The following is a 57671-nucleotide window of genomic DNA, read 5'->3' on the forward strand; positions in this document are numbered from 1 at the left end:
GTGGGCGGGGGCGCGGCCGTAGGTCGTGCGTGTGGGTTGGTCAGGGGGCGACGATGCCCTCGCCGCCGATGCCGCCCGGGACGGTGTGGGAGCCCAGCCGGGTGAGTGAGCCGTCGCGCTTGACGGCGAACTCGTCGACGATGCCGTTGACGCCCGTCTGGACGTAGAGGTAGCGCCCGTCCGGGGTGGTGGCGGCGTCGACGGTGCCCGGGTTCGTGGGCGTGTTGCCCAGGGGGGTCAGCCGGCGGCCGTGGTCGGAGGCACGGAAGCCGCTCAGCGTCGAGCTGCCCGCGTTGGAGGCGTAGAGCAGGTCACGGGAGGCGACGATCCAGCAGGTGGCCGACTGGCCGGTGGCCGCGAAGGCCTCCTGTGTCGCCGTGCCGTCGCGGTGGACGGTGAACGTGGCGACGGCGTTCGTCCCGGCCTCGGCCAGGAACAGGCCGTGCCGGCCGTTGGGAACGAAGGCGAAGGGCACGGCGCCCGGCAGGCTCGTGGTGACGGCGGACCTGGCCGGTGCGCCGGAGCGGCGCAGGTTGAAGACCAGGAGGCTGCTGCCGTTCGCCTTGGTGGTGACGACGAGCTGGGAGCCGTCGCCGGTGAAGCCCACCTGGCCCGGGGTGTTGGTGAACTGGGGCGTGGCGTTCGGGTCGAGTCCCAGGCGGCGGTGCCGTCCGGCCTCCTCGTGCAGGCGGCCGTGCCGGATCGTGTATCCCTGGATCGAGCCGCCGTCCAGCGCGTTGAGCACGTACACGTCGTCGTCGTGCACGGCGACGCTGACCGGGAAACGGCCACCGGAGCCGATGACCTGGCGCAGCGCCAGGCGGTCGCCGTCGACCGAGAACACGGAGACGGTGTTGCTGCCGGCGTTGACGGCGTACAGGAGGGCGTGGCGCCGGTCGTAGGTCAGGGAACCCTGCGAGGCGAGGTGGTCGGCGACCGACCCGTCCAGCACGCCCCCGAGACCGTGCGTGTCGTAGGTCCTGAGCTGGGTCAGCCGGCCGTTCTCCGCACGCCGGTACGCGACGATCTGGTTGCCCGCCGGGTTGTCGGTCTGGACGAAGACGGCGTGGTGACCGTCGTGGCCGTATCCGTCGCCGGTGCGCGGCGCAGCGGACACGGACGGAGCGCACAGGGCTGCTGTGGCGAGGACGGTCGCCGCGGCCATGCCGAGACGAGTGATCTTCTGCACGATGTTCTGCCTCCACGAGGGACCGGAATCGACGTCTCGCCGGAGGCCTGCGTCTCTGGTCGAACCAGATTCGGGCACCGTGGCCGCGAGCGGAGACGACATGTACGAGGGCTGTCGAGGGCCGCGACGGGGACGCACGCCCGGCGGACCACGTCCTCGCGCGTGAGCCCCACCGCTCCTCGTCGACAAGGTATGTGATACTTTGTCATAATGCGTGGAGGTGACACGGCCCGGCGCCGGCACACGGCTCACTGGAGTACGCGGGCCGGACTTCGTCGTCACGGAGCCGGTTTCGGGAGCCGGTTTCGGACGGGGCCGCGGACCCCTGGGAACCGCGCCGGCCTGCGGCGGCATCGCGCAGCCACCGCAGGCCGGCACCGACCCGACTCGGATCTCGGTCCAGCGAGCCCAGCGGGTCAAGCAGGTCCAGCGGGCCCAGGAGGTCCAGCAGGTCTAACAGGTCTTGCGTACGTATCCGCTGCTGCCCGCCGGTTTGACGTCCAGGTCGCGCTGGACGATGCTCAGCGTGCCGCCCCACCCGTTGCAGGCCTTCGACCTGCCGGAGTTGGTGTACTCGATCACGATCACGTTGTTCCCGAAGGCGCTGGTGTAGTCGCCGCACTCGTCGTACTGGCCGCACTCCTCGGCCACGGCGAAGTCCAGGCCGTTGGCGGTGTGGTTGCCCGCCAGCTCGGGAGTGTTCTTCTGGGCGATGGCCAGGCCGTCGCCGTGGGCGCGCGCCGAGAGCAGCTTGATGTACGCCTGCGCGTTGGCGGCCGTCAGACGGTTCCCGGAGCGGGTGTAGCTGTCGTAGTTGTCGGGCTCGATCGCCTGGTAGCCCTTCGCCCTGCAACTGTCGATCACGCTGCCGATCTTGGCCGCGATCCGCTGCCGCTTGGCGTCGGTGCCGACGTCGAGGAAGGCCTCGCCCCAGTCCTCGTCGTACACGACCTTGCCGGACGAGTCGCGCAGCAGCAGGTCGGAGTCCCACTCGTTCTCCGCGCCGGGCTGCGCCTGGAAGGCGTTGACGTAGCAGATGTTGTACAGGCCTGCCGCCGGGGAGGCGGTGTTGTCCCGGGTGACGACCTTCACCCCGGCCGGCGGGGTGTACGCACCGCCGATCTGGTAGTCGAAGCCGACGTGCGGGGGCGGCAGGGGCACGGACGCGGCCTGAGCGCCGGTGGCGGGGACGAGGAGTGCACCGACCAGCGCTGCCGCGCCGACGACGGTGCCCGTGAGTTTGCGGGAAGGGGTGCTGAAACGGCCCATGTGAATGAGCTCCCAGGAGGAAGAGGGCACGTCCCCGCCTCGGACGCGTGACGCCGTCCTGGCGACTTGGGCCGGGCTCGTGGCGCGAGGCCTGCATACCGGCTGGGCGTGCCTCTGAACCCGGAGCACGGCTCCGGTGTTGTCCGGGAGTAAAGCGACTGCCCGTGGAGATGTCAACGGTCGGCCTCACGCCGCCGGGTCACCGCGAATCGTCACGCGCGGGGGCTACGGCGGGACCATGGCCGAAAGTACGCGGAGCCCCGCCGCACCGTCACTCTGAAGTCGATTCATCGACCGATGTCCGAATCGACCCGCCCGCCCCCGAGCTCCCGAAGGCCGGATAGCCGGGCAGGAGCGCGATCTCCCAGGCCCCCGCGACCTCACGCAGCAGTGCCCGCATCGTCTCCGCGAACGCCGGGAACTCGTCCAGCGCGCTCGCCATCTCCCAGCGGTGCCTGAGCACTTGACGCCGTGTCGGGGCCGGACGTCGGGTGGGGTGGAGCGGGCCGTCCTCCCCGGCGCGGGGCAGCATCCGCACAGTCGCGTCCACCGTCCAGACCGCGGTGGCCTGCCGCATGCCGGCCTGCCACACCTCGTCGTCGGCCAGCGCCGGGTACACCCCGACGACCTCCGCGCGATAGGCCTGCTCGATCCCCGCGGCGGTTCCGGCCGGGAGCGTGAACACGCACCAGCAACTGGAGAACGGCATACGGCAGTACGCGGCCGTCAGGAACACCGACTGGTAGCAGGCCGCCTCGAAGTCGATCAGCCTCAGCCCCGCCGGGGTGAGCAGGTTGTTGTCGGGACAGGTGTCGCCCGGGGTGAAGGCCGGATACTCCTCCCCGCCCGCCGTACCGATCCGGGCCAGCTCCCCCGCAAGGCCCGGCGGAACCGCGATCCCGGCGCCGTCGAGCAGCACCGGCAGCTCGGCGGCCCGCCGCGCGATCCAGGGCTCCTCGCCCCAGGAGAGCAGGCCCTTGTCGTACCGGGTCCACAGCCGCGTGAGATCGGCGCGCCGGTGCACCGAGGCCGCGGCGAGCCAGCCGAGGCCGCGGGCCCAGGCCAGCAACCCGGCTTCCGCGACCGCGCGATCGGTCCCGAGCAGCACGTCGGCCAGGGTCGGGGCGTTCCCGAGGTCTGCCATGACCAGCAGGGGTACCTCGGGGTCCACGCCCAGGACCGCGGGACCCGCGATCCCCATCGACAGCCCGGCGGCCTCAGCGGTGAAGGCCCGCAAGGACTCCGGACCGTCGCCGAACGCCTTGACGATCACACTGCCGCCGTCGGGCGTCGCGCAGCGCAGCACGGTGCTGCGCGAGCTGCCACCCAGGTCCACGGGTCCGGACAGCTCGACGTCCAGCAGTTCACCGGCGGCACGCAAGATCGACTCCACCCGGGCAGTCTGCCACCGACACCCGCCGCCCCGGGGGCCGTTCCTTCACCGCCGTTCCTTCACCGCCGGCCCTTCGCGCGGGAACGTCGTGCGCGACTCAACGCGGTCAACGCAGCGTGCAGTAGATGACGCTCGGATAGGTCGCGGCGAACGCCCACACGAAGGTGTTCAGCCTCATGAAGACCAGGGCTCCGAGATGCAGCCCGAACGCGAGCGCCAGGAGCGCGTAGGTCAGGCGCGGCTCGCCGAGGAGCACGAGGGGGAACGCGCACTCCAGCACGATCACCCACCACCCCGCGAGCAGGGCCAGCCGGGAGTGCGAGGCGACTACGGGGCCCAGGCGGCGGTCTCCGTACGTGGTGGTGCCCAGGATCCCGCCGAGCGCGCGGCCGCCGCGCCACACCGGCGACATCAGTTTGGCGAAGCCCGCGGTGAAGTACGCGCAGCACGCCTGCCCCGCGACGAACCACAGGAAGGCGTACTGCGAACCGTCGGTGCCGATCACCCTGGCGCCGAACGCGGCGACGAAGATGATCATCGAGAGCTGGTCCGCGCCGTCCGTGCCGTACGGGGAACGCACGCCGAGGAGGACGGAGGTCGCCGCGACCACGCCGAGGCACAGGCACAGGACGGCTGGTGGCAGATGGCCGACCACGACGGCCAGCGCCGCCACCAACCGCAGCATCACCAGGACCAGGACGTTCGGGTAGCGGAAGACGAGATCGACCGCCCGGTCGAGGCCGCGGGGCAGCCGCCACGGCCGGCTGGTCCGGCCGACCGGCCAGCCGGCGATCGCGTGGTCGGCCAGCAGCGCGGGGCGCGTGAGGTACTCCCACGAGGAGATGGCCACGCCCACACCGCCGATCGACAGGGTGAGGCGCGCCGCCAGATCAGCGTTCACGAGGTCCCCTCCATGAACCCTCCCGGGTCCTCGGCATCCGGATCGGGCAGCGCCTGCCCGGTGCCGGAGGCTCAGTCGATCGCGTGCAGGGACGAGACGAAGGCCACCGCGGGAACGGCCTCCTCGAGGGCGGAACTCTTCTGGACGACGAGCGCGAACTGGGTGGCATCGGGTTCCTCGGGGCGGGGCTGCGCCGACACGTGGGCCAGGAGCGCCAGGTAGGGCGCCGACAGCTCGATCTCCTCCGGCCGGCGCCCCTGGGACGCCAACTGCAGGAGATTCTGCGACGCGTCGAGCAACGCCTTGCTGTGCCGCCGGTCAGGATTCCAGACGGCGCGCAGCGGCCGGGCGCCGGCGGCGGCTCCCGTCAGTTCCCGCCACTGCGTGAGACGGCCGTCCGGCGTCCGGTCGCGGTGCAGCAGGACGAAGTCCTGCATGCCAGGGGTCGGGGCGAAGAAGGTCCATCGCGGGATCAGAGCGAAAACGTCGTACTTGCGGATCCTCGTCGCCCATCGCGACCGCGCCTGGCAGACCATGGTGAGCACGAGCCACAGCGAGCACACGGCCGCGTACGCGGCACCGGTCCATGAACGCATTCCGGGGCCTCAGGGGTGGTTGTGGCCGAGCAGGTCGCGGCGCCGGTTCAGCAGCTTGCGCGCGGAGGCCGCGGGACCGAGACGCTCGATCTCGTCGTCCGGCAGCGAGAGCTCCTCCTGGAGAGGGGCCACCATGCAGTGATAGGTCGCGTACGTGATCTGCGCGAGCTGCTGCGCGAAGCCGGTCCAGGTGTCGCAGCAGTCGGCACGGACGGTGACGTTCATCTCCAGCTGATCGTCCGGGACTTGCTCCACCGCGACCCGCTCGGCGTCGGTGAGCGGAGGCATGTGGCGAACCGCGACGGCGGCCAGGCCACCTCGCGCACCCGGGACCAGGTGCTCGACCAGCGTCAGTTCCTCGGGGGACAGACGGCCCCCGTTGTAGGGGTTCTCGATCGCCACGAGGTCCGCTCCGGGTGCGGGGAAGATGTGGGTCGCGAGCGTCCTGGCGCCGTAGCGGATCGTGGCGAAGCTCTCCGCGTCGCAGAGGAGCCGGTAGGCGCGGTAGTGGCTCACGGTCTCGCGGGCGCGGAAGATCTCCTGGATCTCCTCCGAGAGCCGGACGTCCTCGCCGTTGCCCTCCAGGACGGCCTCGCGGATCCGGTCGATCATGGGCTCGCCCGCCCGGCCCAGGAACACCATGATCGTCCCCGGTGGCGTCAGAATGCGCCGTGCCGGATCGGTCGGGACGTAGTCGATGATCTCGATGGGGCTGGTCCGGAGCTCTCGCTGCTCCAGTTCATCAGCCGCGAGCTGCAGAGCCGTTGACCTGTCCATGCGTACGTCCGTCTCTCCGGGGGCATGTCGGTGACTCAGTGTCAGCTCCCGTGCACGGTGTACCCGCCCGGCGCACCGCGTACGACAGGGGAACAACCCCACCGGACGACTGGCGTCGCGGCCGCGACGCCGTCGTCACCGCAGGCGAGCCGGCTCCGGTGCGGCCGGATTCCGGGTCGAGGACCGTTCACTCGGAGTGACCTCGCCCGAGAAGGGAGCGGTGACCCTCGTGGCCGCGCCGCCCGCGCCGCCCGACCGTCCGCGCCGCCCGGCCGTCCATCCGCCCGGCCGTCGGAGCCGCCGCCGTCCCCCGGGCCCCAACCGGTCCACCGGGATTCGGGACGGCACCAACGCGAGTAAAGTTCCGGAATGCCCGAATCGTGGCTCAAAATGTCGGGAGCGGCGCACATCCCCGTTCGGGGAAGCGAGCGGAAGGCTTGGGACATGGCCCTTCGACCACGGCTGGAACTGCGGCGTTCCTGGCGGCCGGGTCACGCGCCCGCACTGCTCGTGATCCCGGTGGCGCTCATCGTCACGGTCTGTGTGGTCGACGTACTGGCCCCGCCGCACATCCACCTCGGTCCGCTGCTGGTGGCGGCGCCCGCGCTGACGGTGGCGTTCGCCGGTGCCCGCGCCACCGCGCTGATGGGAGCGCTCGCGGTGGCCGCCCAGGTACTGATCGGCACGGTCAGAGGGGTCCTCACCACCGCCAACGTCCAGGCCCAGATCGCGTCCTTGATCATCGTCTCCGCCGTCTGCGTCACCATCTGCCTGGTACGGGACCGGAGCGAGAGACAGCTGCTCCAGGTGCGGTCGGTGGCCGAGGCGGCGCAGAGCGTGCTGCTGCGGCCCCTGCCCACGCACGCCGGCCCGCTGCGGATCGCCGGTCTGTACATCCCGGCCGAGGCGGAGGCCGACCTGGGCGGAGACCTGTACGCGGCCGCCCGGACCATCCACGAGAGCACCCGGCTCCTCATCGGTGACGTGCGCGGCAGCGGTCTGGCCGCGATCAACAACGCCGCCCTGCTTCTGGGCGCGTTCCGCGCGGCCGCCCATCGGCAGGCGACCCTCCCCCGTCTCGCCGTCCACCTGGACGCCGCCTTCCGCTGGGACACCAGTCAGTGGCGGTCACCGGCGGAGCAGGACACCAACGAGGACTTCGCCACCGCCACCCTGCTCGACATCCCCGACCACGAACCGGTCGTCCACCTGATCACCTGCGGCCACCCGCCCCCGCTCCTCCTTCGCGGGAATGAGCTCACCCCTCTGACGGCGGACGCGAGCCACCTCCCCATCGGCTTCGGCGGGTCCTTCGGCGTCGCCGTCTACGAGGTCCAGACCTTCCCGTTCGAGGTCGGCGACCTCCTCCTGCTCTACACGGACGGCGTCATCGAAGCCCGCGACACGGAAGGACTCTTCTACCCCTTCTCGGAACGGGCGCCCCAATGGACGAAGGACGACCCCGAGGAAGTCCTGCGCCGCCTGGAGGACGACCTGATGCTCCACGTCCACGGCCACCTCGACGACGACGCTGCCGTCGTCGCGATCCGCCGCCTGGCCCTCTGATCCCCGGCCGTCGGGGTCGACGAGGCGGCCTGTCCCGGCGCCCGGGCGAATCCGTTCACCCGCCTTCCCTGCCGCCCGCGAGCCGGCGATGCCACCAGAGGTCGGCGCTCCAATGCCGGCGATCGGCGAACGGGTCGGGAAGCGTGCGCTTGAGGTACACGGTGTCCAGGGCGGCCACTCGGCGCGCCAGCTCAGCACGCGGCCGGGCGGGCAGTTGCTCCAGGACCAGGTCGAGCACGTCGCGGGCGTGCCTCACGTCGTCGAAGGAACAGCCACGGCACGAACACTCCGCGTCCTGCGGATAGAGGGGTCTACGTCCGGGCGGTTCGAGGAAACCTCGGTACCGCCGCAGCGCACGGTCCGTGGCACCGGGATGGACGTAGTAGTCGGCCGACAGCCGCTCCACTCGATGCACGGCGAGGCTGGTGCGGGCGGAGAGTCCGTGGATCCGCTCCGGTGGCGGGAACTCCCCTGCGCGCGGGCCGTGTTGTACGGCGCGCAGGGCGCCGGGCCGTCTACGCGGCATCGGCCTTTCGATATGCGGTCATGGCCCATTCCTAGCCTTCCGCAGGGACCCGGTCAACGCGATATCGCAGGCCACGAACGACTCGGCACGGCGATTTGGGCATGGCCGACCGGCGCAGCCAGGGCTCCCGCGGCTCCGCAGGGGCATCGGCCACTCGTACGGCCGGGGACGCGCCGTGCGTCCCCGGCCTCCCGGATCACAGGGCGTCGGCGTCCACGAGGACGTCGGGGGCGATGTGAGCGCCGAGGGTCTCCCGGTAGAGGGCCACTTCGGCCAGCAGGGAGCGGCGGACGCTGTCGGCCCGGCGGAAGCCGTGGCCCTCGCCCTCGAAGAGCAGGAAGCGGTGCCACACCCCGCGTTCGGCCAGGTTGTCCACGATGCTCGTGGCCTGGTCGGGGCGGCAGATGAAGTCGTCCGCGCCCTGGAGCATCACCAGCGGTGCGGTGATGAGGTCGGCGTTCGCCGCGGGTGAGATCTTGTCGAAGAGGGCACGGTCCCGCGGGAGGACGCCGACGAGGGTGTCCACGTAGCGGGACTCGAAGTCGTGGGTCTGGTCGGCCCGCCACCGTGCCGGGTCGCTGATCGGGTAGAGGACCGTGCCCGCGAAGAAGACGTCGGTGTGGGCCAGGCAGGCCAGCGTGGTCCAGCCGCCGGCCGAACCGCCGCGCACGGCCGTACGGGCGGGATCCGCCAGACCCTCGGCGGCCAGGGCGCGGGCGACGGTGACGCAGTCCTCGACGTCCACCGTTCCCCACTGACCGCGCAGCCGGTCGCGGTAGGCCCTGCCGTAGCCGGTGGAGCCGCCGTAGTCGACGTCCGCGACGGTGAAGCCGCGGCTGGTGAAGAAGGAGTACTCCAGGTCGGCGGTGACGCCGGTGGAGTTCGTCGGGCCGCCGTGGACCTGGACGAGCAGGGGCGGCAGTTCGCCCTCGGGTGCGACGGCGGTGGGGTGGGTGGGCCGGTGCAGCACGAAATGCACGGGCCGGCCCTGCGCGTCGTGGACGGTACGGCGCTCGGGCCGGGGCTGCCACGGGGCGAGCGGGTCATCGGACTTGGGCCTGGCGCGTCGGGCCGGACCGGAGCCCGGGGCCAGGGGAACCGAGAGCAGGGCCGAGCCGAGGGCCGGGTCGGCGGCGCGGACCAGGACCCGTTCGCCGTCCGACCACAGGTCGCCCTGGAAACTGCTCCAGCCGTCCGCGAGTTCGGTCAGTCCGCCGTCCTCGGGCGACCAACGGGACAGCCGCTGCGGGCCGTTGCCGTGCGGCAGCACCACGCCGTACGGCGTCACGGTGAACCAGCTCGCGCCGACGCGCCAGACGGGGCCGGCGCAATCCTCCTGGAGGGGAAGGACGTTGGTGATCGTGGTGGGGGTGGGGCGGTCGGCGGCCAGGTCGACGCGGTGCAGGTTCCACCAGCCGTCCGGGTCCGCCATGGCGTAGAGGGTGTCGGGACCCGCCCACGCGGCCTGGGAGACGGAGACCTCGGTGCCGTCGTGGCTGCCGCCGAGCAGCCGGACCGGCTCACCCGCGACGCCGTCGTGCAGCTCCGCGACCATCAACTCCGAGCTGTCCCAGGGCATATGGGGGTGGTCCCAGCCGATCCAGGCGAGCCGCCCGCCGTCCGGGGAGAGCCGGTGCCCGCACAGGAAGTGGTGCGAGCGGGCCACCACGCGCAGCGCGCCGGGGTCGTCGGCGGCGGCGCCGGACAGCGGTACGGCAACGATCTCGCGCACGGTCCGGAGTGCCGGGTCGGCGTCGTGCTCTCCGGTGGCGAAGCGGGTGGTCTCCCGTACGCACCACACCTCGGTCCCGTCCGGGCCGGTCACCGGGTCGGCCCAGCAGGTCTCCCGGTCGGCCGGGTCGGCCGGGGTGAGCGGCACGGGCACCGGGAACGCGTCGTCCTTCGCTTCCCCGGCGGCCCCGAGACGGGGCACCTCGGCGCGGTACAGGCGCTGGTCGCCGTGGTCGGTGAAGACCAGCAGGTGACCGCCCGTGGCCGGGTCCGCGGCGCGTACCCAGTACGGCTTGCCGCCGTAGCCGAGGGAGCGGTTGCGCACCGAGACACCGGGAGCGAGCACCTGGACGGGTTCCTCGTGGCCGGGGGCGTTGCGCAGCAGCCGTACGGTCGCGGTGGCCGGGTCGGAGGCACACCACCAGTTCTCATCGCCGGCCCCGGAGGGCCAGGAGGTCGATCCGGAGGCGTCGGCGACCGCCTCGGCGGTGATCGGGGACGGCCAGGTGCCGTAGGGCAGGCGGGACACGGTGGACATGGGGTGACTCCGAGTACGGGAGGGGCCGTTGGGTGGGGGGCTGGGCCAAGGCGGGCGGGGGCTACGGGTGTTGACGCGGGTTCCGGTGCGAGTGCGGGGTCATCGGCCCCAGCGGGAGGTCCGTGCACGGGGCCTGGGGTGCGATACGGGGGCATGGGAGGCACGGGACCTGGGGTGTGAGCCCGGCCGGGGCGCCGGGACTTGGGGTGTGATCCCGGGCCCGGGCGCCGGGACCTGGGGTGTGGTCCCGGCCGGGGCGGCTACGGAGGGGTGTCCCGTGCCGGGGTCGGCGCGCCCGCTCACCGGCGCCCGCGCAAGCCACGTACGCACGCCACCTGGGCGACAGGTGCGCCCTGACCGCCTGAAAGGCAACCGGCGCGAGACGGACAAGAGCCTCGCCGGGGTCAGCCGGCGGGCAACCGCACCGGCTCCCCGTGGGCGTCGCGGCGGCGCAGGTCCTCCGGGGTCTCCCGGCGGACCATGAGTCGGGCGCGGCCGTCGCGTACGGCGACGACGGCGGGCCGGGGCTGGGCGTTGTAGTTGCTGGCCATGGCGTGGTGATAGGCGCCGGTGGCGGGGACCGCGAGGAGGTCACCTGCGGCGATGTCCTCGGGCAGGGCGATGTCGGGCACGACGACGTCTCCGCTCTCGCAGTGCCGGCCGACGACCACGGCGTGCACGGGCTCGCCCCCGGCGGTCCGGTTCGCGGTCCACGCGGTGTAGCGGGCGAGATAGAGGGAGGGCCGCAGGGCGTCGCTCATGCCGCCGTCCACGGAGACGAACCGGCGGCGCAGACCGTCCTTGACCGCACCCACGCGGTAGACCGTCACTCCTGCGGTGCCGATCATCGAACGCCCGGGTTCGACGGCGAGGCGGACCGGTGTCCCGGGCAGTGCCCGCTCCAGTCCGGCGCGCAGGGCGGCGGTGAACTCGGCCGGCTCCAGGCGCGGTTGGCTGGGCAGATAGGGGATGCCCGCGCCGCCGCCGAGGTCGATCTCGTCGACCGTGATGCCGTGCCGTTCGGCGAGCGCGGCGACGAAGGCGCCGACCCGCTCGGCGGCGAGGGTGAGTCCCTCGGTCGCGGTGATCTGTGAGCCTATGTGGGAGTGCACGCCGGCCAGCCGCAGGGCGGGGCGGCCGGCGACGGCGAGGACGGCGCGTTCGGCGTGGCCGTCCCGGACCGGGAAGCCGAACTTGACGTCGTCGCCTCCGGTGGCCATGTAGTCGTGGGTCTCGGCGGCCACGCCGGGGGCGATGCGGACGTACACGTCCTGGACGCGGCCGGCCGCCGCGGCGGCGGCCGCTAGCCGGTCGATCTCCTCCAGGCAGTCGACGACCACGACGCCGACGCCGTGGGCCACCGCGAGCTCCAGCTCGGCGACGGACTTGTTGTTGCCGTGGAAGACGATCCGCGCGGGGTCGAAGCCGGTGTCGGCGGCCATCCGGAGCTCGCCCCCGCTGCACACGTCCAGGTGGAGTCCCTCGGAGTCGACCCAGCGGACCATCTCCGCGCACAGGAACGCCTTGGAGGCGTAGTGCACCCGGTCCGCGCCGGACGCGCGCCAGCTCCGGGCGCGATGGCGGAAGTCGGCCTCGTCCACCACGTACAGCGCGGTACCGCAGGCCTCGGCGAGGTCGTCCAGCGCGACTCCGCCGACGTGCAGCCGGCCCTCGACCGTCTCGGCGGTCAGCGGCCACACCTCGGGGGCGGTCTCCGGGGAGGCCGCGGGGGCCAGTCCGTCGGGCAGTTGGGTCCCTGCGGGGGCGGGCAGGGATGCGGCGGTGGGCACGGGCTCACTCCTCGGTGAGGACGACGAGCATCAGCAGGTCGTCGCTGGGGTCGGTGAAGTGGTGTTCGTCGGTGGCGGCGAAGTGGCAGCTGTCGGCTCGGCGCAGCAGCCGTACGACGCCTCCCACCGACACCCGGCAGGAGCCCGCGAGCACGAGCGCGAACTCCTCGCCTGAGTGGGTCGTCGGGTGGTCGTGGTCGCCCAGGTCGGCGTGGAGCAGCCGGGCGCCGATGCGGCTCGCGCCGGGGGCGGTGAGGTCCCAGATGCCGTGGTGGCCCTCGGCCTGGGCGAGCAGCGGTGCCGGGGCGAAGCGCGGCGGGAAGGCGGGGGCGGCGGGCGCGGCGGTGACCGGTCCTGTGCCGCCCAGGAGTTCGGCGGGGGTGGCGCCGAGGGCGTCGGCGATCTGGGCGAGGGTGCGGACCGTGGGGTTGGCGGCGCCGGACTCCATCTGCGAGACGTAGGCCGGTGAGACGCCGGCGCGGGTCGCCACCGCGCTCAGGGTGAGCCCGGCGGCACGGCGGACGCGGGCGACGGAGGCGGCGAGCACATCGCCGGTGTCCGCCCGCTCGGCCGGTGCGTCCGGACCGGGGTCCGCGGGGGCGGGCGACGGGGCTCGACCCGCGTCCGCCGGGACAGCCGCCACGGCTCGACCGGCGTCCGCGGGGCTGGGCGGCGCGACACGACCGCTGTCCGCCGAGCTGGACGACGCGGCTCGACCGGTGTCCGCCGGGACGGGCGGCACAGCTCGACCGGCGTCCGCGGGGGCGGGCGATGCGGCTCGACCGGCGTCTGTGGGGCCGGACTTCTCCGCCCCGCTGCCCGGCTCGTCGCCGGGCCGTACGGAACCGTCCGTGGCGCGGCGCGAGTTCTGCCGGGAGACGGGGGGATCGGCCGAAGAGTTTTCCGCGCCGGTGGCTCTTGACGAGGTCATGCGGCGACAGTAAGACTCACGCATCGCTTAGATCAAGCAATCTGACGCCGACGTTTAACTGTCAGCAGAGATGCAGTTCAGCAGCCGGACCCACGGGTGTGGGCTGCCCTGAGCAGGAGGGGTGAGCAGTGACCGGACCGCTGGCGCCGACGCCGACCCTCGAGCTGTTGCGTGCGGCCGCCGCCCTGTGCGGCCCCGCCGCGCAGCGCCTGTTCGAGGTGCTGGCGGAGGACTACCCGGCCTCCCTGGAGCGCCGCCCCGGTCAACTGCTGCGGGCGGCCGACGCGAGCTCCGCGGACCTCGACGGACTGCTCGCGGCGGCCGGGGTCGCCTCCACCGACGATCTGCGTCTGCTGGCGGCCCGGGAGAGCGGCCTGCGCCTGGCCGAGCCGGATCTGCGGTTCACCAGCCGCGATCCGGAGTCCGAGCCGCGGGAGCGGTCGGCACTGCGCCGGATGATCACCGCGGAGGAGGGCAACCTCCGTCGCACTCTGGCCGATCTCCAGGCCAACGGCGCCCTGGAACTGGCGGCCGCGGCCCTGCTGCGGGCGCGGCGGCGGTGGGTGCTCGGCGACCTGAAGTCGGCCGGGTACGCGTCGCTGCTGACCAGCGACCTCACCAGCAGCATGCGGGACGTGTTCCTCGTGCAGCCGGCGACGGGCGCGGCGGTCAACGCGATCAGCGACGCGCACGCGGACGACGTCCTGGTCGTGTTCAGCTTCCGCAACTACAGCGGCCTGACCGTGGACGTGGCCCGTGAGTTCCGCGCGCTGGGTGCCTCGGTCATCGCGTTGACCGACAGCTACACCAGTCCGGTCTGTTCCTTCGCCACGCACGTCCTGGCGGTGGACACCCGCAGCGAGTCGCCGCACCACTCGCCGACGGCGGTGGCGGCGGCCGCCCATGTGCTGGCGGCGCTGGCCGCCGCGGGCGCCAAGGGCGCGGCCCGGCGCAACCGGCGCCGGGCGGAGCTCTTCCGCTCCCTGGGCAGCTACGGTCTCGGCCCGGCGCAGTCCGCCGCGAGCGTGGCGGAGGGCGCGCCGGATCTCCCCGAGCCCGCCGCCGGACCTCGTGGCGCCAGCGCCACGGACGCGTCCGGCTTACCCGCGGCGCCCGGGGACGAGCATCCGCCCGCGCGGTGACCGCCCCTTCCCTCCCCCCGTCCCGCCTGTTCCCCGTTTCCGCGAGTCCGTCTCGCTGAGCCATCGACGGCAGAGGCCCCGTCCTCTCGTCCTGCCGCCGGGAAAGCAAGTGGTACCCCTTCATGAACGACCTCTCCGTCCGCGAGGACGGCGGTGCTCTCTCCCCTGCCGAGGACGCCGCACTGATCTCCGAAGTCACCGAGCTGTGCGCCCGGTTGATCCGTTTCGACACCAGCAACTACGGCGGCGGCGACTCCCGCGGTGAGCGGGAGGCGGCCGAATGGACCGCCGCGCTGCTCGCGGAGTCCGGCTACGAGCCGGTGGTGCTGGAGTCGGCACCGGGCCGGGCCAGCACCGTGGTCCGTATCCCCGGCGAGGACCGCGAGGCCCCGGCGCTGCTGGTGCACGGTCATCTCGACGTGGTTCCGGCCGAGCCCGCCGACTGGAGCTTCGACCCGTTCTGCGGGGAGATACGCGACGGCGCGATCCTCGGCCGCGGGGCGCTCGACATGAAGGACATGGACGCGATGATGCTCGCGGCCGCCCGGTCCTGGGCGCGCCGCGGAGTCAGGCCGGCGCGCGACATCGTGATGGCGTTCGTCGCGGACGAGGAGGACACCGGCGAGCTGGGGGCGGGCTTCCTCGTCGACCGGCACGCGGACCTGTTCGAGGGCGTCACCACCGCGATCGGCGAGTCCGGCGGCTACTCGGTCCACCTGCCGGACGCCTCCCGGCTCTACCCGATCGCCGTCGGCGAGCGCGGCAGCGCCTGGATGGACCTGACGGCGCGCGGGGCCGCGGGCCACGGCTCACGGCCCGGCACGGACAACGCCGTCGCCACCCTGGCGGCGACCCTGTCCGCGCTGGCCTCGCACCGCTGGCCGGTACGGATCGTGCCTCCGGTGGCCGCGCTGCTGGAGGGACTCTCCGCCCGTCTGGGCGTCACGGTCGACCCGGCGGACCCCGCGTCCCTCGCGCAGCTGGGCGAGGCGGCCAAGCTGGTCGAGGCCACCGTCGCCAACACGCTCAACCCGACCATGATGAAGGCGGGTTACAAGCACAACGTCGTTCCGAGCGAGGCGACGGCCGGCGTGGACGGCCGGATCCTGCCGGGCGCGGAGGACGACTTCTTCGCGACCGTGGACGCCCTGCTCGGCGAGAAGGTCTCGCGGTCCTTCCACAGTTTCGCCGCGCCGGTCTCCGCCGACCACGCCTCGGCCGAGTTCGCGGAGATGGCGGCGGCGCTGCGCCGCGCCGATCCCGAGGCGCTGGTGCTGCCGTTCATCATGTCGGGCGGCACGGACGCCAAGGCGTTCGCCCGGCTGGGGATCCAGTGCTACGGCTTCGGCCCCGGCCTCACCCCGCCCGGCTTCGACGTGTGGCGGTATGTGCACGGCGTGGACGAGCAGGTCCTCGTCAGCAGTCTGGAGTTCGGCGTACGGGTGCTGGAGGACTTCCTGCGCACCGGCACGGGGTCCGGGCCCCGGTAACCCCGGGCGATGAGCGCCCGGTACCTCCGCCGAATCACCGCAGGCATGCACACATCTATGCATGCATGCACCAATGCATGAACCAATGCACGCACCAATGCATGGACCAATAGATGCAGCGTGCATTCATCGTCGCGTCGTACGGCCCCGGCCCCCGGGTCCGACGGCGCAGCGGTCTCGCCCCATCTCCCGTCCCCACGCGGCCCCGCGCCGCCGGCACCTCCAGGAGAAGTTCACGATGACCACGCCAGCCCCCGCACGCAGAACCGGCCGCAAGGCCGCCGCGCTCGCCACCTCGCTGCTGCTCGCCACCGGCGCGGGCCTCGCCCTCGCACCGGCCGCCGCGGCCGACGACGCCGGCAGCACCCTGCGGATGCCGATCACCGGCATCGGCATCGACTCCCTGAACCCGTTCCTGGCCTACTTCGCGGGCAGCCTGGACGTGTTCGCCGGCATCTATCCGGCGCTGGACACGGTGGAGCAGGACGGCACCGTGAAGCCCTACCTGGCGGACTCCTGGACGACCTCCAGCGACAAGCTCACCTGGACCTTCAAGATCCACAAGGGTCTGAAGTGGAGCGACGGCAAGCCGATCACGGCCGAGGACGCCGCCTGGACGTTCAACCTGATCATGAGCAACTCCACGGCCGCCACCGCCAACGGCTCCCTGGTGAGCAACTTCGCGTCGGTCACCGCGCCCGACGACACCACCCTGATCGTGAAGACCAAGAAGCCGCAGGCCACCATGCTGTCGGTCAGCATCCCGGTCTCGGGCATCCCGATCGTGCCGAAGCACATCTGGGAATCCCACGTGAAGGACCTGAAGAACTACAAGAACGACAGCTTCCCGATCGTCGGTTACGGCCCCTGGACGCTGACGGACTACAAGCCCGAGCAGTACGCCAAGTTCGACGCGAACAAGGACTTCCTGCTCGGCGCGCCCAAGTACGGCCACATGATCGAGCAGTCGTTCAAGAACACGGACGCCGCGGTGGCGGCCCTGCGCTCGGGTCAGCTGGACTACGTCAGCGGCCTCAACCCGACCCAGTACCAGGCGCTCAAGGGCCGGTCGGGCATCAAGGCCTACGAGCAGGTCGGCAACCGCTGGAGCGGCATCGAGGTCAACGGCGGCGCCCGTACCCGCGACGGCAAGAAGATCGGCACCGGTCACCCGGCGCTCGGCGACAGCAAGGTCCGCGAGGCGCTGGCCCGCGCCATCGACCGGGCGACCATCGTCAAGAAGGTCCGCAACGGCCTGGCGGAGGTCGGTGGCAGCTATCTGCCGCAGTCCCTGCCGCAGTACGCCTGGCAGCCCTCCGACGCCGAGAAGTTCGGCTACGACCCGGCCAAGGCCAACTCCGTGCTGGACGAGGCGGGTTACAAGAAGGGCTCGGACGGGATCCGGGTCGACCCGAAGTCGAAGCGCAAGCTGGAGTTCCGCCTCGGCATCCACTCCGACGACGACGGCGACGCCAAGGTGTCCACGTACCTCGCGGGCTGGTTCAAGGAGATCGGCGTCAAGGTCGACATCCAGTCGATGAGTTCGGCCAAGCTCAACGCCGACCTGGCCAAGGGCGACTGGGACATCCTGATGGACTCCTGGTCGACCGGTCCCGACCCGACGTACCTGCTGGGCATCCAGACCTGCTCGGCGCTGCCCGACAGCAAGGGCGAGGGCGGCAGCACGGACTCGTTCTTCTGCGACAAGGACTACGACAACCTGTTCCTGCGCCAGCAGAGCGCCTTCGACGACAAGGAGCGGGCGGATCTGCTGCGCCAGATGCAGGCCATCCTGTACAAGGCCAACGAGAACATCATGATCTACAACGCCAGTGGTCTGGCCGCGTACCGCACCGACCGCGTGAACGGCATCGTGGACGGCAAGGCGAACTCCGCCGGCGCCTACCCCGCGCAGGACTCCTTCCACCAGTACCTGAACGCGACCCCCGCCACGTCCGCGTCCTCGTCCTCGGGCGGCAACTCCGGCACGCTGATCGGCGCTTCGGCCGCCGCGGTGGTCGTCCTCGCCGCGGGCGGCGTGTTCCTGGCCCGCCGCCGCTCCTCCTCCGACGACCGCGAGTAGACCGTGGCCGACACCATCGACGCCATCGGCGCCGTCACGGCCGAGCCCGCCGCCTCGCGCGGCGGGCGCCGGCCCGGCTCCGGATTCGCCCGCTACCTGGCCACCAAGGTGGTGGCCGCGGCCGTCAGCTTCCTGGCCACCCTCGTCATCGGGTTCGTCCTGTTCAGCCTGATGCCGGCCGACCCGGTGCAGTCCATCACCCGCGGCCGCCCCACCAGCGACGCGCAGATGGCACAGCTGCGCAAGCAACTCGGCCTGGACCAGTCGGTGCCCGAACGCTTCCTCCACTTCGTCACCGACACCCTGAGCGGACACCTGGGGAACTCCTGGGAGTTCCAGCAGCCGGTCAGCTCCCTCATCGGCGACCGGCTGTGGCCGACCCTGCTGCTGATGGGCACGGCCACCGCCATCTCGGTGGTGCTCGGCCTCTGGCTGGGCATCAGATCGGGCTGGAAGCACGGAAGTTGGCTGGACCGCATCGCCACCGGCGCCTCCCTGACGCTGTGGTCGGTGCCGACCTTCTGGCTGGGCATGATCCTGCTGATCACCTTCAGCGTCGGCATCGGCCCGATCCCCGGCTTCCTGCCCGCGGGCGGAATGAGCGACCCGGCCATCACCGGCGGCCTGGACCACGTCCTCGACGTGGCCAAGCACCTGGTCCTGCCCTGTCTGACCATGGTCCTGGTGGTGTTCGCCCAGTACGTCGCCGTCATGCGCTCGTCGATCATCGACGAGCTCGGCAGCCCGTATCTGCTCACCGCGCGGGCCAAGGGCCTGCGCGACGACGACGTACGCCGCAGGCACGCGGTGCCCAACGCCCTGCTGCCCTCGGTCACCATGATCTTCATGCACGTGGGCACGCTGCTCGGCGGCGCCATCACCGTGGAGACCGTCTACTCCTGGCCGGGCCTCGGCCAGCTCAGCTACCAGGCCCTGAAGGTGCCCGATCTGCCGCTGCTCCAGGGCACGTTCATCGTCTTCAGCGCCTCGGTGATCCTCATGAACCTCCTCGCCGACGTGATCTACCGCTTCCTCGACCCCCGGGTGCGTGCCCAGTGACCCACCACGAACCCCTCACCGAGGCCGTCTTGCCGCCCCGGGCGGAGGCCGATCCCGCGCCGCCGGTCACCCCGGCCGCGCCGAAGCCCCGCCGCGCCGGATTCGCCGGCTTCGTGCGCTCCTTCGTCCGCATCCGCTCCGGCGTGGCCGGCCTCACCATCCTGGTCGTGTTCGGCCTCCTGGCCATCTGCGCACCGCTGTTCATCTCGGACAACGACCTCGACGTCATCAAGGTCGACGGCCCCTCCCTGCACTCCCCCACCGGCGGCTACCCGCTCGGCACCGACCAGGAGGGACGCTCCATCCTCCTGCTGGTCATCTGGGGAGCGCGCTCCTCGCTGTCCATCGGCCTGATGGCCACCGTCCTGACGGTGGTGCTGGGCAGCGCGGTCGGCCTGGTCGCCGGACACTACGGCGGCTGGATCGGCAAGGCGCTGATGCACCTCACCGACTGGTTCATCGCCCTGCCGAGCCTGCCGCTGGCCATCTCGCTGTCGGCGGTGATCGGGCAGGGCACCGCGTCCATCACCATCGCCATCGCCGTGACCAGCTGGTCCTCCACGGCCCGGCTGGTACGGGCGCAGACCCTCGCGGTGGAGGCCAAGCCCTTCATCGAACGGGCCAGGGCGCTGGGCGCGGGCGGCCCGCAGGTGATGCTGCGGCACGTCCTGCCGAACGTCACCCCGCTGATCCTGGTCTCCTCCACCCTGACGGTGGCCTCGGCGATCCTGTCCGAGGCGACCCTGACCTTCCTCGGTCTGGGCGACCCGACGGGCATCTCCTGGGGCGCGATGCTCAACTCGGCGCTCAGCGGCGGCGCCGTCACCTCCGGCGCCTGGTGGTACCTGTACCCGCCGGGCATCGCCATCCTGATCGTCGTCCTCGGCTTCACCCTGACCGGCCGCGCCGTGGAGACCCTTCTCAACCCGAGGTCGGTGAAGACACGTTGAACGCGATGCTGGAGGTCAAGGACCTCAACGTCACGTATCGCAGCGGCGGGCGCACGGTGCCCGCCGTGCGCGGGGTGGACCTCACCCTGGACGCCGGGCAGACGCTCGGCCTGGCCGGCGAGTCCGGCTCGGGCAAGTCCACTCTGGCGATGAGCCTGCTGCGGCTGCTGCCGGCCGCCGCCGAGGTCACCGGCCAGGTGCTCTACCAGGGCGAGGACCTGCTCACCGCCAAGTGGAGCCGGATGCGCGCGGTGCGCTGGGCGGAGGCCTCCGTGGTCTTCCAGGGTGCGATGACCGCGCTCAACCCGGTCCACACCATCGGCGACCAGCTCGTCGAGCCGATCCTGCTGCACGGCCGCAGGGCCGGTGAGGACGGCGGCAGGATCACCGAGAAGCAGGCCCGCACCCGCGCGGGCGAACTGCTGGAGTCGGTGGGCGTCCCGGCGCGCCGGATGCGCAGCTACCCGCACGAGTTCTCCGGCGGCCAGCGCCAGCGCGTCATGATCGCCATGGCGCTCGCCTGCCGCCCGAACCTGATCATCGCGGACGAGCCGACGACGGCCCTGGACGTGATGGTGCAGGCCCAGATCCTGGACCTGCTGTCGGACCTCGTACGCGACGAGGGCATCGGCGTCATCATGATCAGCCACGATCTGTCCGTCCTCGGCCAGATGTGCGACCGGCTGGCCGTGATGTACGCCGGTGAACTGGTCGAGTCCGGCCCCTCCCGGCAGCTCCTGGACGACCCGCGGCACCCCTACACCCGGGCGCTGTCCCGGGCGTTCCCCACCATCGGCGACCCGGCCTCCCGCAGGGCGCCCGCCGGCCTGCCCGGCGACCCGCCCGACCCGGCCGCCCTCGGCGCGGGCTGCCCGTTCGCGGCGCGCTGCCCCGAGGTCCACGAGGTGTGCGCGAGCACGCCCGCGCCTCTGGTGCCCGCCGGTCCCGGCCGGCTGTCGGCGTGCCTCAGGGTGCTGCCCGGCTTCCCCGACGTGTCCGCTGACGCGCCCGGACCCGCCTCTGACGTGCCCGGACCCGCCGCGGTCGTGCACGAACCCTCCGCGGACGTGTCCGAGCCCTCCTCGGACATGGCCGCGCCCGCCCCTGTCGTGTCCGAACCCTCCCCGGAGATCCCCGAACCCTCCCCGGGCCTGTCCGAACCCTCCGCGGAAGGAGCCCGCTCATGACCGTCACCACCACGGGCACGGTCACCGGACCCGACGCGGCCACGGCGCCCGCGCTGGAGGTCCGCGACCTGCACATCACCTATCCGCCCCGGGCCGGCCGCGGCCCCGCCCGCGCGGTGGACGGCGTCGACCTCCAGCTCGGCCGCGGCGAGATCCTCGCCCTCATCGGCGAGTCCGGCTGCGGCAAGTCCACCCTGGCCCGCGCCCTGACCGGGCTCGTCAAGCCCACGTCGGGCGAGGTGCTGTGCGACGGCGTACCGCTGCGCTACACCAGCGCCGCGCTGAAGGCGCACCGCCGCCAGGTCCAGTTCGTGCTCCAGGACCCCGGCGGCGCCCTGAACCCGCGGCAGAACGTGTTCGACGCCGTCGCCGAGGGCCCACGCCTGCACCGGATGAAGGACGGCCTCGAACAGCGCGTGCACTCCGCCCTGTCCAAGGCCGGACTGCGCCCGCCGGAGCACTTCCTGTCGCGGTTCCCGCACGAGATGTCCGGCGGGCAGCAGCAGCGCGTGGTCATCGCGGGCGCGCTGGCGCTGGAACCGTCGGTGATCGTGGCCGACGAACCGGTGGCCTCGCTGGACGCCTCCGTACGCGGCGAGATCCTCAAGCTCGTCCTCGACCTGCGCCGCGACCTCGGCCTGTCCTCCCTGGTGGTCAGTCACGACCTGGGCCTGGCCTGGAACATCGCCGATCGGGTGGCGGTGATGTACCTGGGCCGGATCGTCGAGGTCGGCACCGTGGAGGAGGTCCTGCTCGCGCCGAAGCACCCGTACACCAAGGCGCTGCTCTCGGTGGTGTCCGCGGAGGGCGGGCGCGGTGAGGGGCGGCCCCAGCTGCTCCAGGGCGAGCCGCCGGACCCGACGGACGTGCCCGAGGGCTGCCGGTTCCATCCGCGCTGCCCGGTGTGGGCGGGTCTCGACACCGCGGGCCGCTCGGAGGCGGGCTGCGACCGGCGGACCCTTCCGCTCCTCCCGGCGCAGGCGCCGGAGGGTGGCCGGGCCGCATGTCACCTCGCGAGCGCCTCGTGAACGCGACGGCGACACCGAGGTGCGCGGCCGGCACCCGGCCGGCTCCGCCGCTGGTCGTGCGTGACGTGGACGGACCGCTGGAGATGGCCGACTGCATCACGCTGTACGAGCGGGTCATGGGCCTGCGCCACGGCGACGGCAGCCTCAACCCGCGTCTGCTGACCGCCCTCCAGGACAACAGCGGTCTGGTCGTCGGCGCCTATCTCGGCGAGGCGCTGGTGGGATTCACCTACAGCTTCCTCGCCCGGGAGCGGGACGCCGACGGACGGGGCCCGCGCCTGTACCAGTACTCGCAACTGGCCGTCGTGGCGCACGAACGCCAGGGCCTCGGCATCGGGCGGCTGCTCAAGCTCGGCCAGCGCGACCGCTGCCTCGCCGAGGGGACGACACTGATCCGCTGGGCGTACGACCCGATGCAGACCCGCAACGCGCACTTCAACCTGGACGTGCTCGGCGCGGTGGTGGACGCGTTCAAGCCCGCGATGTACGGCGCCTCGGGCTTCGGAACCGCCACCGGCGAGTCCACCGACCGCTTCATCGTCTCCTGGCACCTGGACACCCCGGCACGGCCCGCCGTGACCGCTCCCGCTCCGCCGCCGGACGGCTGGAGCGTCGGCCAGGTGTACGAGGACGGCGACGACCGGATCGTGGTCCTGCCCGACGACTGGCACCGGCTGCGCGCCGAGGCCGGCCCGGAGCACACCGCCCGGCTGCGCGGCCGTCTCACCCCCACGTTCGCCCGGCTGCTCACCGACCGCACGGCCCTGTCCTGCGTACGGCTGCCGGGCGGCCTCGCCGCGTACCGCTTCACCCCCCGTGCCGCCGTACCCGGCACGGCCCCTCGCCCCTGACCGGGCCCCGCACGGTAGGACGACCCCACATGACCGTCACTCTTGCCGAGATCGAGCTGGCGCTGGTCCGGCTCGATCTCGTCCACTCCTTCGAGACCAGTTCGCACCGCAAGTCGTACCTGGAGCACATCGTCGTCCGCGCGACCGCCGAGGACGGCAGCGTCGGCTGGGGCGAGTGCGCCTCGCCGACGGACCCGTACTACTGCGACGAGTCCACCTGGAGCTGCTGGCAGGTGCTGGGCGAGCACCTCGCCCCGATGCTGCTCGGCCGCCCCTGGGACCACCCCGACGACGCGGCCCGGCTCACCGCCAAGGTGAGCGGCAACCACTTCGCCCGCGCAGGCCTCGACATGGCCTGCTGGGACCTGTACGGGCAGCGGCGCGGCGAGCCGCTCGCCGACGTGCTCGGCGCTGAGGCCGACGCGGTGCCCGCCGGGGTCAGCCTCGGCATCGAGCCGACGATCGACGCGCTCCTCGCGCAGGTCTCGCGGCACGTCGCCGACGGCTACCGCCGTATCAAGCTGAAGATCCGCCCCGGCTGGGACCTCGAACCGGTCCGCGCCGTCCAGGACGCCTTCCCCGGCGTCCCGCTCCAGGTGGACGCCAACACCGCCTACCGGCCCGAACAGGAGCCCGTACTGGCGGAGTTGGACGGTCGTGGGCTGCTGATGATCGAGCAGCCGTACGCGGCCACCGACCTGCTCTCCCACGCCCGGCTCGCCGCCCGTCTCGACACCCCGGTGTGCCTGGACGAGTCGGTCACCACCCCGGATGTGCTCCGCACCGCGCTGCACCTGGGCGCGGCCGACATCGTCAACATCAAGGTGTCCCGGCTCGGCGGGCTCGGCCCGTCGAAGGCGGTGCACGACCTGTGCCTGGACGCCGGAGTACCGGTGTGGTGCGGTGGCATGCACGAGTTCGGCATCGGCCGGGCCGCCAACCTGGCCCTCGCCGGGCTGCCCGGATTCACCCTGCCCTCGGACGTCTCCGGCTCCGACAAGTACTACCGGCGGGACATCGTCACGCCGCCGATCCGCGCCGTGGACGGCATGGTCGCCGTACCCCGCTCCCGGCCCGGCATCGGCCTCGACGTGGACCCCGGCCAACTCGCCCGGCACACCATGCGCACCTGGACCATCCGTCCCCGCGCCCGGCTCACCACCCCTGAGGGGAAGGCAGCATGAAGGTCCTGATCTCCGCCGACATGGAGGGCGTCACCGGCGTCACCTTCCCCGACGACTGCGAACCCGGCCACCCCCGCTGGGAGTACAACCGGCGGTTCCTCACCGCCGACGTCAACGCCGCCATCGCCGGTTTCGCGGCGGCCGGCGCCACCGAGATCCTCGTCAACGAGGCCCACTCCGACCAGCGCAACCTGCTCCTCGACCGGCTCGACACACGGGCCACTCTGCTCATCGGCACGCACAAGCCGCTCGGCATGATGGAGGGCATCGACCGCTCCCCCGACGCGGTCGCCTTCGTCGGCTACCACACGGGCGCCGGCCAGCCGGGCGTGCTCTCCCACACCTATCTGCCCAACACCATCACCGCGGTGCGGATCAACGGCGAACCGGCCTCCGAGGGCCGGATGAACGCGCTGCTCGCCGACGAGTACGGCGTCCCGGTGGTCCTGGTCACCGGCGACGACCTGGCGTGCGAGGACGCGCGCGGCTGGGCGCCGCACGCCGCCCACGGCGTGGTCAAGACCTGCGTGGACCGCTACTCCGCGATCTGTCTGCCGCCGGAGCTGAGCGCCGCCCGGATCACCGAGGCCGCCCGCGAGGGGCTCACCACGCTGCCCGCGCCCACCGGACCGCTCGCCCCGCCCGCCGAGGGCTACACCTACGAGGTGTCCTTCGACGCCGCCCACCTGGCGCCTGCCGCCAGTTACATCCCCGGAGTCGACCAGACCGACCCGCTGACCGTGCGGTTCACGCTGCCGACGATGTACGAGGCGATCCGCTGCTTCCGCGCGCTGACCCGGGTGGTCACCTCGGCCGTGGAGAACTGCTATGGCTGAGCCCTCCGAACTCCTCACCCAGGCCCGCACGTTCGGCGACACGGTGCTGGAACGCTGGGAACGCCTGGTCGCGTTGGAGACCCCGTCGGGCGACGCGGACCGTGCGGCCGTGTTCGGCAAGGAACTCGCCGCGGGCCTCGCCGCCACGGCCGACCGTCTCGAACAGCCGCCGGGACCGGGCGGCGACCACCTGGTGGCGTACTGGAACGGGAGCGGGGCCGGGGACGAAGGCTCCCGCGCCGGACACACGCTGCTCGTGGCCCACAGCGACACCGTCTTCCCCGCCGGGACGGTCGCCCGGCGCCCCTTCACGCTCGCCGAGGACGGCGACACGGTCACCGGCCCCGGGGTCTTCGACATGAAGGGCTCCCTGGTCGCCGTCGAACTGGCCATGGACCTGTTGTCCCGTACGAGCGCCACGCCCAGGCGTCCGGTACGCCTCGTGGTGGTCAACGACGAGGAGATCGGCAGTCCCGACGGCAGCCGTCTCGTGGCCCGGCACGCCGACGGCGCCCACGCGGTGCTCGGCCTCGAACCACCGCTGCCCGGCGGCGCGTTGAAGATCGGCCGACGCGGGGTGGCCCGGGTACGACTGAGCGTGCGCGGGGTCAGCGCCCACGCGGGCCTCGACGCCGCCCTCGGCGTCTCCGCGATCGACGAACTCGTCGACCAGCTCGCGGGGTTGAGGGCGACGGCCGCCGCCCTCCCCGACGCGGCACTGAACGTCGGCACGATCACCGGGGGCACCCGCGCCAACGTGGTCGCCGACCACGCCGAGGCGGAGATCGGCCTGCGCTACGCCACCGCCGAGACCGAACGGGCCCTGCTGAGCGCCCTGTCGGAACCGGTCCCGGTACGGCGGCGGGCCACCCTGTCCGCCGAGACGCTGTCCCACCGGCCGGCCTGGGCGATGGATCCGGCCAACCCGCTCGCGGCCCAACTGGTCACGCTCGCCGCCACCCTGGGCCTCGACCTGCCCCTCGGCTCCTCCGGCGGCGCGGGCGACACCAACCTCACCGGCGCGCTCGGCATCCCGACGGCCGACGGCCTCGGCCCCGCGGGAGCCGGCGCCCACGGCGAGGACGAACACGCCTCGCTGTCCTCCCTGCTGGAACGGGCGGCACTCATCGCCGCGTTCCTGCGGACGCACTGACCGCGCGTCGGCCCACTCACTCACCCCGAAGGATTCCCATGCCCACCCTGCCCTCCGAGGGACTCGTCCGCCCCGCCGCCCCCAAGCCCGGTGACCGCGTCGCCGTCATCGCCGCCAGCGGACCGACCGACCAGACGAACCTGGAGACCGGCCTGGAATCGCTGCGCGGGCTCGGCCTCCAGCCCGAGGTGTTCGCCTCCGCGCGGGCGACCGGCGAATACCTCGCCGGGGACGACGCGCTGCGCGCCCGCGACCTGACCGCCGCCCTCACCGACCCGGCGTTCACCGCGGTCTTCTGCGCGAACGGCGGCTACGGCGCCCAGCGCACCCTGGAACTGGTCGACTGGGACGCCATCGGCACACCCACCCCGCGCACCGTCATCGGATTCTCCGACGTCACGGCGCTGCTGGAGGCGGTGGCGGTGAAGCTGGGCTGGACGGGGCTGTTCGGGCCGATGCCCGCCATCCGCGGCTTCCACCCCGGCCGGGCCGACTTCGACGGGCTCGCCGCACTGCTCACCGACCCGGCGTCCGTCAAGGAACTGCGCTTCCCCGGCTCCCGCCCCCTCGTCGGCGGCACCGCGGAGGGCGTCACCCTGGGCGGCACCGTCACCCTGCTCGCCTGCTCCCTGGGCACCGGCACGTCGCTGCCCGCGCGCGGCGGCATCGTCCTGCTGGAGGACGTGGACGAGGAGACCTTCCGGCTCGACCGGTTCCTCACCCAGTTGCGCCGCGCCGGATACTTCGACGGCGCGGCCGGCATCGTCTGCGGCACCTTCACCGACTGCGGCACACGCGAGCGCGTCGAGGAGCTCCTGCTCGACCGCCTCGGCGACCTCGGCATCCCGGTCCTCGTCGGCGCGGACATCGGCCACGGCGTGCCGCAGCAGACGTTCCCCATCGGGACCCGGGCCAGGCTCGACGCCGACGCGGGCGTCCTCACGTTCCTGGACCCCGTACTCGCCTGACCGGCCGGGCGGGTTGACCGGAGGGGCGGGAAGCGGACGACGAGGTCCGCGCCCCGCCCCTCCGACCGCCCGCCGGCCGCCAACGGCAAGGACGCACCCACCAAGGCCGCCACGACCACTGAACCCGCCCCCGGCAAGACGCGATCACATAGGCTCCGCGCCCAACGACACTGGCCCTGACTGGACGCGCGCCCACACGCTTCGCGACCAACGACACCACCGCCGCGCAACACGCGAACACATACGCTGCGCGACCAACGACACCGCCCCCGACGCGACACGCGCACGCGCGCTCCGCGACCAACGACACCACCGCCGCGCAAGACGCGAACACACACGCTGCGCGACCAGCGACACCGCCCCGACGCGACACGCGCACGCGCGCTCCGCGACCACTGACACCACCCCCGGCGCGACACGCACACTCACGCTCCGCGACCAATGGCGCCGCCCCGCGCGACACGAGAGCACATACACTCCGCGCCCCCTGACACCGCCCCCGGCGAGAAACACGCACCTACGCTTCGCGACCGCGTACGACACCCGCGCCGCCCCGCCGCACCGGCCCCGCGCGCTCCCCCGGTCGAGCACCGAGGCGACAGGCCCGACCGCCGCCACCCGCCCGTGGCGACAGCCCCGCCCCGTCCCCTCAGGTCATCGCCCTCCCAGCACCTCGCCGGGACGAAGCTCCCGAGAGCCGCCCCCGCCCTCCACGAGCGCATCCATCGGCCGCACGGCGACCACCCGACACCGATGCACCCCGGGCCCGCTTCACACCCGCGACCCTCCCGCGCGGCGGCCCCTCGCCCCCGAACACCGGGCCGAGAGCGCCCTCACACGCTCCCCACAGCCACGCCGAACACCGGACGATCCGTCAAATCCCCTTTGGTGCAAGCACATTGACGCTCCCCGGTCACGGTGATTCACTTCGTGGCTGAGAGCGCTCTCAGAGAACGGGGACCAGTTGACGGTCCTTCCCATTCACCCTATGCAGGGAGAGCCGTGTCCATGATTCCCTCTCGTCGTAGTGTGCTGCGCGGGGCGGCCGCTGCATCGGTGCCGCTGATCAGCGGCGTCTGCTCGGAACGGGCGTTCGCGTCGACCGCCGCCGGTTCGCACGGGTCCGGCGGCGGACAGGGCGGCGCCCGCTCCCCGCTCGGCCCGAACGTCATCGTCTTCGATCCGTCCATGAGCAACGCGTCGATTCAGGCCAAGGTCGACGCCGTGTTCGCGATCCAGGAGTCCAACCAGTTCGGCGACGAACGGTTCGCGCTGGCCTTCCTGCCGGGCACCTACACCGTCGACATCAACGTCGGCTTCTACACCCACGTCCTGGGCCTGGGCGCGAGCCCCTCCGACGTGGTGATCAACGGCCATGTCACCGTCGACGCGCAGTGGTTCGAGGGCAACGGCACCCAGAACTTCTGGCGCGCCGCGGAGAACCTGACCATCGTGCCGCCGGACGGACTGGAGCGCTGGGCGGTCGCCCAGGCCGCGCCGATGCGCCGCGTCCACATCAAGGGCAACATCACCCTGTGGCCGAGCCCGCCCGGAAACCGGTGGTCCAGCGGCGGCTTCCTCGCCGACAGCGTGGTCGACGGGTACGTCGAGTCCGGCTCCCAGCAGCAGTGGCTCTCACGCAACGACACCTTCGGCAGTTGGAACGGCTCCAACTGGAACATGGTGTTCGTCGGCACCCAGGGCGCCCCCACGCAGTCCTTCCCCGCCCCGCCGTACACCACCGTCGACCGCACTCCCGTGATCCGCGAGAAGCCGTTCCTCACCGTGGACCGCCACGGCTCCTACCAGGTGTTCGTGCCCGCCCTGCGCACCAACAGCACCGGCACCACCTGGGCCGGCGGCCCGGCCAAGGGACACACCGTCCCGCTCTCGCGGTTCCATGTGGCGGCGCCGGGCGACTCGGCCGCCACGATCAACCGGGCCCTCGCGTCCGGCAAGCACCTGCTGTTCACGCCCGGCATCTACGACATCTCCGCACCGCTGCGCGTGAACCGGCCCGGCACCGTGGTCCTCGGCCTCGGCCTGACCACCCTGCGCTCCACGCACGGCAACACCGTGATCGAGGTCGCCGACGTCCCCGGCGTCACCCTCGCCGGCCTGCTCTTCGAGGCGGCCTCCCACCACACCCCGGTCCTGCTGCGGGTCGGCGACGGCTGCAAACGGCGCCGGCACGAGAGCGACCCGACCGTCCTGTTCGACATCGTCGCCCGGATCGGCGGCGCGCTTCCCGGCGGCGCCGGCATCAGCGTCCAGATCGACAGCGACGACGTGATCCTCGACCACCTGTGGCTCTGGCGCGCCGACCACGGACTCGACGGCACCGTGGGCTGGACGGTCAACCCGGCCGACAGCGGCATCGTGGTCAACGGCGACCGCGTCACCGCGTACGGACTGTTCGTCGAGCACTACCAGAAGTACGAGGTGCTCTGGAAGGGCGAGCACGGCCGCACGTACTTCTTCCAGAACGAGCACCCGTACGACGTGCCCACCCAGACGGCATGGCGGCACGGCTCCACCCGCGGGTACGCCGCCTACAAGGTCGCCGACCACGTGCGCAACCACCACGCCTGGGGCCTCGGCAGTTACTGCTTCTTCAACCTCAACGCGGACATCTACACCGACTGCGCGTACGAGGTCCCCGACACCCCCGGCGTCGTCTTCACCGACCTCATGACGGTCTGCCTCAACGGGCCCGGTGGCGGTGGGATCCTGCACGCCATCGACAAGGCCGGCGATCCGGTCCAGAACGGCTTCGCCACGTACTTCATGAAGTCGTACGCGAACGGAACCGCCGGCGCCTGACGCAGGCGCACACCACCACGACAGGCCCCCGCCGAGGAGCGGGCGCAAGGGACGACCCGGCGTGGGTGGCGCGGTCGCGGTTCCGGCCGCCGCGCCACCCAGGTGCGTCCGCGCGCCCCGAAACGCCCTGTCCGCCGCCTGCCGAGCCGCCGTCGGCGACCCTTCCGCGCCAGAGTCGGTTGAAGCCTTGACCGCATTAGTCTGGTCCAATAGCCTCTGCCCCGCACAGAACTGCACAGGGCTCAACACCCCCAGCCGTCACCTGCGTTGATGAGGTAGCCGCCGGCCGGGGACGAGAGCCCGGCCGCACGCCGGGGCCCGCCTGGCCCCGGCAACCCCGGTGACGTCTTCGCCCCTCGTCGTCATCGAGATCCCCCCAAGGCGCGGGCCCCACCCACCGTTGACGGAGACCGACGGAGGCGGCGGGGCGAGCCACGCGCCCATGTCTCTTCCTCGGAGGCCAGACCTATGCAATTACGCTTCACAAGGGCACCGCGCGGGCGGATGAGAGCGCTCTCACTGATTCCCGTGGTCCTGATGACGGTGGCGGCCACCGTCACGACGGCCGTCAGCGCCCAAGCGGCAGTTCCCCCCACACCGTCGGGCTTCACGCTCACCTGGAGCGACGACTTCAACGGCGCGTCCGGCACCGGCATCGACCAGAGCCTGTGGAAGTACGACACCGGGCCGGGCAGCAACTTCGGCACCGGTGAGATCGAGACCATGACCAACAGCACCTCGAACGTCTACTACGACGGTCAGGGGCATCTGGTCCTCCAGGCGCTGCACTCCGGTTCCGACCCGAGGAGCGGATGGACCTCGGGGCGGGTGGAGACCCAGTCGGCGGGCTTCGGTGCCCCGGCCGGCGGCGTCGTGCGCATCGAGTCCGTCCTTCAGCAGCCCAACGTCACCACCGCCAACGGCGCGGGCTACTGGCCGGCGTTCTGGATGCTCGGCGCGCCGCTGCGCGACGGTGTGACCTGGCCGAAGTCCGGCGAGATCGACATCATGGAGGACATCAACGGCCGCAGCTCCGACTTCAGCACCCTGCACTGCGGGGTGAACCCGGGCGGCCCCTGCAACGAGTCGACCGGCATCGGCTCGGGTGAACGCGCCTGTTCGGGCTGCCAGACCGGCTTCCACGACTACGCGGCGGAGATCGACCGCTCGGTGTCGCCGGAGCAGATCAGGTTCTACCTCGACGGGAACAACTTCTTCACCGTCAACGCCAACCAGGTGGACGCGACGACCTGGTCCGACGCGGTCGACCACCCGTTCTTCATCATCTACGACCTGGCCATGGGCGGCGGCTTCCCGGACGCCTTCGGCGGGGGCCCGAACGCCTCCACGGTCTCCGGCGGCAAGCTCGTCGTCGACTCGGTGGCGGTCTACAACAAGGCGCCCGGATCCGGCGGCGGTGGTGGCGGCGGTACGACGAGCGGCCAGACGATCACCGGTCCCGGCGGCAAGTGCGTCGACGTGGCCGGTGACGACACCGGTGGCGACGGCACCGCGGTCCAGCTGTGGGACTGCCAGTCGACGGCCAAGGACCAGCACTGGACCTGGAGCGGCCAGACCCTCCAGACCCTCGGCAAGTGTCTGGACATCGCCGGCGGCAACAGCGCCGCGGGGACGAAGCTGCAGCTCGCCACGTGCAACAGCGGCGGCTATCAGAACTGGGTGCGGCAGACCGACGGTTCGCTGCGCAACCCGACGAGCGGCCGGTGCATCGACTCGCCGTCGGGTGCCACCGCCAACGGCACACGCCTTCAGATCTGGGACTGCAACAGCTCCGGCGCCCAGAACTTCGCCATCGGAACCCCGGTCTACGGACCGGGCGGCAAGTGCGTGGACGTGGCGGGTGACGACACCGGTGGTGACGGCACCGCGGTCCAGCTGTGGGACTGCCAGCAGGCCACCTCGCTCGACCAGAAGTGGACGTGGAACGGGCAGACCCTGCGCACGCTGGGCAAGTGCCTGGACATCGCGGGCGGTGTCAACGCGAACGGCACCCAGCTCCAGCTCGCCACCTGCAACGGCGGCGGCTATCAGAACTGGGTCGCCAACGGCGACGGCTCGATGTCCAACCCGACCACGGGCCGGTGCATCGACTCGCCTTCGGGTGCCACCGCCAACGGCACACGGCTCCAGATCTGGGACTGCAACAGCTCCGGCGCCCAGAAGTTCGCCCTGGCGTGAGAGGTGAGGAGACCCACGGCCCCTGGCCGTGGGTCTCCTCGGTCGGTCGCCTCGTCCGGGGCTGGTCCTAGAAGTCGTCGGCGCCGTTGCGGAGTTCGGGAGTCCAGTAGCCGGTGGCCCACTTCGCGGAGTCGACCGCGATGCCGTCGCCGCCGGGGGCCCTGACGGTGGCCAGGGAGCTGCTGCCCTGGACGCCCACGGAGAAGGCGATCACGGGCTCGGTGTTCTCCTCCTTGCCGCCGTCCGACAGCTTCACCAGGGCGTAGGCCGGTGCTCCGGCCGACAGGACGACGGGAGCGGCCGGCTTGCTCTTGGTCACGGCGGGCACGTTCTCCCGGTGCCCCTCGAGGAACTGGATCTCGGGGAAACCGTTCAGCCGGCAGCCGTGGCCCGAGGTGTTCTTGGCCGTCAGGACGATGTGCGTGTAAGGCGGGCCGTCCTGGTAGGCGGCGCTGATGGCGAGGTCCTTGGTCGCGCAGACCGGCGTGCCGCCGGCGGCCGATCCGGTACCCGAACCCGATGCCGCCTTCGAGCCGGAACCCGACGTCGAACCCGAACCCGATCCGGAGACGGTCGAGGTCGTGTCGGTGCCGGCGTTCTTGGCACTGCCCGAGCCCTGCGTGGACGCCGTCGAGGAGCCTGCCTCGGCGGAGCCCGTGGTCTCGGGGCCCGAGGACTTCACGCCGGAGCCGTCGGGGCCGCAGGCGGTGAGGGCCAGGGCGAGCATGGCCGTGGTCGTGGCGGCGAGAAGCGTGGTGCGGTTACGGATGGTGCTCACGAAGGTTCCCCCGAGAGATGCGTGCGGCGAACACCGGATCACCCGGCGCGCCGTCCCTGAACTGCTGACATGCATCAGTCTTGGGCCCGGCGCTCACGTGACGCTGACGTCGCGCTGGCGTACCGCTGACGCCCGCGGTGTGACCCTCCGCACACGGCTGTCGGCCCGGACGTCAGCCGTCGTCGGAGACCCGGCGCACCGCTTCCTCGTACCGTCTGCGGTAGTCCGCCCCGGGGCGCACGCGCAGCAGCGCCGCGAGGGCCCGTACGGCGCCCTCGTCGTAACCGGCGCGTTCGGCCTCCCCGGCGGCCCGGTCGAGGAGCAGGATCCCCTCGCCGTCCGCGCCGAGCGCGAGGTGTGCCTCACCGCTGACGGTCAGCAACAGCGCGCGGCGCGCCGCCTCCTCGTGCTCGGGGCCGAGATCGAGCGCCGTACGGGCCGAACGCAGCGCCTCACCGGGCCGGCCGGCGGCGAGCTGGATCCGGGCGAGGTGCTGGAGCGCGAGCATCTCGGTGTGCGCGTCGGACTCCTCGCGGGCCAGTTCGATGGCCCGGGCGCAGTTCTCCAGCGCGGCCTCGGTGTCGCCCTCCGCGGCTTCCACGACGGCGAGGTTGATCAGCGCGGTCGCCTCGCCGAGCCGGTCACCCGCCTTCCTGGCGAGTGGCGGCGAGAGTTCCAGCAGCGCGAGGGCCTCGGCCGGCCTGCCTTCCTCGCTCAGCACCCAGCCGAGCAGGGTGAGGACCCGTGATTCGGCGTACGGGTCCCCCTGGGCGCGCGCGCATTCCAGCGCGGTGTCGAGCAACGGCACCCAGTTGTCCCTCACCCGCCAGACCACTTGGGGCCATTGGAGCAGGATGATGCGCCAGGCGCGGTCGTCGAGACCGGCGGCGCGGGCCGCGACGACGGCCAGGGTCAGGTCGTCGCGTTCGGTGGCCAGCCAGTGCATGGCGGCCGCCCTGTCGGTGAAGTCCCGTACGGCGAGCGGCCGGTGGAAGCCGTCCGGCAGGGTGAAGCAGGGTTCGCCTCCCGGCTGCGCGGTGTCGGCGGCGGCGAGCGCGGTCGCGATGTAGTGGTCGAGGACGCCGGTGAGGGCTTCGCGCGCGGATCCGGGATCGAGGGTGCGGGCGTAGAGGCGTACCAGGTCGTGGAGTTCCCACCGTCCGGCCGCGGTCTCGGTCACCAGGTGGGCTGCGGCGAGGCGTTCCAGCGCCGCGGCGGCGACGCGGGGGGCGGTACCGGCGAGCGCCGCGGCGGTGAAGGGGTCGAAGTGCGAGCCGGGATGGTGGCCGAGGCGGGTGAACTGGTGCAGTGCGTCGGGCGGCAGTTGCTGCACGGTCAGGCGCAGCGCGGCGGAGACGCTGGTGTCGTCGACGTCGAGATACGTCAGTCTGCTCTGCTCGTCGGCGAGTTCGTCGGCGAGTTCGGCCAGGGTGCGTTGCGGCCGGCCGGCCAGCCGGGCGGCGGTGACGCGCAGGGCGAGCGGCAGTCCGCCGCACAGTTCGGTGAGTCTGCGCGCGGCCACCGGTTCGGCCAGGACGCGGTCCCTGCCGAGGACGCCGGCCAACAGCTCGGTGCCATCCTGCGGTTCGAGGCTGTGGAGGGCGATGACGCCGGCCGCCTCGGAGGCGATGAGCCCGTCCAGGCGGTGTCTGCTGGTGACCAGGGTGACGCAGTCGGCGCCGCTCGGCAGCAGGGCCCGGGCGGTGGCGGAGTCACGGACGTTGTCGAGCACGACGAGCAGGCGTCGCCCGTGGGTCAGCGAACGGAAGAGCGCGGCCGCGGCCGCCGCCGACTCGGGCACACGGCGTGGGGGCACGCCGAGCGCCGGAAGGAACTCGCGAAGGACTTCCGTGGGCGCCGCTTCGCCGGAGTCGCTGAAGCCGCGCAGATCGGCGAAGAGGAGCCCGTCCGGGAACATGGCGGCGTTGTGGTGGGCCCACTGCACGGCGAGAGCGGTCTTGCCCACCCCGGGCAGGCCGGTGACCAGGCACACGGGTGCCTCGGCCGCGGCGACCCGGGTCAGCTCGGCGAGTTGCGCCTCCCGCCCGCGGAAGACCCGGGGAGCACGCGGCAGCAGATCCCTGGGGTACGACAGGTCGACCAGCGGGGGAAGGGCGACCGGCCCGGACTGCGCGGACGCCGACACGGTCCCAGCGGTGGGGAGTTCGGACGCCGGGGGCGAACCGGCGTCGGACACGCCCTCGGTGGACACGCCCGCAGGCCCCCGCGACTCCGCCGCGTCCTCGGCACCTGGCGCCGTGTCCTCCGCCGAGGTGTCCGGCCCGCCCTGAGGGAGGGGGTCGCCCCGCAGGATCAGCGCATGCACCTGGGCGAGTTCGCTCCCGGGGTCGACGCCCAGTTCGTCGACGAGCAGCCGCCTGGTGCGGTTGAACCAGTCCAGCGCCTCCGACTGGCGTCCGGCCCGGTACAGCGCGTTCATCAGGGACGCCGTGAGCGTCTCGCGCATCGGGTGGGCGACCGCTACCGTGCGCAGGACGGCCGCGGCCTGGTCGTGTTCCCCCAACGTGGTGTGCGCGCGGGCCAGTTGCTCGACGGCCGCCACCCGTGACTCCTCCAGCGAGTGCGCGGCTGCCTGGAGCGCCGGGCCGGGGAACGTGCCCGCGAGGGCGGGACCCTGCCACAGGGAGAGTGCGTCCTTGAGCATCGCCATCGCGTCGCGGGCGTCCTGCTGCTCCTTGGCCAGCGCGAGGAGTTCCTCGAACCGGTAGGAGTCCAGCAGGGTTTCGGGCGACCGCAGTGCGTACGCGTCGCCCAGTGTGGCCAGTTCGACCCCGTAGTCGGCGGCGTCGCATCCGGCCAGCAGGGCCCGTATCTGCGACACATGTCCCTGGATGACGCTGCGGGCGTGCAGGGGTGGTGCGTCGTCCCACAGGCAGTCCGTCAGACGGGCCACGGACACGGGCGTGTTGACCGACAGCAGCAGGGCCGCGAGGAGGCTGCGGCGTTTGGCCGGACCCAGGGACAGCGGCCCCACGAGGGTGTCGACGGACACCATGCCGAGCAGCCGGAACTCCACAGGGTGAGGTCCCTTTCAGATGGGGGGGAATCGAAGGCACGATCGAAGCCCCAGGATATCGGGGGTACGGGGAGACCCCGACGAGGTACATCGGTCTCCGGCCACGGGACCGGCCCCATACGGGGGTGTCCCGGACAATCTCGCGGCAACAGCCCCGACCTCCGCAGACCCGTGTGCCCGTGTGCCCGCGGCGCACGAGCCGCACCGGCACGGACTCACGCACGAGGCGCTCGCGCCACACCGTCACGAAGCCGCGCACGACGTGCTCGCGCCGCACCGTCACGGAGAGGAACGACAGCCGGGCCGCCCGCCCGCGCACGGCTCGCGCGGCGGACGGCCACTTGGCTTCGACGACGAGGGCTGCGAGAGCGCGGCCACGCCGTCGTCTTCCTTCTCCTCCTCAGCTTCCGGCCCGGCAGCTCAGGACCGGGGTGCCCGCGCCGCCCGGCGCCGCGCTGAAACCGAAGCCCGTGGAGGCGCCGGCCGCGATGGCGCCGTTGTGGTCGGCGTTGTTCGCGGTCACCGCCTTGCCCGCCTGGGTGTAGGAGGCGTTCCACATGCCCGAGATGGTCTGGGCGCCCTGCCACTCCCAGGTGACCTGCCACGACTTGGTCGTCGTCGAGCCCGTGTTGGTGACCGTGACGTCGGCGTTGAATCCGCTGCCCCAGTCGCTGCTCACCTTGTAGGTGGCGGTGCATCCGCCGGAGCCGCCGCCGGTGCCGGAGGTCGTCGCGCTGACCGACGCGGACGCCGGGGAGGTGTTGCCGGCCGCGTCGCGGGCCCGCACGGTGTAGTCGTAGCGGGTGCCGGCGGTCAGACCCGTGTCGGTGAAGGTCGTTCCGGTGGCCTCACCTGCCTTGGTGGCGCCCCGGTAGACGTCGTACGCGCTCACCGCGGTGTCGTCGGTGGAGGCGTTCCACGACAGGGACACGCTCGACGCGGTGGTACCGGTCACGGCCAGTCCGGCCGGCGTCGAGGGCGCGGTCGTGTCTCCGCCTCCCCCGCCGCCCCCGCTGAAGCCCGGGGACTTGATGGACGCCAGGTAGCCGTCCTTCACGGTGTCCACGGTCTGCCAGTCGTCCTTGAGGATGCCTCCCGTGTCACCCGAGTTCGGATTCCACGACCAGAACGTCCAGTTGAAGCTGTCGGCCCCGTAGGTGCTGGTGGGGCGCAGATAGTCGACGAGCGCCGCGAGCCACTTCTGGTCGACCGTCGACTGCAGGGTGGTGCCGAACTCGCCGAGCCAGACAGGGGCGATGTTCTGCTTGAAGATGTAACCCCAGTACTTGTCCCAGACGGCCGGCATGTTCGCCGGGAACGACGGGTCGCTGAACCAGGGCTGCTGCGCGACGCTGGTGGCGTAGTCGTGGGCCGAGTAGACCACGCGGTTGGCGACGCTCAGCCGCACCGGCGCGGTGGCGACCCCGGCGAGATTGCCGCCCCACCAGGTGCTCTGACCGTTCACCGTCTGAACGCCCTCGACGAAGATCAGCAGGCTGGGGTTGACCGACAGGACCGCGTTGCCGGCGCGTTCCGCGGCGAGCCGCCAGTCGGTGCTCGTGTCGCCGCATCCCCAGCAGGCGGGATCGTGCGGCTCGTTGTGCAGGTCGATCCCGACCACGGCGGTGTTGCCCTGGTAGCGGGTCGCCAGGGCCTTGAGGTCGGTGATCCACGTCGTCTCGGGGACGGCCGAGGTGTACCAGAGTGCCGACTGGGCCGAGGAGTCGGGCCGATGACGGTCGAGCACGACCTTGAGGCCGATCGAGCCCACGTAGTTGACGATCTTGTCCATCACCTGGAGCGAGTTGAGGCCTTGCAGATCGGCGTTCATGCCGTTGGCGTAGCTGATGCCGTTGGGCTGGGTGCCCTTGAAGATGTCGTCGCTGTAGGGCAGGCGGATGGTGTTGTAGCCCAGGGACTTCATCTGGTCGGTCATGGACTTGTAGTCGCGTGACCAGAGGCCGTGCGCCACGTAGTTGGACGTCTCGAACCCGAACCAGTTGATGCCCGCCATGCGCACCGGCTGGTTCTGCGCGTCGAGGATCCGGCGGCCCTCGGTGTGCCAGTACCCGGCGCCGGACACGGCGGCCGCGGACGACGGGGACGAGGGAGCGGCGGCCGCCCGCGCGGGCACCGCCACCGTGAACGGGACGAGGGCGGCGACGGCCGCCGTGAGGAGCGCGACCAGGGCGCGCCTGACGCGGAATACGGGTGGGTGACGCATGGTGGGGGGGTCCTCTCGGGGTGGGAGCGCTCCCATCCTTGGGCGCGCGTCTCCGATAGGGCAGGCGGAAGGGCGCCCGGCATGGCGGCTCCCGCCGACCGGCAGGAGTGTCCCGCTCCCGACGGCCGGCTCGTCGAAGCCGGACTGCGCACATGGAAGCCACTAAGCGTGTTCGCGTCAATACCCCGCGCGTCGATCGTGCTCGTCCGTGGAGTTGTCGGCCATGGACGCACCCCGTTCAGGCCAGGCCCGCGCTGCTCCGGACACGAGGGGCGCATCGCCGCCTTCCGGGATTCCGCACCGGAGACCACCGAGGCCTCCCGTACGGCCACACCCGCCGCGACCTGGCACGCGGTCCGCACGGCCTGCGAGCGAGTCGGCTCACGAAGTCCGGGAATGACGTGCCGTCAGCAGCCCATCTTTCGCAGGGGTGTTGACATCCACAACTTGAACGCCGCACCTTGGGAGCGCTCCCACATTTCAGTCCCGTGTCCCGGCCGTCACATCAGTGACCGGGCACCGTCCACGCGGCGGCGAGAACACCGGCCCCACGCCCGGACGGCGCCACGGCACGCTCATGTGCGGTGGCCCGCCGGCTCCACCTTGCGCGACGCACACGAACGCACCTTCGTCATGCCCGAACGCAACACCCGTCCGGCGGAGCTCCGTCCGGCGTGCCCGAGCCGCGGCACACCGGATGTCCGCCGGCGACCCGCACGCCGACCGTACCCGCCTGCTCTCCCCAGGAGATGGCCGATGCCTTCCCGTAGACCCGACTCCACCCTGCGCCGAAACGGATCGAAGCGGACCGCCGCTCTGGCCGTCGGCGCCCTCCTCGGCGCCCTGTCCATCACCGCCCTTCCGACCACCGCGACCGCGGCCGCCAAGCTCGACAACCCCTATGTCGGCGCGAAGGCCTACGTGAATCCCGACTGGTCGGCCAAGGCCGCGGCCGAGCCGGGCGGTTCGGCCATCTCCAACCAGCCCACCTTCGTCTGGCTCGACCGGATGGCCGCGATCCAGGGCACCGCCGACGCCCGCGGTCTCAAGGCGCACCTCGACGCGGCGAAGGCGCAGGGCGCCAACCTCGTCCAGCTGGTCATCTACGACCTGCCCGGACGGGACTGCGCCGCGCTCGCCTCCAACGGCGAACTCGGCCCCGACGACCTGGCCACGTACGAGAGCAGCTACATCGACCCGATCGCGGCGATCCTCGCCGACCCGGCCTACGCGAGCCTGCGGATCGTCAACCTCATCGAGCCGGACTCCCTGCCCAACCTCGTCACCAACGCGGGCGGCACCGCCGGCTCCACGACCCAGTGCGCCACCATGAAGGCGAACGGCAACTACGAGAAGGGCGTCGGTTACGCCCTCCACACGCTCGGCGCCCTGCCCAACACCTACAACTACATCGACGCGGGCCACCACGGCTGGCTCGGCTGGGACAGCAACCTCACCCCGGCCGCCCAGGAGTTCAAGAAGGCGGCCACCACCAGCGGCGCCACCGTGAACGACGTGACGGGCTTCATCGTGAACACCGCCAACTACTCCGCCACCAAAGAGCCGTACGTGAAGGTGACGGACACGGTGAACGGCCAGACGGTGCGCCAGTCGAAGTGGATCGACTGGAACCAGTACGACGACGAGAGCTCGTACGCGCAGGGCCTGCGCACTGCGCTCGTCGCGCAGGGCTTCGACTCCGGCATCGGCATGCTCATCGACACCTCGCGCAACGGCTGGGGCGGTTCGGCCCGGCCGACCGGTCCCGGCCCGACGACCAGTGTCGACGCGTATGTGGACGGCGGCCGTATCGACCGGCGCATCCACGCGGGCAACTGGTGCAACCAGAGCGGAGCGGGCCTCGGCGAACGCCCGACGACCGCCCCCGACACGGGAATCGACGCCTACGTGTGGGCCAAGCCGCCGGGCGAGTCCGACGGGGCCAGCCAGGCCGTCGCCAACGACGAGGGCAAGGGCTTCGACCAGATGTGCGACCCGACGTACACCGGGAACGCGCGCAACGGGAACAACCTCACCGGAGCACTGCCCAACTCCCCGCTCGCCGGGCACTGGTTCTCCGCCCAGTTCCGTCAACTGCTCGCCAACGCCAATCCGCCGGTGAGCGGATCGGGTGGCGGCGGCGGTGACACCCAGGCCCCCACCGTTCCCGGCGGCCTCACGGTCGGCACCACGACGAGCAGCAGCGTCTCGCTGAGCTGGAACGCGTCGACGGACGACACCGCGGTCACGGGTTACGACGTCTACCGCGACGGCACCAAGGTCGGCAGCGCCACCACCACGTCCTACACCGACAGCGGGCTCACCGCGTCCACCACCTACAAGTACACCGTCAAGGCCAAGGACGCGGCGGGCAACGTCTCGGCCGCGTCCACGGAGGTGTCCGCCACCACCAAGGCGTCGAGCGGCGGTGGCGGCGGAGGCTCGACGGGCCTCAAGGTGCAGTACAAGAACAACGACTCCACCGTCGGTGACAACCAGGTCAAGCCCGGTCTCAAGCTGGTCAACGGAAGCACCGCCGCGGTCGACCTGTCCAAGGTGACCGTCCGCTACTGGTTCACCGGTGAGTCCACCTCCGCCGGCTACCAGACCTTCTGCGACTGGGCACAGCTCGGCTGCTCCACGGTCAAGACCTCGGTGACCGGGGTGTCCCCGAGCCGCACGGGCGCGGACCACTACCTGGAGGTGGGCTTCACCTCCGGTTCGCTGGCGGTCGGAGCGGACAGCGGTGAGCTGCAGCTGCGCATGGCCAAGTCCGACTGGTCGAACTTCGACGAGTCGAACGACTACAGCCGGGGCACGAACACCGCGTTCGCGGACGCGGCGAAGGTGACCGTGTACGTATCGGGCACCCTCGTCTGGGGCACCGAGCCGTAAAGCGTACGGAAGTGACCGGGGGCCGGGGCGGTGACGCTCCGGCCCTCCGCCGTCCGCTCCCCGGGTGCGCGGCGTGCGTGCGGCCCGGACTTCACAGGGCGGCAGGCCCCGTTGCCGCAGATCCGGGGCCGCCGGGAAAGCGGGTCCGATCGCTCGCCGGGTGGCGGCTCGCGGCCGGTACGCGGAGGCGCACCGAGTCGGGCACCTCGAAGCCCGGGAAGCGGCATGGCGCCGCGCCACCCGCCTGACCGCATGCGTGAGCGCCGTGCGCACGCGAATCGAAGCCGAGCCGCATACCCGGACCCGAGGTGACCGCAGCTCAGATCATCAGGGCCGGCAGGACGGCCGGACGCTGAGCAACTCGGTCCGCAGCACGGGCGTGCCATCGACAGGTGCCGGGTCTTGCGCAGTCGGCTCGATGCCACCGGCAGCGATCTTGTCGAGCGTCTTCAGGCCGGCGGCACCGACGGTGCCGAACACCGTGTAGTTGGGTCGCAGCGCGGAGTCGCCGTAGACGACGAAGAACTGCGAACCGTTCGTGTTCGGCCCGGCGTTGGCCATCGCCAGCAAACCGCGCCCGTAAAGGCGACGGACGCCGGTCGGGTCGCTCGGCGCCGGCGGCAGGTCCACCGGCAGTTCGTCCTTGTACTCGTACCCCGGCCCGCCCTCACCGGTGCCGGTCGGATCGCCGCACTGCAAGACCTTGAGCGTCGGATACGCCGTCAGCCGATGACACACCGTACGGTCGTAGAACCGATGCCGCGCCAGGTGCACGAAGCTCTGCACCGTGCACGGCGCCTTCGCCCGGTCCAGACTCAGCGGGAGCGGGCCCTGGCTGGTCCGGACAGCCATACCGATCGTGCCGTGACTGGGGGTGTGCCGAGGGTCGGGGGGCAGGGGAACCGGCCGCGCCGCCGGCTCGTCCGGGGTCTGGGTGTACTGGCAAGGGCCGTGCGTGGTTCGCGGCGGGGCATCGCCGGCGGAGGCGGTGGTGCTGCCACCGGACACGACCAACGCCGCTGCCGCCAATGCGGGTATGAGAGTTCGTTTCATCCTGCACACCCTCCAGAAGATCGCCGGATTTCGGAGCGGTCGCAGCCTAAGGCGCGTCTCAGCGGGTGAGAACCGGCCCGCAAGCCACATCCGCCTCCCGTCTTTCGGCCCGCGGTCGCAAACCCCTTAGCCGCCCTTCCGTGAGCTGAGCTGGTACGTCTCGGCATGGTGGCCGCACGCACAGTTGAGCCCTGAACTATGGTGCCCCACCACATACGCCTACGACCTGTGCGTTCCTACCGTGTGCCGACACGTACCCGTCCCCACCGCACACGAGGAAGTGGCGCACATGGCCTCCGCAGCATCCGCTCCCCCGACACCCGCCAACCTGAAGCGCATCGTCGCCGCCAGTCTCATCGGCACCACCATCGAGTGGTACGACTTCTTCCTCTACGGCTCGGCCGCCGCCCTGGTGTTCAACAAGCTGTTCTTCCCCGACTCCGACCCGCTCGTCGGAACGCTGCTGTCCTTCCTGACGTACGCCGTCGGGTTCGCGGCCCGGCCGCTGGGCGCGCTCGTGTTCGGGCACTACGGCGACCGGCTCGGCCGCAAGCGGCTGCTGGTGCTGAGTCTGCTGCTGATGGGCGGCGCGACCTTCGCGATCGGTCTGCTGCCCACGCACGCGACCGTCGGCGCGGCCGCCCCCGTCCTGCTCACCGCGCTGCGTCTGGTGCAGGGCTTCGCTCTGGGCGGCGAATGGGGCGGTGCCGTCCTGCTGGTGTCCGAGCACGGCGACGCGAAACGGCGCGGGTTCTGGGCCTCGTGGCCGCAGACGGGCGCCCCGGCGGGCCAGCTCCTGGCGACCGGCGTCCTGTCCCTGCTCACGGCCACGCAGTCGGACGCCGCCTTCGTCTCCTGGGGCTGGCGCATTCCCTTCCTCCTGTCCGGTGTACTGGTCATGGTCGGACTGTGGATTCGTCTGTCCGTCGACGAATCCCCTGTGTTCAAGCAGGCGTTGGCACAGGCCGAGGCCCGCAGGAAGGCCGGGACCCCCGGTGCGGACGCCTCCGAGAGGCTTCCGCTGGTATCCGTCCTGCGCCACCACTGGCGTGACGTGCTGATCGCGATGGGCGCCCGGATGGCCGAGAACATCAGCTACTACGTCATCACCGCCTTCATCCTCGTCTACGCCACCACGTCCGCCGGTGTCTCCCGGCAGACCGCGCTCAACGCCGTACTCATCGCCTCCGCCGTGCACTTCGCCGTCATCCCGGCCTGGGGCGCCCTGTCCGACCGCATCGGGCGCCGCCCCGTCTACCTGCTCGGAGCCGCCGGCATCGGCCTCTGGATGTTCCCGTTCTTCTCCCTCATCGACACCGGAGGCTTCGCGAACCTCGTCCTCGCCGTCACCGTCGGCCTGATCCTGCACGGCGCCATGTACGCGCCCCAGGCCGCCTTCTTCTCCGAGATGTTCGCGACCCGGATGCGCTACTCCGGTGCCTCCATCGGGGCCCAGTTCGCCTCCGTCGCGGCGGGCGCGCCCGCACCGCTCATCGCGACGGCCCTGCTCTCCTCCTACGACAGCTCCACGCCCATCTCCCTCTATGTGATCGGGGCGGTGCTGCTGACCCTGATCGCCGTGGGCTTCGCGAAGGAGACCCGCGACCGCGACCTGTCCGCCGTCGAGACCGTGACCGACGATCAGCCGTCGCCGGTCGCGCCGGCCGACGCCCGAACCGTCTGACGGCAGACCCACGCCCCCGATCCCCGTACGCGATGCCGTGTGCGGGGATCGGCGCCGTCCCGCGGGTTCATCTCTGTCCGTCCGACGACAACCGGTGCAGTCTCAGGGCGAGTTGGATCTCCAATACGCGGGCCGGACTCTGCCAGTCGTCCCCGAGCAGGCGCCCCACCCGCTCCAGCCGCTGGGCCACGGTGTTCACATGCACATGGAGGGCGTCCTTCGTGCGCGCCGGACTCATACCGCCGGCGAAGTACGCGTCGAGCGTGCGCAGCAGGTCGGTTCCGCGCCGTTCGTCGTAGGCGACGACTCCTCCGATGGTCCGGCCGACGAACCCGGAGATGTCCCGGTCTCCCGCGAGCAGCAGGCCGAGGAAGCCGAAGTCCTCCGCCGCCGCGCCGTCTCCGGCCCGGCCGAGCAGGCACAGCGCCTCCAGACAGCGCTGCCCCTCCGTGTAGGCCGCGGCCACCGCTTCGGGGTGGGCCGCGAGCCGGTCGACGGGTGCGGAGGCACCCACGGTCACCGCCTCCTGGACGGCGGTGCCCAGCTCCTTGGCCGTGCGGCGGGCCAGGGCCGTCGCCGTGTCGCCGGGCCCGAGCGGGAGCAGCAGGACCGCGCCGCCGTCACGGGTCGCGGCCAGTCCATGGCGGGTGGCGGCGAGATGGGAGGCGGCCGACCACAGGCGTCTTCGCGCACCCGCCTGCCGGCCGGCATCGGCGGACACGGTGTCGAAGCGGGCAGCCAGCACCACATGGGGGCCGTCGAGATCGGCGTGCAGCCGCGCCGCCCGTTCCCGCAGCAGCTCCGGATCGCGGTCCCGGGCGTCGAGCAGGTCGTCCAGCAGTTCGCCCCGCACCCGCTGTTCGGCCTCGGAGGCCGAACGTCTGGCGAGCAGGAGCAGTGAGGTCACCATCCCGGCGCGCTCCAGGGTGCGCTGGTCGACGGGATCGAGGCCCGGATGCCCACGCAGCACCAGCGCGCCGAGCAGTTCGCCTCCGGCCGCGACCGCGACGACCCAGTCGTCGCCGTGCGGTACGGCGTGACCGGCGGCGCGGGCCGCTTCCACGGCCGTGGTCGGTGTGCCGCCCGGCTCCGTGAACTCGACGGTGCCGGCCAGGACTTCGGAGACCGCGGCGGCGACGTCGTCGACTCCGCCGCCGCGCAGCACGAGTTCGGCCAGCCGGTCGTGGACGTCGGAGGCTCGCTCGATCACCGCGCTGCGGTCGCGGATGATCTCGTTGGCCCGGCCGAGGCGGTCCAGGGCGGAGCGTGTGTCGGTCAGCGCGTTCGCCGAGTCGATGGCCGCGGCCGCCAGCGCCGCGAACGAGCCGAGCAGTGCGATCTGTTCCCGCTCGAAGACCCGCGCCCTGCGGTCCGCGGCGAAGAGCACGCCGATGACCTGGGGCCCGATCATCAGGGGCACACCGAGAATCGCGACGAGTCCCTCGTCCTGCACGCCCGCGTCGATGGTCCGGGTGTGCCGGAAGCGCTCGTCCTTGAAGTAGTCGTCGGTGACGTACGGGCGGGCGGTCTGTGCGACGAGGCCGCCCAGTCCCTCGCCCATGCCGAGCCGCAGCTGCTGGAAGCGTGCGGCGACCGAGCCCTCGGTGACCCGCATATAGGTGTCGCCCCTGGCCGGGTCGTTCAGGCTGAGGTAGGCGATGTCCGTGCCGAGCAGTGACCGGGCCCGCTGCACGATCGCCCGCAGCACTGCGTCCAGGTCGCGCAGACCCGCGAGGTCGTGCGCCGTCTCGAACAAGGCGGAGAGCTCGGCCTCGCGGCGGCGCCGTCCCTCTATCTCCGTGCGCACGCGCAGAGCGAGCTGCTTGGCCTGTTCGAGTGCGGCGACGTGACGGTCGGGGAGCCCCTCGGCGCGGGCGAGCAGTACCGGCTGCTCATAGGCGTCGGCACTCGCTCCCCGGGCCAGGAGTTCCAGGAACGGCGCTTCCGCGCTGTCGGCGGAGCGCTCGGCTGATGGCAGGTGATCGCGGGACATGGCAACAGGATCGCGCATCCGCGGGCGGCCCCGGCTGCCCTGTGGACAACTCGGCTCCGGCCCGCTCGGGAGGGGTCCGGCACCGCGCTCGGCGCAGGTGGGCCGGTGCTCGCGGGGCGGACGCCGGCGGCTCAGTGCGCGGTCCAGCCCCCGTCCAGCGCCAGTGAGGTTCCGCTGATGAAGGCTGCCTGCGGGCCGCAGAGATAGGCCACCGCCTCCGCGACCTCCTCCGGCTCGATGAGCCGCTTGACCGCGCTGTCGCGCAGCAGGACCTCGGTCAGGACCCGCTCCCGCGGAATCCCGTGCGTGCGTGCCTGATCGGCCAGCTGCTTCTCGACGAGCGGGGTGCGCACATAGGCGGGGTTCACACAGTTCGAGGTGACTCCGTGGGGCGCGCCTTCGAGGGCCGCGGTCTTCGAGAGCCCTTCCAGCCCGTGCTTGGCGGCGACGTAGGCCGATTTGAACGGGGAGGCGCGCAGCCCGTGGACGGAGGAGATGTTGACGACGCGCCCCCAGCCCTGCCCGTACATATGGGGAAGCGCGCCGCGGATGAGCCGGAACGGTGCTTCCAGCATCACGGTCAGCACCGTGTGGAACACGTCGGGCGGGAACTCCTCGATGGGGCGGACCAACTGCAGCCCCGCGTTGTTCACGAGGACGTCGGTGCCCGCCGCGGCCTGTTCCGCCGCGTCGAGGTCGGTGAGGTCGAGGACGTGCGGTTCGACCGTCCCGGTCAGGCCGTGCCCCTGTTCGGCCAGGGACTCCAGACCCCCGGCGTCCCGGTCGACCGCTCTGACCTTGGCTCCGGCGGCGGCGAGCCGCAGCGCGCAGGCGCGGCCGATGCCGCTCGCGGCACCGGTGACGAGCGCGGTACGGCCGCCGAGGTCGAGTGGGGAGACGTGGGGGCCCGGAAGGGCGCTGGGCGCGGTCATATCCCGACCCTAGGCAGCGCCCCGGCCCCGACCGATGTGGTCAGCACACACTCTTCAGGGTCAGGTGGTGGGCTGGAACCATGTGGGTTCATCGAGGAGCGCCTGCTTGATCCGCACGAGCGCGTAGTCGTCCAGCTTCGGCAGGGCGTCCACGGCGAACCAGCCGACCTGGAGCGACTCGTCGTCGTTGACGCGGGCCTCGCCGCCGACGGCGCGGCAGCGGAGGGTGGTGTCCATGAACTGGCAGACATCGCCGTTGGCGAAGGTCACCTGCCCGCCGGCCTGGATCATCACGACGCGCTCGACCTCGATGTGCACGGCCGTCTCCTCGTACACCTCGCGCACCGCGCAGGCCGCGGGCTGCTCGCCCGGCTCGGGGATGCCGGAGATGAGCGCCCACTTGTGGCTGTCCGAGCGCTGGCCGAGCAGAATCCTGCCCTCGTCGTCGAAGACCACGGCGCTGACCCCGGGGAGCCAGAGGAGCTGGTGGCCCGCGAAGGCCCGGATCGTACGGATGAAGTCGGGAGTAGCCATGGCCAAGACCTTATCCGCGCGACCCCTCACCTCGACGCACCGGCCACGGCGCCCGCCTGCGGGAAGGGACGGTACGGCGTCCGGGGCCGCGCCGCACCATCAGCAGCCGACCCCGGAAACCTCGCCGCCGACGCGGCCGCCCGTCCTACGCGCCCGTGTTCCGGCGCGAGCGGACCGCCGTCGTCGCCGCCCAGCCGAGGCCGCCCGCCGCAATCAGCACGAGGACCATCTCCGGGAGGATGCCGAGCTTCGTGGCCGGGGTCTGCGAGGAGCGCAGCGGCACCTTCTGGACCAGGGAGTCGGCGACGAACATGCCGGTCTTCTGGGTGATCTTCCCGTCGGGCATGATCACGGCGCTGACACCGCTCGTCACGGGCACCGTGACGGTGCGGCTGTGCTCGACGGCGCGGATGCGGGACATGGCGAGCTGCTGGTAGGTCATCTCGCTGCGGTCGAAGGTCGCGTTGTTGCTGGGTACCGAGATGATCTGCGCGCCGTCGGTGACGGTGCTGCGCACGGCCCAGTCGAACGCCGCCTCGTAGCAGGTGACGAGGCCGACCCCGGTGCCGTTCATCTTGAACACGCCCGGCTTGGTACCGCGGCTGAAGTCCTCGCGGACCATGGTGGTCCAGTTCTTGTTGATGGCACCGAGCAGCGGGCGCAGGGGGAGGTACTCGCCGAACGGCTGGACCTGGCGCTTGTCGTACGTGCTCGTGGGGCCCTTCACCGGGTCCCACAGGATCTGCTCGTTGTAGATCTTGCCGCCCCGTCCGACCACCGCGCCGACCGAGATGGGGGCGCCGATCGCCTTGGCCGCTCCGTCGATCACGTAGCGGGCGTCGGGGTTGGCGAAGGGGTCGATGTCGGAGGAGTTCTCCGGCCACAGGACCAGGTCGGGCTTGGGCTTCTTGCCCGCCCTGACCTCGGCGGCCAGTCGCTCGGTCTCGGCCACGTGGTGGTCGAGGACGGCGCGCCGCTGCGCGTTGAAGTCGAGTCCCGCGCGCGGGACGTTGCCCTGGATGAGGGCGACCGTCGCCGTGCCGTCCTCCGCCTTGTCGCTGACCAGCATCCGCGCGGCGAGCGCGCCGAGGACCGGGACGGCGATGCTGAGCAGCGCCACGACGGCGGCGCCGCGGCGCAGGACACCGCTGCCGCGCCGTTCGACGACGAGACGGACGATCTCGTACAGCCCGAAGCCGCAGAGCACGACGCCGAATCCAAGGACCGGAGTGCCGCCGACCGCGGCGAGCGGCAGGAACACGCCGTCGGCCTGTCCGAAGGCGATCTTCCCCCAGGGGAAACCGCCGAAGGGCGCACGCGCGCGTGCCGCCTCACCGGCGATCCAGACGCCCGCGGCCCACACCGGCCACCCGGGCAGCCGGGAGACGAAGGTGATCCCGGCGCCGACGAGCGCTATGTAGATCGCCTCCACGGCGACGAGCGCGAGCCAGGGGCCCGAGCCGACCTCGACGCCCGTCCAGACCAGCAGCGGCAGGAGGAATCCCAGGCCGAACAGATAGCCGAGGCCGAGACCGGCCTTCCAGGAGCGACCGCGCAGGGTCCAGGCGAAGACCGCGAAGGCCGGCAGGGCCAGCCACCACAGGGTCCGTGGCGGGAAGCTGACGTACAGCAGCACTCCGGAGAGCGCCGCGGCGGCGGCCGGGACGAGGCGGCGTACCAGGCGGGACCCGCGCGAGGCGGGCACGGCCTGGGGTTCGAGCTGTTCCGGCTCGTCTACGGTGGTTGCGGTGGCGGTCACTCCGGGAGTGTACGGCGCCTGACCTGGGCGCGGACAGCTCGGCCTGTCCGGTCCCGGCGGGCGGAACAGCGTTCGGCGGGTCGCATCGCACGGATCAGCCGTAACGTTCCTTCACAGCCGCGCCGACTGCCCCACCCGGGGCTGCCGTCAGCTGGCCAGGCCGGTCTTGTCGGCGCTCAGACGGCCACGGATGACCTTCACGGCGGCCTCGGCGTTGTCCACGGTGATCGTGAACGTGTGGCCGTCGCCCAGGCGCAGGACCATGGCCTCGCCCCGCCGGACGATGACGGCGGTTCCCTGCTCGGGGCGCCAGCGGTATCCCCAGCCGCCCCACTGTCTCGGGGTGACCTGGGGCGCGAAGTCGGCGCCGACGACCGTGGAGAGCGGGATGCGCCGGCGCGGCACACCCATGTGGCCGCAGCGCACCTCCAGGCAGTCCTCGTCGACCTTCACGGCGACCTGCACGAAGGCCAGCGTGCCGAAGAGGATGAGCAGTCCGGCCGCGATGCATCCGACGACGGACATGACCAGGGGGGCCGTTCCCGACGCCGAGCCGGAGGTGACGGCCAGCTCGATGCCGAGAGCCAGACAGGCCAGGCCGCCTATGGCGGGCAGCCACTGGACACGGTTCCTCGCACGCCCGGTCCAGATCTCCGCGCGCGGGGAGGTGTCGCCGTGGGGGTGGTCCCTCATGCCTTGAGACTACTCAGGTTCCGCTGCGCGGGCACCGGGTCGCGGAACGTGACTGCGCCGGGTGGACGAGAACGTTCCGGGGCTCGGTGACTCAGTGTGCGGGGCTGACCGCCGAGAGGACGCGGCCTTCCTCGTAGGTGAGCGCCGTCGCGGGCAGGGCGCCCTCGCGTCCGCCCTGGAGCACCGTGACGGCGGACGTGGCGGGCGCCGTGGGGTCCGGCAGCTCGCCGATCCGGCGCAGCGCCTGGGCGGCGACCGCTCCGGCGGAACCGTGCAGGACGAGCGCAGGGCGGCCGGGACGCTGCACCGCCGCGCGGATGCGCTCGGCGACGAGCTCGTAGTGGGTGCAGCCGAGGACGACGGCCGTCACGTCCTCGGGGGTGTGCGCGGCGGCCGCCTCGATCGCCGCGTCGATGGCCGCCTGGTCGGCGTGCTCGACGGCGTCCGCGAGTCCCGGGCAGGCGACCTCGGTGACCGCGACCCCGCCGGCGAACTGCTCGATCAGTCCCCGCTGGTACGGGCTGCCCGTGGTGGCGGGCGTCGCCCAGATCGCGACGGGTCCGCCTCCCGCGGCGGCGGGCTTGATGGCCGGGACGGTGCCGATGACGGGCACCTGCGGTTCCAGGCGGGCGCGCAGCGCGGGCAGGGCGCGTACGGAGGCGGTGTTGCAGGCGACGATCAGGGCGTCGGGCCGGTGCAGTGCCGCGGCCTCGGCGACCGCGAGGGCCCGCGCGGTGACGTCTTCCGGCGTGCGGGGTCCCCAGGGCATGCTGCCGGGGTCGGAGGAGAGGACGAGATCGGCGTCGGGCCGCAGTCGACGCACCGCGGCGGCAGCAGCGAGCAGTCCGATTCCGGAGTCCATGAGCGCGATCTTCACCCGGTCACCATAGACGATCCGTGTTGACGGACCACTGGCGTGGGGCAGACTGCGGCAGGTGAGCGCCCTCGTGTGGATCGCCGTCGGATCGCTGGCCGCCTGGCTGTGGCTGCTGCTCGGCCAGGGCTTCTTCTGGCGCACGGACGTCCGGCTGCCTCCCCGTCGTGAGCCGTCGGACTGGCCTTCCGTCTGTGTCGTAGTGCCGGCCCGGGACGAGGCCGCCGTCCTGCCCGAGAGCCTTCCCACGCTCCTGGCGCAGGACTATCCGGGACAGGCCGAGGTCTTCCTCGTCGACGACGGCAGCTCGGACGGCACGGGAGAGCTGGCGCGTGAGCTGGCGCTCCGGCACGGCGGGCTGCCGCTCACCGTCGGCTCTCCGGGAGATCCGCCGGCGGGCTGGACGGGCAAGCTCTGGGCCGTACGACACGGCATCGCGCTGGCCCGCGCGCGGGAGCCCGAATACCTCCTGCTGACCGACGCGGACATCGCGCACGCGCCGGACAGCCTGCGGCTCCTGGTGGCGTCGGCCCGCACGGGCGGCTTCGACCTCGTCTCGCAGATGGCGCGGCTGCGGGTGGAGAGCCTGTGGGAACGGCTCGTCGTCCCCGCCTTCGTCTACTTCTTCGCGCAGCTCTACCCCTTCCGCAGGATCGCCGTGAAGGGCTCGCGGACGGCGGCCGCGGCGGGGGGATGTGTCCTGCTGCGCGCGGACGCCGCCGAGCGGGCGCGGATCCCGGACGCCATTCGCCATGCCGTGATCGACGACGTGGCGCTCGCCCGGGCCGTGAAGCGTGGCGGCGGCCGCATCTGGCTGGGGCTGGCCGAGCGGGTGGACAGCGTGCGTCCCTATCCACGGCTGCACGATCTGTGGCGGATGGTCTCGCGCAGCGCGTACGCCCAACTGAGGCACAACCCCCTGCTGCTCGCCGGGACGGTGGCCGGGCTCGCCGTGGTGTATCTGGTGCCGCCGGTCGCCCTCGTGGCGGGCCTGGCCGCGGGGAACGCGTGGGCGGCCGCGGCCGGGGGGCTCGCCTGGCTGGTGATGACGGCGACCTACGCACCGATGCTCCGTTACTACGGACAGCCCCTGGCGCTCGCGCCCCTGCTGCCGTTCACCGCCTTCCTCTACCTCCTGATGACGGTCGATTCCGCGGTGCAGCACTACAGGGGACGCGGCGCGGCCTGGAAGGGCCGCACCTACGCACGCCCCGACGCCGCCCTCGACGACAACTAGCGACGGACAGGCAGAAGCGCACGCGCGCGGCGGTCACTTCCTGCCGGGTGTCCAGTTCATGCCCCAGCCGTAGGCGTGGTCGACGGTGCGCTGCGGGCTCACCCCGCGCGCGGGGACGAGGTACCGGGCCTCGCGCTGGACGAGCAGATCGGCGCCGTTGCCGGTGATCAGGGCCAGCGCGCAGACCGTGGAGGGCACCGTGCACTCGTCGAGGGAGAAGTCGATGGGTGCGCCGTTCAGCGGCTGGAGGGTGACCGTGGCGTGCAGGTCGGCGAAGGAGCGCGCGCCTTCGTAGATGGTCACGAAGATGAGGATGCGCCGGAAGCTCTGTTTGTGGTCGAGGTTGATGGTGAGGTTCTCGCCCGTGGCCACCGCGCCGGTGCGGTCGTCTCCGTCGAGCTGGATGTACGGCGGCTGGTGCACGGCCCCGAAGGCGTTGCCGAGCGCCTGGACGACTCCCTTGCGGCCGTCGGACAGCTCGTACAGCGCGCACAGGTCGAGGTCGAGGTCCGCGTGCATGGCGACGGCCCGGCCGCGTTTGCTGCCCCACCCCGAGAACTGCTTGCGCACCTCCCAGTTGAGGTTGACCCGCATGACGCCGCCGGTGCCGCCCTGTTTGGCGAGCGAGACGGAGGGCGCCTCCTTGGTGAGCGTCACCTTGGAGAGCCGGACGGGCGCCGGAGGGGCCGCGGGCGGCTGATGAGCGGCGTAGGACTGCGGAGCCACAGGTGACTGCGGCGCCACGGGCGGCTGCGGGGCCCGGGGCGGCTGCATCGTGAACGGCGCGGCCGGCTGCGGCATGGTCACCGGGGGTGCCACGGGAGGCGGCGGGCCCTGTACGAGGGTGGCGGGCCCCTGCGGCGCGGCGGCGGGCGGTGCCGTGTGCTGCGGCTCGTCCACGGTGATCCCGTAGTCGGTGGCCAGCCCTTCGAGGCCGCTTCCGTACCCCTGTCCGATGGCGCGGAACTTCCAGGCCCCCTGCCGACGGTAGAACTCGCCGAGGACGAAGGCGGTCTCCACGGTCGCGTCGGTGCTGTCGAAGCGGGCGACCTCCGTGCCGGTGCGGGTGTCGAGCACCCGTATGCAGAGGCCGGGAACGCGCCCGAAGGTGCCTCCGTCCGCGGAGGCGGCAAGGACCACGGTCTCGACGGCGGGTTCCGCGCGCGTGAGGTCGACGAACAGGGTGTCGGTCACCTGGCCGCCGTCGTTCCGCTTGCCCTCGTGGCGGACGGCGCCCGAGGAGTGCGCCGGCTGGTTGTAGAAGACGAAGTCTCCGTCCGAACGGACTTTTCCGGCCACCAGCAGAAGGGCGGACGCGTCGACGTCGGGCACCCCGTGTCCTGAACGCCACCCCAATTCCACCTTGAGCGCGCTCGTCGGGACAGGAACATTGGATCCCTTAGGCATTGACATGTACGCCCCCATCGCGTGTCTCCGCACCGGTGCGAGTCCCGAACGGACCGCCGGCTCCACTCTCGCCAAACCTAATCCCCAGGTCCGCCCACTCCCATGACTCGCGCAGGAAGATCCTGGTCAACCGCCGGTAACCCGTCCAAGACTCGGCCTTTACACGATCTCAACCATCATTGACGTCCTTTTTTGCCAAGTTCGCTCGCATTGGGGATCCCGCGTCACCGCAGACACGGAAAAACAACCCTCTTATCGGTCTCCCCAACCAGCACATCGTGGGCTTAACTTATGTGCCATGACCTCCCCCCGCTCCACCTATGGCGGCGGTTACTACTCCGCCTTCCAGGACACCCCGATCTACGACTCCCTCGTCGCCGAGCGGGGTACCCCTCAGATCGCCCCGATCCGGGTCCCCTCCGCCTACGACCCGGGCAGCAACAACCTCCCGGCCCTTCCGTCCGCGCTCCCCGCGCTGCCGGCCGGCCCGTCGTCCTACGGCTACCAGCCGAACCAGCAGCCGTCCCCGCTCCAGCAGGCGCCGGCTCCGTACATCCCGCAGCAGATGGGCGCGCCCCGGGGCTACCCCAGCCCGCAGCCGCAGCAGCCCCGCCCGATGGCGCCCGGCACCGGCTTCGAGGCCATGCGCCCCGCGGCTCCCCGGCCCGCCCCGGCCCCGTACCAGCAGGACCCGTACAACGGTCAGCAGTACCGCGGGTACTGACGTCACCTGGGGGTTGATCTGCGGGTTTCCCCTGTCATCAGCCCCTCTGGGCCGTCGTGGGGCCGTCATCGGTGTCCGGGCCGCCTTCGAAGGCCCGGTTCACCGCTTCCCGCGTTCGCTTCTCGCTGCTCGGCATCAGGTGGGTGTAGGTCCGCAGCGTGAAGCCAGGATCGTGGTGTCCCAGGTACTCCGACAGAGCCTTGATGCTCTCCCCCGCGTCCAGCAACACAGACGCGTAGAAGTGCCTCAGCGTGTGCATGCCGTTCACCCGGCCGCGCGGAACGTTCGCCGCGTCGAGAGCAGGCCGCCACGCCTTCTCGTTGAAGACGTGGCGGTTCACCGCGCGGCCCTCGGCGCTGCGGAAGAGCACTGATGCCGAGACCGGCGGGCCGTCGACCGTCCGCCAGGGCAGCGTCACGGCTGCGGGCGGGTAGCGCTCGCTGTGCACCTCCAGTGCGCGAGCGACGTTCTCCGGCAACGGGACGGTGCGCGCCTTGCCTCCCTTGGGCAACGCGAACACCTGACGTCCGGCGATGAGTTTGACCTGCCGGACGATGTGAACGACACCTTCAGCGAAGTCCACGTCGTCAACGGCCAGGCCGAGCACTTCGCCCTGCCGCATGCCGCACCCGCCGGCCAGATCCACCATCGCCCGGTACCGCTCCGGCAGTCCCGAACGCACCGCCAATACGCGCTCACGCCCCCAGGGCACAATCCGGCGAGGTTCCGGCCTGGGCGCCTTCACGGACGACGAACGGCACGGGTTGTGCGGGATCAGGCGATCGTCAACGGCAGCCGCCAGCATGGCGTTGAGGTTCGCGAAGATGACCCTCTGATAGGCGGACGAGAGTTTCCCGTCTTCGAGCTTCCGCAGCCACTCACGGATGTGGATCGGCTTCAGCGAGTCGAGCGAGCGGCTGCCCAGGTACGGCAGGACGTGCAAGCGAATGCGCATCTCGGTGCTCACGAGGGTGCTGGGGTCCAGGGTGAGGGAAGCCAACCACCGTTCGGCATGCTGCCGCACGGTGAGGCGGCCGGCCCGCGGGTCGATGTACTGCCCGCGCGTCATGTCCGTCTCGATCCCGGACAGCCATTTCTCGGCGAGGCGCTTCTGTCCGTCGGGGAAGCTCTTGGACTTCTCGGTGCCGTCAGGGCCGATGTACCGGGCCCGGTAGCGCAGGCCGCTGCCGTGGCGGTCGCTCTTGGCGCGGACGGTCTTGCCGTCAGGGTTGGTCTCGGTCTTGAACCAGCGGTCTTGAATGTGGCCGGCCATGTGGCGGTGATCCTCTCGACACGCAGCAGGGAGAGCCGCTGATCAGCGGCTCTCCCTGCTGTCTGTGGTGGCTGTTGGACTAGGCGGCGTCTTGGCCAGCGCTCTTGCGTTCGGCCACGTGGGCGAGCACATCGGCGGGGTCGAAGCGCAGGTGCTTGCCGATGCGGAATCCGGGCGGGCCGGTGCGCTTCTTGCGCCACTGGTAGACGGTCTCTTTGGGCACTTCGAAGATCTCAGCGATGTCGTCGGGGGTGAGGTACCGATCGGGTAAGCCGCCGCGGAGCATGGCGCGGGGGTCGGGTTGAGCGGAACGGGTTCGGCTCATGGGGTCCTCGGCAGTCGAGTCACGGCTCTGTGGGCTTCGGGTCGGGAGCCTGCGTGTGTCCGAGGCTCGGATTTCTGCGTCACCGCGTCATCAGCGTCATCTGAGGCTCTGATCTGCGGTTTTGGGTGACGCGGTGGATCGGCCCTGCGTCACCGGCTGCGTCACCGGGTGACGCAGGTGACGCAGGATGACGCAGAGCCAACCGTCTGCGTCACCGCTGTCGCCGCAGGTCATCGGGCATTTCCCGGGCCGGGTGACGCAGGTGACGCAGCGTCTTCCTACTTAGGACAAAGAAGGGGCTGCCTGTAGTGCTTGGGTGCGCCTTACAGAGCGAAGAAGGAGCCGCTGCCCGGCGCAACCCTTGGGCGGCGTTCCGCCGAACAGCAAGAGGAGCACGCCCTGCAGCGGCCGGTGCTCCTCTTGCTTTTCGCCTGGGCGTGCGGTCGCGGGTCAGAACACCTGCGTCTGCTCGTGCGGAGGCACGGTCAGGGCGACCGTGCGGGTCATTTCGAGGTAGCGGCCCGCCTTGGTGCGGCCCGAGTCGATGAGGACGCCCCGGGCCGCCAGAGTGGGTTGGAGGCGCTTGAGCCGGTCGGAGAGGACTTTGCCAGTGGTCGGCCACCCTTTGGGCAGGGGACGGCACTCGTCGCCGCTGTAGAGGCTGCTGAGGCAGGACAGCCACTCCGTGGATGTCATCTGCTGCGCGGCGCCGGGCTCGATAGCCTCGGCGTGCCGGAGGACGGTCTGCGCGAGGAGGTCACCCTCGATCACGTCGTCGTTCAGATCGTCCAGACTGGCCCGGTACGCGGCCAGCGCCCCGAGCCCGGTCGCGGCGTCGAGCTGCGCGCACAGGTGCGCGAAGTCCGCCATCCGCAGGTCGGTGGGGGTCTCCGCTTCCACAGCGCGGACCTTGACCGTCAGGTCCAGGAGCGAGCCGAGGACCACGGGCAGCACCTCGGCGTAGTCCGCCCACAGTTCGGCCTCGGTGCGCCGGACTCGGGGCCGCTCCAAGCGCAGGGGCAGGAGCCGTTCCGCGAGGTCGGGCCGGATCACTCCGACGTCGATTCCGGTCAGGAGCAGGGGCCGGCGGTAGCCGACGCGGAACACGTCCCCGTCGGTGAACAGCGCCCGCTTGACGCTCTCGGCCCCGGTCACGATGCAGCACATCGCATCCGACAGGTCCGGCGTCATGTGCGAGAGGTTGTCCAACGCGGTGACCCATCCGGCCGCCACGGCCGCGATCAGGTTCTCCTCGTCCTTCGGCGCCCGCCGCAGGTCACCGCTCATCCCCTCGATGATCCGAGTCAGCATCCGGCCCCCGGTGGACTTCCCCGCGCCCTGCGGCCCGGTGAGGAACGGCGCCGGGACCGGCACGGACGGACCGAGACAGCCGATCAACCACGCGATGGCCAGGCACTCGGTCTCCGCGTTGGCGAAGTTGCACAACCGCATCAACAGATCGATGCCCTTGCCGTCGGTGTCCTTCGCTGGCAGCGGGAGTTCCCCGGTGAGCTGCGTGCGCCGCCAGCAGACTTCCCGCGGGTCGGGGGTGAGGATGTCCCACCCGGTGGGGTGGATACGGACGGACTGCCCGTCGTCGCGCCCCAGGTCCAGCCACGTCGCCCCGTCGAACCCGGGGGCCACGCGGATGTGCACGGCGTGCGTGTCCTCGTACAGCGCGAGTGCTTCGATCAAGTCCAACGCCTCCTTGAGCGCGGTCCCGTTGAACACGCCGACCCCGTCCCGGTACATGCCGACGATGAGTTCCTGCCTGTGGCTGCCCGTGGTGCCCTGGGAGCGCATCGGCCTGGCCACGGGGTGGCCGTTGCGCTGCGCGTACACGGTCCCGTCGGCGGTGCGGAAGTACCGGAAGTGGCTCTGTGCGTAGTCCGCGATGATCTGACGGGCGGGGTTCTTCTCGTCATCCGACATGACTCAGTCCCAACGTGGTCAGGGCGTTGGTCCACGCGTCCGTGCAGTGCCGGGCCGATTCGCCCTTGGCCTGCGCGGCGGTGAACAGCCGCGCGGTGTGCGCCTCGGTGAGACAGCCGCAACGGCCGTGCGTCGACAGCACCGCCAGAAACGTCCG

The 57671-nt window shown here is 71.8% G+C and carries 44 protein-coding genes (1 of these 44 running past the window's edge); 19 read left to right on the top strand and 25 right to left on the bottom strand.

Going from position 1 to position 57671, the window contains the following annotated elements:
* Window positions 1-40 precede the first annotated feature (40 nt).
* The 6 genes from ACFWI4_RS25865 to ACFWI4_RS25890 all read right to left on the bottom strand — a co-directional run bounded on the left by ACFWI4_RS25865 (window position 41) and on the right by ACFWI4_RS25890 (window position 6125).
* On the bottom strand, window positions 41-1189 hold the full coding sequence (locus ACFWI4_RS25865; protein ID WP_387200502.1) for a lactonase family protein: 1149 nt from the start codon (window positions 1187-1189) through the stop codon (window positions 41-43).
* 453 nt (window positions 1190-1642) lie between these two features.
* Window positions 1643-2458, bottom strand: coding sequence for an endo alpha-1,4 polygalactosaminidase (locus ACFWI4_RS25870; protein WP_385399118.1), 816 nt, complete (start codon window positions 2456-2458; stop codon window positions 1643-1645).
* A gap of 271 nt (window positions 2459-2729) precedes the next feature.
* Window positions 2730-3851 (bottom strand): hypothetical protein, encoded by a 1122-nt coding sequence (locus ACFWI4_RS25875; RefSeq protein WP_387200505.1) that lies wholly within the window; start codon window positions 3849-3851, stop codon window positions 2730-2732.
* 106 nt (window positions 3852-3957) lie between these two features.
* On the bottom strand, window positions 3958-4752 hold the full coding sequence (locus ACFWI4_RS25880) for a hypothetical protein (RefSeq protein WP_387200508.1): 795 nt from the start codon (window positions 4750-4752) through the stop codon (window positions 3958-3960).
* Between the two features lie 71 nt (window positions 4753-4823).
* On the bottom strand, window positions 4824-5348 hold the full coding sequence (locus ACFWI4_RS25885) for a hypothetical protein (protein ID WP_387200510.1): 525 nt from the start codon (window positions 5346-5348) through the stop codon (window positions 4824-4826).
* Window positions 5349-5357: 9 nt separating this feature from the next.
* Window positions 5358-6125, bottom strand: coding sequence for a hypothetical protein (locus tag ACFWI4_RS25890; RefSeq protein ID WP_387200513.1), 768 nt, complete (start codon window positions 6123-6125; stop codon window positions 5358-5360).
* A gap of 444 nt (window positions 6126-6569) precedes the next feature.
* On the opposite strand from ACFWI4_RS25890, the gene ACFWI4_RS25895 reads away from it, so the two are divergent.
* Window positions 6570-7691 (top strand): PP2C family protein-serine/threonine phosphatase, encoded by a 1122-nt coding sequence (locus tag ACFWI4_RS25895; RefSeq protein ID WP_387200516.1) that lies wholly within the window; start codon window positions 6570-6572, stop codon window positions 7689-7691.
* 55 nt (window positions 7692-7746) lie between these two features.
* Here the strand turns inward: ACFWI4_RS25895 and ACFWI4_RS25900 are convergent, their stop codons facing one another.
* The 4 genes from ACFWI4_RS25900 to ACFWI4_RS25915 form a co-directional block, all read right to left on the bottom strand.
* Window positions 7747-8217 (bottom strand): hypothetical protein, encoded by a 471-nt coding sequence (locus ACFWI4_RS25900; protein ID WP_387200519.1) that lies wholly within the window; start codon window positions 8215-8217, stop codon window positions 7747-7749.
* A gap of 196 nt (window positions 8218-8413) precedes the next feature.
* The gene (locus ACFWI4_RS25905; RefSeq protein ID WP_387200522.1) at window positions 8414-10486 is read right to left on the bottom strand and encodes a S9 family peptidase; all 2073 of its coding nucleotides are present in this window, start codon (window positions 10484-10486) and stop codon (window positions 8414-8416) included.
* A 404-nt stretch (window positions 10487-10890) separates the two neighbouring features.
* Entirely contained in the window at window positions 10891-12276 is a 1386-nt protein-coding gene (gene lysA, locus ACFWI4_RS25910; protein WP_387200525.1) for a diaminopimelate decarboxylase, read from the bottom strand.
* Between the two features lie 4 nt (window positions 12277-12280).
* Entirely contained in the window at window positions 12281-12919 is a 639-nt protein-coding gene (locus ACFWI4_RS25915) for a helix-turn-helix domain-containing protein (RefSeq protein WP_387200527.1), read from the bottom strand.
* A 416-nt stretch (window positions 12920-13335) separates the two neighbouring features.
* Between ACFWI4_RS25915 and ACFWI4_RS25920 the strand changes: the two genes are divergently transcribed.
* The 14 genes from ACFWI4_RS25920 to ACFWI4_RS25985 all read left to right on the top strand — a co-directional run bounded on the left by ACFWI4_RS25920 (window position 13336) and on the right by ACFWI4_RS25985 (window position 32160).
* On the top strand, window positions 13336-14349 hold the full coding sequence (locus ACFWI4_RS25920; protein WP_387200530.1) for a MurR/RpiR family transcriptional regulator: 1014 nt from the start codon (window positions 13336-13338) through the stop codon (window positions 14347-14349).
* Between the two features lie 122 nt (window positions 14350-14471).
* Window positions 14472-15839: a M20/M25/M40 family metallo-hydrolase gene (locus ACFWI4_RS25925; RefSeq protein ID WP_387200533.1), complete on the top strand. Its 1368-nt coding sequence runs from the start codon at window positions 14472-14474 to the stop codon at window positions 15837-15839.
* Between the two features lie 238 nt (window positions 15840-16077).
* Window positions 16078-17922, top strand: coding sequence for an ABC transporter substrate-binding protein (locus ACFWI4_RS25930; protein ID WP_387200535.1), 1845 nt, complete (start codon window positions 16078-16080; stop codon window positions 17920-17922).
* 3 nt (window positions 17923-17925) lie between these two features.
* Complete coding sequence (locus ACFWI4_RS25935; protein ID WP_385399088.1) at window positions 17926-18981, top strand: ABC transporter permease; 1056 nt, start codon at window positions 17926-17928, stop codon at window positions 18979-18981.
* Window positions 18978-19931 (top strand): ABC transporter permease, encoded by a 954-nt coding sequence (locus ACFWI4_RS25940; protein ID WP_385399086.1) that lies wholly within the window; start codon window positions 18978-18980, stop codon window positions 19929-19931. Before ACFWI4_RS25935 ends, ACFWI4_RS25940 begins: the two co-directional genes overlap by 4 nt.
* A gap of 5 nt (window positions 19932-19936) precedes the next feature.
* Window positions 19937-21118, top strand: a complete 1182-nt coding sequence (locus ACFWI4_RS25945) for an ABC transporter ATP-binding protein (RefSeq protein ID WP_387200539.1) — start codon at window positions 19937-19939, stop codon at window positions 21116-21118.
* Entirely contained in the window at window positions 21115-22146 is a 1032-nt protein-coding gene (locus tag ACFWI4_RS25950) for an ABC transporter ATP-binding protein (protein WP_387200542.1), read from the top strand. Before ACFWI4_RS25945 ends, ACFWI4_RS25950 begins: the two co-directional genes overlap by 4 nt.
* Entirely contained in the window at window positions 22122-22997 is an 876-nt protein-coding gene (locus ACFWI4_RS25955) for a hypothetical protein (protein ID WP_385399076.1), read from the top strand. The genes ACFWI4_RS25950 and ACFWI4_RS25955 overlap by 25 nt, the downstream gene beginning before the upstream one ends.
* A gap of 29 nt (window positions 22998-23026) precedes the next feature.
* A complete protein-coding gene (gene menC, locus ACFWI4_RS25960; protein WP_387200546.1) occupies window positions 23027-24181 on the top strand; it encodes an o-succinylbenzoate synthase in 1155 nt (384 codons plus the stop codon).
* Entirely contained in the window at window positions 24178-25017 is an 840-nt protein-coding gene (locus tag ACFWI4_RS25965; protein ID WP_387200548.1) for a M55 family metallopeptidase, read from the top strand. Before menC ends, ACFWI4_RS25965 begins: the two co-directional genes overlap by 4 nt.
* Window positions 25010-26170 carry a M20/M25/M40 family metallo-hydrolase gene (locus tag ACFWI4_RS25970; RefSeq protein WP_387200551.1) on the top strand — a complete coding sequence of 387 codons (1161 nt, stop codon included), beginning with the start codon at window positions 25010-25012 and terminating at the stop codon, window positions 26168-26170. Before ACFWI4_RS25965 ends, ACFWI4_RS25970 begins: the two co-directional genes overlap by 8 nt.
* 38 nt (window positions 26171-26208) lie before the next feature.
* Window positions 26209-27138 carry an LD-carboxypeptidase gene (locus ACFWI4_RS25975; RefSeq protein ID WP_385399067.1) on the top strand — a complete coding sequence of 310 codons (930 nt, stop codon included), beginning with the start codon at window positions 26209-26211 and terminating at the stop codon, window positions 27136-27138.
* Window positions 27139-28146: 1008 nt separating this feature from the next.
* Window positions 28147-29961, top strand: a complete 1815-nt coding sequence (locus ACFWI4_RS25980; RefSeq protein WP_387200554.1) for an adenylyl cyclase — start codon at window positions 28147-28149, stop codon at window positions 29959-29961.
* Between the two features lie 537 nt (window positions 29962-30498).
* Window positions 30499-32160: a ricin-type beta-trefoil lectin domain protein gene (locus ACFWI4_RS25985; RefSeq protein WP_387200670.1), complete on the top strand. Its 1662-nt coding sequence runs from the start codon at window positions 30499-30501 to the stop codon at window positions 32158-32160.
* A 67-nt stretch (window positions 32161-32227) separates the two neighbouring features.
* On the opposite strand, the gene ACFWI4_RS25990 is transcribed toward ACFWI4_RS25985, so the two are convergent.
* The 3 genes from ACFWI4_RS25990 to ACFWI4_RS26000 all read right to left on the bottom strand — a co-directional run bounded on the left by ACFWI4_RS25990 (window position 32228) and on the right by ACFWI4_RS26000 (window position 38199).
* Window positions 32228-32938 (bottom strand): DUF4232 domain-containing protein, encoded by a 711-nt coding sequence (locus ACFWI4_RS25990; RefSeq protein WP_387200557.1) that lies wholly within the window; start codon window positions 32936-32938, stop codon window positions 32228-32230.
* A 172-nt stretch (window positions 32939-33110) separates the two neighbouring features.
* Window positions 33111-35975, bottom strand: coding sequence for a BTAD domain-containing putative transcriptional regulator (locus ACFWI4_RS25995; RefSeq protein ID WP_387200560.1), 2865 nt, complete (start codon window positions 35973-35975; stop codon window positions 33111-33113).
* Window positions 35976-36375: 400 nt separating this feature from the next.
* Window positions 36376-38199, bottom strand: coding sequence for a cellulase family glycosylhydrolase (locus ACFWI4_RS26000; RefSeq protein WP_387200563.1), 1824 nt, complete (start codon window positions 38197-38199; stop codon window positions 36376-36378).
* A 756-nt stretch (window positions 38200-38955) separates the two neighbouring features.
* On the opposite strand from ACFWI4_RS26000, the gene ACFWI4_RS26005 reads away from it, so the two are divergent.
* The gene (locus ACFWI4_RS26005; protein WP_387200566.1) at window positions 38956-41094 is read left to right on the top strand and encodes a glycoside hydrolase family 6 protein; all 2139 of its coding nucleotides are present in this window, start codon (window positions 38956-38958) and stop codon (window positions 41092-41094) included.
* A 327-nt stretch (window positions 41095-41421) separates the two neighbouring features.
* Here ACFWI4_RS26005 and ACFWI4_RS26010 read toward each other — a convergent pair whose 3' ends face one another.
* Entirely contained in the window at window positions 41422-41946 is a 525-nt protein-coding gene (locus ACFWI4_RS26010; RefSeq protein ID WP_387200673.1) for a peptidylprolyl isomerase, read from the bottom strand.
* Between the two features lie 490 nt (window positions 41947-42436).
* Here ACFWI4_RS26010 and ACFWI4_RS26015 point away from each other — a divergent pair, with 490 nt between their 5' ends.
* On the top strand, window positions 42437-43831 hold the full coding sequence (locus ACFWI4_RS26015) for an MFS transporter (protein ID WP_387200569.1): 1395 nt from the start codon (window positions 42437-42439) through the stop codon (window positions 43829-43831).
* A 67-nt stretch (window positions 43832-43898) separates the two neighbouring features.
* Here ACFWI4_RS26015 and ACFWI4_RS26020 read toward each other — a convergent pair whose 3' ends face one another.
* The 6 genes from ACFWI4_RS26020 to ACFWI4_RS26045 all read right to left on the bottom strand — a co-directional run bounded on the left by ACFWI4_RS26020 (window position 43899) and on the right by ACFWI4_RS26045 (window position 50619).
* Window positions 43899-45824: a helix-turn-helix domain-containing protein gene (locus ACFWI4_RS26020; protein ID WP_387200572.1), complete on the bottom strand. Its 1926-nt coding sequence runs from the start codon at window positions 45822-45824 to the stop codon at window positions 43899-43901.
* A gap of 131 nt (window positions 45825-45955) precedes the next feature.
* The gene (locus ACFWI4_RS26025; RefSeq protein ID WP_387200576.1) at window positions 45956-46756 is read right to left on the bottom strand and encodes a 3-hydroxybutyrate dehydrogenase; all 801 of its coding nucleotides are present in this window, start codon (window positions 46754-46756) and stop codon (window positions 45956-45958) included.
* Between the two features lie 60 nt (window positions 46757-46816).
* Entirely contained in the window at window positions 46817-47290 is a 474-nt protein-coding gene (locus ACFWI4_RS26030; protein WP_387200580.1) for an NUDIX domain-containing protein, read from the bottom strand.
* 145 nt (window positions 47291-47435) lie between these two features.
* Window positions 47436-49049, bottom strand: a complete 1614-nt coding sequence (gene lnt / locus ACFWI4_RS26035; protein WP_387200583.1) for an apolipoprotein N-acyltransferase — start codon at window positions 49047-49049, stop codon at window positions 47436-47438.
* 147 nt (window positions 49050-49196) lie between these two features.
* Window positions 49197-49742, bottom strand: a complete 546-nt coding sequence (locus tag ACFWI4_RS26040; RefSeq protein WP_385399035.1) for a hypothetical protein — start codon at window positions 49740-49742, stop codon at window positions 49197-49199.
* Window positions 49743-49833: 91 nt separating this feature from the next.
* Window positions 49834-50619 carry a glutamate racemase gene (locus ACFWI4_RS26045; protein WP_385399032.1) on the bottom strand — a complete coding sequence of 262 codons (786 nt, stop codon included), beginning with the start codon at window positions 50617-50619 and terminating at the stop codon, window positions 49834-49836.
* 58 nt (window positions 50620-50677) lie between these two features.
* Between ACFWI4_RS26045 and ACFWI4_RS26050 the strand changes: the two genes are divergently transcribed.
* Complete coding sequence (locus ACFWI4_RS26050) at window positions 50678-51853, top strand: glycosyltransferase (protein WP_387200586.1); 1176 nt, start codon at window positions 50678-50680, stop codon at window positions 51851-51853.
* A 33-nt stretch (window positions 51854-51886) separates the two neighbouring features.
* Here the strand turns inward: ACFWI4_RS26050 and ACFWI4_RS26055 are convergent, their stop codons facing one another.
* Complete coding sequence (locus ACFWI4_RS26055) at window positions 51887-53266, bottom strand: TerD family protein (protein WP_387200589.1); 1380 nt, start codon at window positions 53264-53266, stop codon at window positions 51887-51889.
* 292 nt (window positions 53267-53558) lie between these two features.
* On the opposite strand from ACFWI4_RS26055, the gene ACFWI4_RS26060 reads away from it, so the two are divergent.
* Entirely contained in the window at window positions 53559-53984 is a 426-nt protein-coding gene (locus ACFWI4_RS26060) for a DUF6643 family protein (protein WP_387200592.1), read from the top strand.
* A 37-nt stretch (window positions 53985-54021) separates the two neighbouring features.
* On the opposite strand, the gene ACFWI4_RS26065 is transcribed toward ACFWI4_RS26060, so the two are convergent.
* From ACFWI4_RS26065 to ACFWI4_RS26080, 4 genes are all read right to left on the bottom strand, one after another.
* Window positions 54022-55257 (bottom strand): tyrosine-type recombinase/integrase, encoded by a 1236-nt coding sequence (locus tag ACFWI4_RS26065; RefSeq protein WP_387200595.1) that lies wholly within the window; start codon window positions 55255-55257, stop codon window positions 54022-54024.
* Between the two features lie 79 nt (window positions 55258-55336).
* Window positions 55337-55582, bottom strand: a complete 246-nt coding sequence (locus ACFWI4_RS26070) for a helix-turn-helix domain-containing protein (protein ID WP_387200598.1) — start codon at window positions 55580-55582, stop codon at window positions 55337-55339.
* A 450-nt stretch (window positions 55583-56032) separates the two neighbouring features.
* The gene (locus tag ACFWI4_RS26075; RefSeq protein WP_387200601.1) at window positions 56033-57514 is read right to left on the bottom strand and encodes an ATP-binding protein; all 1482 of its coding nucleotides are present in this window, start codon (window positions 57512-57514) and stop codon (window positions 56033-56035) included.
* On the bottom strand, window positions 57504-57671 hold the final stretch of the coding sequence (locus tag ACFWI4_RS26080; protein ID WP_387200604.1) for a bifunctional DNA primase/polymerase. 684 nt of this gene lie beyond the right edge of the window; the window shows 168 of its 852 coding nt (coding positions 685-852); the start codon falls outside the window, past its right edge; it ends in the stop codon at window positions 57504-57506. The genes ACFWI4_RS26075 and ACFWI4_RS26080 overlap by 11 nt, the downstream gene beginning before the upstream one ends.

Origin of the sequence: Streptomyces sp. NPDC127038 (assembly GCF_042725875.1) — a bacterium.
Lineage (GTDB): Bacteria > Actinomycetota > Actinomycetes > Streptomycetales > Streptomycetaceae > Streptomyces.

Excerpts from the sequence above, each read along its gene's own strand:
- ACFWI4_RS25930 (WP_387200535.1), top strand. The coding sequence starts at position 16,078 with ATGACCACGCCAGCCCCCGCACGCAGAACCGGCCGCAAGGCCGCCGCG.
- ACFWI4_RS25905 (WP_387200522.1), bottom strand. The coding sequence starts at position 10,486 with ATGTCCACCGTGTCCCGCCTGCCCTACGGCACCTGGCCGTCCCCGATC.
- ACFWI4_RS25895 (WP_387200516.1), top strand. The coding sequence starts at position 6,570 with ATGGCCCTTCGACCACGGCTGGAACTGCGGCGTTCCTGGCGGCCGGGT.
- ACFWI4_RS25970 (WP_387200551.1), top strand. The coding sequence starts at position 25,010 with ATGGCTGAGCCCTCCGAACTCCTCACCCAGGCCCGCACGTTCGGCGAC.
- ACFWI4_RS25885 (WP_387200510.1), bottom strand. The coding sequence starts at position 5,348 with ATGCGTTCATGGACCGGTGCCGCGTACGCGGCCGTGTGCTCGCTGTGG.
- ACFWI4_RS25890 (WP_387200513.1), bottom strand. The coding sequence starts at position 6,125 with ATGGACAGGTCAACGGCTCTGCAGCTCGCGGCTGATGAACTGGAGCAG.
- ACFWI4_RS25925 (WP_387200533.1), top strand. The coding sequence starts at position 14,472 with ATGAACGACCTCTCCGTCCGCGAGGACGGCGGTGCTCTCTCCCCTGCC.
- ACFWI4_RS26075 (WP_387200601.1), bottom strand. The coding sequence starts at position 57,514 with ATGTCGGATGACGAGAAGAACCCCGCCCGTCAGATCATCGCGGACTAC.
- ACFWI4_RS26070 (WP_387200598.1), bottom strand. The coding sequence starts at position 55,582 with ATGAGCCGAACCCGTTCCGCTCAACCCGACCCCCGCGCCATGCTCCGC.
- ACFWI4_RS25900 (WP_387200519.1), bottom strand. The coding sequence starts at position 8,217 with ATGCCGCGTAGACGGCCCGGCGCCCTGCGCGCCGTACAACACGGCCCG.
- ACFWI4_RS26055 (WP_387200589.1), bottom strand. The coding sequence starts at position 53,266 with ATGTCAATGCCTAAGGGATCCAATGTTCCTGTCCCGACGAGCGCGCTC.
- ACFWI4_RS26010 (WP_387200673.1), bottom strand. The coding sequence starts at position 41,946 with ATGGCTGTCCGGACCAGCCAGGGCCCGCTCCCGCTGAGTCTGGACCGG.
- ACFWI4_RS26060 (WP_387200592.1), top strand. The coding sequence starts at position 53,559 with ATGACCTCCCCCCGCTCCACCTATGGCGGCGGTTACTACTCCGCCTTC.
- ACFWI4_RS26005 (WP_387200566.1), top strand. The coding sequence starts at position 38,956 with ATGCCTTCCCGTAGACCCGACTCCACCCTGCGCCGAAACGGATCGAAG.
- ACFWI4_RS25985 (WP_387200670.1), top strand. The coding sequence starts at position 30,499 with ATGACGGTGGCGGCCACCGTCACGACGGCCGTCAGCGCCCAAGCGGCA.
- ACFWI4_RS25950 (WP_387200542.1), top strand. The coding sequence starts at position 21,115 with ATGACCGTCACCACCACGGGCACGGTCACCGGACCCGACGCGGCCACG.
- ACFWI4_RS26015 (WP_387200569.1), top strand. The coding sequence starts at position 42,437 with ATGGCCTCCGCAGCATCCGCTCCCCCGACACCCGCCAACCTGAAGCGC.
- ACFWI4_RS26000 (WP_387200563.1), bottom strand. The coding sequence starts at position 38,199 with ATGCGTCACCCACCCGTATTCCGCGTCAGGCGCGCCCTGGTCGCGCTC.
- ACFWI4_RS25870 (WP_385399118.1), bottom strand. The coding sequence starts at position 2,458 with ATGGGCCGTTTCAGCACCCCTTCCCGCAAACTCACGGGCACCGTCGTC.
- ACFWI4_RS26030 (WP_387200580.1), bottom strand. The coding sequence starts at position 47,290 with ATGGCTACTCCCGACTTCATCCGTACGATCCGGGCCTTCGCGGGCCAC.
- ACFWI4_RS26065 (WP_387200595.1), bottom strand. The coding sequence starts at position 55,257 with ATGGCCGGCCACATTCAAGACCGCTGGTTCAAGACCGAGACCAACCCT.
- ACFWI4_RS25955 (WP_385399076.1), top strand. The coding sequence starts at position 22,122 with ATGTCACCTCGCGAGCGCCTCGTGAACGCGACGGCGACACCGAGGTGC.
- ACFWI4_RS25975 (WP_385399067.1), top strand. The coding sequence starts at position 26,209 with ATGCCCACCCTGCCCTCCGAGGGACTCGTCCGCCCCGCCGCCCCCAAG.
- ACFWI4_RS25945 (WP_387200539.1), top strand. The coding sequence starts at position 19,937 with ATGCTGGAGGTCAAGGACCTCAACGTCACGTATCGCAGCGGCGGGCGC.
- ACFWI4_RS26025 (WP_387200576.1), bottom strand. The coding sequence starts at position 46,756 with ATGACCGCGCCCAGCGCCCTTCCGGGCCCCCACGTCTCCCCACTCGAC.
- ACFWI4_RS25980 (WP_387200554.1), top strand. The coding sequence starts at position 28,147 with ATGATTCCCTCTCGTCGTAGTGTGCTGCGCGGGGCGGCCGCTGCATCG.
- ACFWI4_RS25965 (WP_387200548.1), top strand. The coding sequence starts at position 24,178 with ATGAAGGTCCTGATCTCCGCCGACATGGAGGGCGTCACCGGCGTCACC.
- ACFWI4_RS26020 (WP_387200572.1), bottom strand. The coding sequence starts at position 45,824 with ATGTCCCGCGATCACCTGCCATCAGCCGAGCGCTCCGCCGACAGCGCG.
- menC (WP_387200546.1), top strand. The coding sequence starts at position 23,027 with ATGACCGTCACTCTTGCCGAGATCGAGCTGGCGCTGGTCCGGCTCGAT.
- ACFWI4_RS26040 (WP_385399035.1), bottom strand. The coding sequence starts at position 49,742 with ATGAGGGACCACCCCCACGGCGACACCTCCCCGCGCGCGGAGATCTGG.